The sequence below is a fragment of the Kurthia sp. Dielmo genome (genome assembly GCF_000307285.2).
Classification (GTDB): Bacteria; Bacillota; Bacilli; order Bacillales_A; family Planococcaceae; genus Kurthia; species Kurthia populi.
In genome coordinates this window covers 1-57671 of record NZ_HE578961.1, presented here as the reverse complement: position 1 = coordinate 57671, position 57671 = coordinate 1, and the positions used below count along the sequence as shown (strand labels likewise).

Genomic DNA, 57671 nt, shown 5'->3' with positions numbered 1-57671 from the left:
CCTCCTTGTTATTTTAGACCGCCGCTGTATTCACGAAGCATCCGACCATTTAAGCCAGCTCCGAAGCGGTGCATCTGAATGTTATTCGTTTCATTATTGATTGCAATGACATCGAACAGGTCTTCATTCACTGTTCCTAGAATCCGTCGTGTTTTGTCATCTGCGTCCCCATAGGCGTACGAGCAGTTTGTCATGAGCGTTGGTGTTTCATTGAAACCGATGCGTTTAGCGATGTCTCGATGAATGTGTCCACTAAAGATACCCATTAAACTGCCTTTACCGCGAGAAGCAAATGAATGGACGATGCTCGCTGGATGATCTACATTCGCAACAAATGCGACATCATCTGCGCTGCTGTAAGCTGTACCATTTTGATACGCTTTTAAAAGTCCGATAATAAGTGGTTCGTTAATCATTTCATATGTATTGGATGATAAAGCTTCGCCTAAAGCGATATGTGAGAATACGGAAACCGAATAGTTAGCAGGTGTTGATTGTAACGTAGCAGCTAACCAACTGATTTGTTTCTGTTGGAAGCCACCGTACTTGCGTGATTGATATTTTGTAACGCCTGTACTTGTTTTTAAATCATTACGAATATCCCAAGCATCGAGAACGATGATACGTTGCTTTTTGGATGCAATGTCGTAAAATCCGTAAGGTGAGTTGTCGTCCATATTGTACGAGATACCATCGACTAAATAGTCGCGGCACATGATGTTTGATGTATCTACTGCAGAAAGTACGTGTGTCCCGTCATTACTGTAGTAGCGGTAGTCACCCAATAAATTGTCATCATGATTTCCCTTCGCATACATAACAGGCGCATTCGAATGGCTCATGCTCGTTACAACATCATTCATATTACTAAGCGATGTTGAGCGACTTCCTTTCCCATCAATTAAATCTCCGCCATGAACAACTAAATCTACAGGTGCGTGTCGTGTCAGTTCTACTACATTATGAATGTGACCAAGTGATGCTTTTTTTGCAATAGATGGATTTTCAATTGCAGCCGCTTCATAGTGTGTGTCGGTGATATAAACGATAATCGAGTGAGTGCTTTTCAACTTATTGATTGTATTGGCCATTCGATTGATTGCATTTTGAACGTAAATATTATTTACGAATTGAAATGTAGTGCCTACATAGTGGCATTTAATGTCGTACACGTTTAAGTAATCATCTGTGTCGATGGTTACGACATTTCCTTTCCGACTGTATAAATCTTCCCACGCAGTATCATGAACGCCAGTCTTTCGATTAATTTTTTCCCAAACTAGATCTGTATCGAGTGGAACAATGTTTACGCTATTACGAAAGACAGTAGCCGTAAGTGTTGTATCCCCTGTCAATTCATAATGGAACGCGTCACCTTCTGCCACATATTCTGTCGCAGTCGCAGCTTTAATATCTACACGAACTAATTCAGTTGTACTTGAAGATGTGTCGAAATTAGTTTCTTGTGTCGAAATGGTATCATCGGCTGCTACAGTCATCAATGATGCTGCAGTCGCTTGTACAGAGTTATTCGACGATTGACTAAGTAAACTGTTTACGATTGTTTCAATACGTTCATCTAGTCCATCTGTAGCGCGTACAGCGGCATCCGCGTCAGATTTTACACTGGATAATGCAGAAGTCAATTGTTGTTTAACTTTGTCGACTAAATGTGGTGTAGCGGCTAATGAATCTGAGATAGACTGCTCAGATGATAAACGTACGACACCTTTTGTTGCAGTTGTTGCATCTACTGCAGTTGAACTGCTTCCCTTGCCGGCTAATTCAATTGCTTGACGAGCAAGGTCGTATGTTTGAGATAACGCAAGCGCAGTGGGCGCCATACTCGTTGACTTGCTAGACGAAGAATCAACGAGCTGGACAATCCCTGGGTGCGATGTCGAAGCAGTTGGAATTTCAACCGTTTGTGTGTCGCCACCTTGCACAGATAAACCATCAATCATTTCTTTTAACTGCTTAACAGTGTTTGCAGAAGCGGCTTGCGAAGTACTGTCAGATGTCAGCGTATTGTTTAGTTGTACAATTCCCGCTTCATAGGATGTCGCTTTAGGTAACTGCGCTTCATCAATCGTGATGTCGATTTTCCCTTCGGTAATTGCGGTATGAATTTCATTAATTGCGCCAATGACTGTTGCTTTTGTCGATGTTTTTAGTGCGTTTAAATTACCAATAGATTGAATGCCCTTACCAAAAGTTTGTAAGTATTCTAAGCTCATATAAAAAACTCCTTTCAAGATAAAAAATAGGATAGGGAAAGCTCCCTATCCCTAAGATATGTACAGGTTTACGCCACTGGATGTAATTCCGCTTCGACTTCTTCTGCAATAGCAGTTAAGTCTGCCGCTTGTAAACCTAATTTTAGCGCGATTTTTTCAACAACTAAGCGGTCACGTTTTGCATTGTGTCCTGCTTCTTGAACACCGCGCCATAAGTAAGACATCATCGCATAGTGCTCGATGGCCATTTCTGGATCAACGATTTCGTATGGAGCATCTTGAATCATGACACCTAAGTGTTCTTTTTCAGTATCTTCTTCTACTTTGTACAAGTAAGTATAAACAGGTGTGTCCATGATAGCGTTTAATGCATCGCCATCGAACTCTACAATATTTTTCTTCTTGTCGCGGTCAGAAGATGATGTACCGACTTTTGTGCCGCCAGCGTACAAAGCACCTGGTACACAAACTGTTTCAGAACCAATAAATGTATTAGTTGGGTTTTTGTCAGTTGAAGATGCTACTGAACCACCACCAACAGAGATACCTACACGAGAATCCCAGATGTATGTTTTACCACCTCGGAACGCAGTAGAGCCAGTACCAGAATCAGTTGCGTATTCACCCACGATTACGTTTGCTGCAGCACCTTTGAACGCACCGTAACCAGAAGAAACATCTACTTTAGAGCCAGAGCCTTTCACATAGATATTGCCTTTTGATACGTTGATGTTACCAGAGCCGTTCACGTTAATTGAACCAGAACCGGTTGAAGCTAGTGTAATGTCATTCGCTGTGATTTCAACATTACCACTTGCAGTGTAGAATCGAGCAGCTTGTACAGTACTAGCAGAAGTGATTGAGCTTGTTGCGTTGATTGAACCGAATGAGCCAGTGATTGTTGAGGCAGCTACACTAGGGACATTGATTGTAACGGCTGCAGAGCCATCAAATAATGCGCTACCAGATACGGCACCAGTCAGTTTGATTTGGCGAGCAGTTGCTAATTTAGCTGCTGCGCCATTGTAAACAACGTTCGCTGGAATCGTGCCTTGTAAAGTAGCTGCATCCAGTGAAGCAAGGTTAATTGAAACATCACGAGAACCATCGAATACTGCAGAACCTTTTTGCATACCATTCTGAACAGTGATTGTGCGTTCTGTGTTTAAACCGTTTGCTTTACCTAAGAAACGAACACCTTCGGGAATTTCACCTTGAAGTTTTGTCGCATCTAAAGTTGTGACACGTAAATCTAGCGCTTGCGTCCCATCGAACTGTGCGGGATCAGATGTTGCACCACCTGTTAACTGAACTGTTTGAGGGTTCGACAAACGAGTGGCACCGCCTTCAAATGTTACGCTCGCAGGAATAACCCCTGCTAATGCACTAGCATCTACCGAACCAACTGTTACATTGACTTGTTGGCTACCGATTGAAGCAGAGCCTACTGCAGAAACAGCACCTTGCAACTGGACAGTTAATGTATCAGTTGTTTTCACGAAGCCAGATAAATCAATTGTGCCGCCTGTTGCTACAGTAGCGATTAATGAATCTACTTGCGGTTTCGTGTAGAAGTTCGATAAGTCAACTGACGTATTTCCACCGCCTGTTGATAAACCAGAGATTGCATTCGCAACGAATTGAGTTGTTGCAATCTGTTCTGTGTTTGTGCCTTTTACTGCTGTAGGTGCTTTTGGAATACCTACGAATGATGGAGATAATAATTGAGCGTAGTTTGATAAATTGACATTCCCACCGCTACCGCCAGCAGCTAAACTCATAGCTGATTGTGCTAAGTCATATGCAGTCTTAACAGCTTTTGGAGTTGCTGCCACCGATTCGGATGTACTTGTAACGTCATTCGATAGTTTAACGATACCTTTTGTTACTAATGTGGCATCTTCTACTTTTGCTGTTGAGCCACCTGAACTGATACCGCCATTAGCTAGTTCATTGATCGCGCCAACGATACTTGTTTTGTCTTGTGTTTCTAATGCTTCCAAGTTACCGATTGCTTGTAAGTTAAGCATGTCGTAAAATGCCTCCTCTAAAGTTAGTCCGCCGATTTTTTCAGCGTTTTGAGCGACCTTTGCTGTCTCGGCTTTTTCAGCCGTATACGCATTGACGGGTACCCAGTTGGGATCTTTCCCGTTCGCTCCTAAATTGACTTTCATGTAAGCCATAGTCGGATTACCTCCTTCTGTTCATTAAAGACAATTAGCCTTTGTTTATTTATTACCGCTTAGAAGCGGCTTTTTACAATGTGAAAAAAACTTTATTATGGTTTGATTAATAAAGTTCCATGCTCCACGCGTTCATCATCTTTATCTTCGACAACAGATACAGACGTTGCGCGATAGGATTCCCCTGCTTCTACCCATACATCACCAGTGAATGGCTGTACTTTTTCTTTGCGACTAACAGTAAATGACGATTTGACTTTCCCTTGCAGGACAGGTTCGTCTGTTTGCACCCAGATAACCGGCGCCACACCAGACTGTGGTGCTTCATCACCGTAATAGATTTCTTGTCGCTTATCGAGTTGCACCCAGATTGAACCCACTTCTTCATGAGCTGGTTCTACGTCACTAATCACGATAGGATCTTCGAACTTCGTGATAACCTCTGTAATCGGTGGGGATGGTTTGCTAGCATCTGCTAATTCGCTGTAATGGACGCCACGCATTTTGTTGAATAATGCACTTTCCATACTGAACACTCCTTTTCTATTTTCTATAGATATTAGTACGCCTTGTAGAAGCGTATATGCAAAGTGCGTTCGCAAGGGAGCTTGTAAAAAAATAGTGCGTTCGCAAGGGAGCTTGTAAAAAAAACATCATCTCTCTGCGCAAACAAAGTAAATATGCGAGAGAAATGATGAAAAGTAGCAAAGAGAGCATTAAACAAAAGGACTTGTTTGAGGAATGCGATAGCATGACGAGGACAAGTTCTTTTGTCGTTCGTTGCGAAATGAAATGAGTAGCAACGAACGAACAAGGACAAAATAAAAAACACCTAACGCAAGGGGGACGTTAGGTGCAAAAGGGAAGGGGAGATTCATTCACAAGGGCTTTTCACCCTCGCTAATATAGTACCAATGTAGTCCCGCTTTAATTGCTGTTTTATAAATATTTATTTTTTAGCCGTCATTAATTTCTTTAAGTCACCGTTTATTTTCTTAGATGTACTTACGTTTGATTTAGATAAAGGACTGAATGCTTCGGCTGGATTTGTTGAATATTTCTTTTTGTCGGAGCCGCCTTTCCAAACTTCGAAATGAAGATGGTTTGTTTCAGCGTTACCAGAAGAACCGACAACACCAATTTTTGAACCACCAGAAACCTTGTCGCCTTCTTTGACAGTTGTCTGTTCCTTCATGTGATAGTAGCTTGTATAGAAGTCTTTGTTGTGACGAATACGAACACCGTACCCAGCATTACCTTTGTCACTCTCTCCTACCCAAACAACTGTGCCGTCTGCTACTGCAAGGATAGCTGTACCTTCTTCTACTTTTAAATCGACACCATGGTGCATCTCTTCACCATTTTTAGTGTCTCGCTTTTCGTCAGTAATGATGTCAGCATCATCTTCTTTTGAACGGATACCATATCCAGAGATTAATTTGATGTCTTTTTTATTGACCGTTTCATCAGCAAATGGGAATGTGATAGCATTGTCGCCAATCTTCCCTTTGATTGTTGAGCCTTCTGCTAACATACTTTTACCAATGTCAGTTTGTTTTAATAGCATCGTGTAGCAATATACGATTTTAGGAAAATGTTTTCCTACTTCTCCACGCTTTCCACTGCCCCAACGACTAACAGCATCTTTACTCACTTCATCGTAAATCTTGTCGAATGTCGTCTTAGCATCGCCGCTTTTAGGTAGAAGCGCTTCACCTGTATTGTAAATCACACAGGCTGCCATCCAGTTCTTCACTTTCCAACTACGTTGAACCGCAGCCATCTTATTCTCCATAAAGAATTTTGCTCCAGCTTCGATGCCAGCCTTTGCTTTTTCAACCATACTCATGCTATTGAAATTGCTAGGCAAAGAACTTTTATTTAGTTGCAGCAATCCTCTGTATGAGCCTGTCCCTGCATCGGGATTACCTGTCGATTCGGTTGCAGCATAAGCTAAGATTAGAAGCGGATCCATGCCTACTTTTTTAGCGGTCGCTTTGATGACATCTTCATATTTATATTTCTTCATAGAAGCAATCGTTTGTGTAACCGCATTTTTTGCGTATGTCTCAGCTTCTTTCACGAATCCTTTTAGGGTGGAATCTGATGTTTCTTTGAAAATCTTTATATGCTCCTGCGCAGTTTCTAAGAAGCTTAACCCAGAGTAGCCGCCTAAGTCGTAATCTCCAGAAGACCCATCAATACTACTGCCATCCCCGCCTTTACCTTCTCCATCACAACACATCGGAGAGCCGTCATAGAATCCTGCAGGTGACATTTCCTTATGAATATCTGTAAATGCGGCGCCTGTCGGATCGTTAAAAGCTTGGTTATTGTAGTTAGAGTCAAGCGTTTTCGTTGTGAATCCATCTTCATAAATAACATGTGGCTTTTGTGCTTCGACAGGAACGAAATTCCAGTCTTGCTCATAGCCATCTTCCCAGATGTCGACAAAATCCTTTTGCTCTTTAGCGCGCTGTTTGATGCGCTTCTTATCAATACCATCTAATTTTTTAACCGCACGTTGAGTAGGCATTTCTTCTTTGCGTGTGAATTCGACATGCTCTTTCATTGACGAATAGCTTAACAGGTTGTTGTCCATTACCATTTCAGTTTCTTGACCATTAATATCTGTTAAATCATAGGCCTTACCAAGGATAGGCTCGAAGCGTGTACAATTCAAACATTGATCTAACGTCATGAGCCCTCCATCTTCCAGACGGTCATGATGCAAGCAACGGATAGCAGCGTATTTTCTAGTTGTGTCATGGCCACCGTAGTAAACACAGTTGATGTTTACACGACTAGCTAAACGGAATGTGTAGCGCATCAGTGTCGCAACAACATTTTCTAACTGGACCAAACGTTTCTCCGTTTTGTCGGATAAGTCCATTACGATAGAAGCTAAGTCAACAGTGTGTGCAAGTGGCATATCGAAAGCTAATTGGTGAATTTTTAAGAATGGTACATGTTGTTCTAGTTCTTCAATCTTTTCATCAACAGGGTATGCATGATTAAAGTTCACAGGACGTCCAGCATTTGGAGTCTTTTGTTTATAGCGCTTCTCGGTCATGTCCGTTGTTTTTTCACGCTCTACATAATCTTCGTAATTGAAGAAAATACGAGCTACTTCAATCCCCTTGTTTTGCATGGCATCGTAATTAATATAATTAGCCATACCTGCAACATAAGATGAATTGGTGTTGCCGTCATCATCAGCTACTTCTGATAGCTTGGCGTTAATGTCAGCTTGTTCTTCTTCTGAAAGAATTTTATAGTTCCCTAATAGGTCGGGATAAACAGGCTGTGCGGGCGTTTGACGGAATGGTTTTTTGACGATAATAACACCGGTACCAGCTTCGGTATTTTTTGTGCTAATCACAAAACCGTCATTTTCTATCTCCATCGCTTCTTTAGATTTATTACCGCTACCAACGGAACCTTCTTCGTTATCCATATAAACGACTTTGCCATCTTGTGCATAAATTTTGTCTTTTGTACAAGTGTCGTATTCCTTTTTGATGTCATTGATTAGCTCGCTGTACGTTCTACCATGGGCTTTCAATGCGTCATCAATATCTTCCGCTTCTTTTTCAATCAATTTATGCGAAACAAATTGTCGCTTAACATCGAGCTTGAAGTGGTATGCGATATAGGCAGCGTATCGAATGAAGGACTTGTAGGCCGCTTTATTCTTGCTGTCATCTTCGAAGAAGCAAAGCCCCAAAGCAAGCGCTCCTTTATTCGCATCAATTTTAAATTGCTCGTTATCTAATTCTGTTTTGAATGCTACATGGTAAACTATTTCAGGTTTTTCTACATCATCAGATGACGTAGGTACTAGTTCGTAAATGACGTCATGGTCTACTAATCCATGCAATGCGCCTTGGGAGTTAGGCTTGTCACGATATAAAGCCATTACTTCGTCTGCAGTTTTGCTTTTGTGATGTGAGCTATGTAAGACGACAAATTTAGGCGCATCTTCCATTACAGTGCCTTCGCGTCGTTTTGTTCCTTTTGTTAAGTAATTTCGTCGAATCAGAAGATAAGCATTCGCTTGTTCTTCTGTTAAGCCACCAGCACCAAAGTCTTTGATTTTGGCACATTCTTCTGGCGTCTTAAAAGATAAGTGACAGTGGTTATTGTGACCGCCATATTTATAGTCTACAAAATTGTCATCACCTTTTGGATTCCATAGGTTATCACCTATGCAATATTTGATATATGGATGGCCTACTAATGCTTTGGCAATTTTAATGTAGCCAGCATCGCTAGAGCCCCAACCAGATAAGTCGATTCCTAGTCGCAAACCATGGTCAGATGGTGTCTTGTAGGCAGTTACAGCACCATCGCGTTGAGCGCTTGTAATAGTAAGACCAGGGAATTCATTCATTACTTGTTTTGCAAGATCGTATACATACTCATAAACAGAATAGTCTACTCCAGGTCGGTTATCCTCAGAAGTTTTCTTGTGAACCTTCTTAAAATTGCCGCCTTCGTATGGTTTCCAATCGTATTTTTTATCAGCCATGAGATAGTCGCTCCTTGTTTTTAATAGACGCCTTTGTGGAAAACAGGGCGGTCCTTAATCGTACGCTCTAAATATTCACGTTCGTATTGGCGTACCGCTTCTTGATATTCAGATAAGCTTTGAACTTTGTTTAATCGTGAATAATCGAATGATTCTAGTCGTTCTTGCTCTTTGATTCGAGCCATCTCTGCTGCAGAAACGATTTTGCCATCTTCATCATCCACATAGTAGTAGTCGCCCCACTGAATGGGATTGCCGGAGATACCGCATTTTAAGAAATCATTAAAGTATTGTACTCGTTTTAAATGAAACATTCCTTTCACCTCTTTTTATATGTATTCGATAATTATGACCTCTACTTGTGTCATAAAATAAAAAAATGCTACGCAGAAGTAAAGTTCTGCATAGCATTTTAGTGTAATTAATAGAAGTTAGCAACAGACAACTTGTTATTAAACATGTATGCCATTGCACTGTGAGTACTTTGAGTAAGCTCGTCTAGCTTCGGTTTCTTACGAGATTTCTTAGTAGGCATACCTAAGCCATGAACGCGAATACTGTAGGCTGGAATAGATGACTCGACCTTCCCACGTTTTACTACTTGTCGCACTTCCACGACTTTTCCTTCGGTTGCAGTAGAAAGGAAAGATGATTCATCAACGGTTGCTTCAATGCCGGCAACAATATTAGACGCAATTGCTGAAAGCATATCTTCTGATTCAGACATTGCGTTAAGACCTTCTTCTGTGAAGTTCCCTTCAATTGCTTGGGATGCCTTTTGTTTAGAAGCCATCAAACCAACTGCTTGTGCTTGAATCGTTTTCTCGAAGTACATGAAGTACACATTTACTGGGCGTGTTTGATTTAAACGCAATGAACGACGACTGGCTTGTCGTAACGTAAATAAATCATACGGAATTTGATAGAAAATAATGGTTGTGAAATCAAGTAAATCTAGACCTGTTTTAACTAACTCTGGGTTACAAATCATTACGTCCATACCACTTTCAATTTTCTTATCAATCCATTTCGCGCGATCACGAGACGCAACTGTATTTGATTTTAGGATGCTGGCGTTTAAACCACGTTCCTCCAACAACTCGATTAGTCGATCATTGGCATCGGTACGGTTCGTCCATGTTGTGTAGATTAAAACCTTTTCACCGTTATCACGAGCACGTTGAATAATTTCAAGTGTCTTTTCTTCTTTATCATTTAGCCCAAAGCGTTCCACTTCGTCTGGTGTGAAGTGAACATTGTTAGAATCGGGATTGATAATTTGCGGTTGATTGAACGATGTATCTGGATATGCAGACATTAAAGCATTGTATGAACCAACCATTTTACTATGCCCTTTTTCAAACATATTACCGATTAAATTCGTGAACGATTTTTCTATCTGTTTATACCCTTCTTCGACATCTGCATCCATTACAGCTGAAACAGGATGTTCTTGATAGTCAGGTAGCCCTTCGGAAATGTCATCCATGCGTAGAAACGCTGCTTGATTCAACAGGAACTTAGTGAATACATGTGGCGACACACCCGGCATTTCTTTCGCGCGGCCTTTCTTCGATCTGTTTTCGACAATATGGTTCTCTCGTTTCATAACACCAAAGTTTTCGATGAAGCGGTTTACGTCTTTATAATCGTACCCCGCTGCCTTCATTGTTCCTGGGAACATACGATAGAGAATAAAGAAAACAGAACTTGCATAACCGTTTACAAGTGTACCTGTCATGCCAAGAACATGCTTTGAAGCGGCACATAGACGTCCAAAAGCAACACCTTGCTCTGTGTCATCGCCCTTGAATTCATGCAATTCATCTGCGATTAAGTAGTCTAATTTTTTGCCCCACTTTTTAAGAATAAACGTAGCAATACTGTATGAGCGCGGACCATATTCTGAATAGGTACCTTCCTCGATGTCGTTGCGCAATTTTTCTGCAGCCTTTAAAAATTTACGTTCTTTATTCTTTGCTTCTAATTGCACAGAGCATGTGCTCTCGAAGAATTCTAATTGTGGACCATAAACCCAGCCTTCACCAAAAGGGAGTTGAATCCATTTTGTTTTTAGACGGCGATTAGATGGCGCCCATAAATGCTCGCCACAGACCTTTTCTTCATATTCATGCTTTACACTGTTCCATACATTTACTTTATTAGAACAAGTAGCTGTGTCTTTGTTGTAAGAAAGGAAATCCGCTTCTTGCATATCAACGTACTCATGAGCTGTTTTCCCACGACTTAATTTCACTGTGACACGTTTTTGAAGTTTATTGCCGCAATGAGGGCAAACATACGCTTTTTTGATTTTGCTGTAACGTACCTGTGGACGTAATGCATACGTTGATTTAGCTGTATTTTTAGAGATAACTAAAAATAAATGACCACGACGATTCTTGTCATTCATCATTGGTAGAATATCGCGTGTGAATTGTTTAAAGTCCTCAACAATTACTGCTTTGCCCAATGGAAAGCGTTCGTTGATTTCATCGCACCATTTCTCAACTAAGTGACCTGGGCAGACAACCATATTTACAGTTGGTTTATCGTTCTTCATAGCTGAATAGACGGTAGCAACGCCCATAACCGTTTTACCAGTCCCTTGTTCAGCAATCTTTAAGCTATTCCCTTTGCGAAGATTGCGCGCAGAAGCTTCAATGATATTCTTTTGAGCAGGATATAGGTCGATGCCATGATAAGAAATATAGTCGAATGCAACCTTTGTACGTTCACTATAATCTTCTTTTGAGCTATCGAACATTGGTTGGAATCGTGATTCAATTCCTTCTTTTAACTCATAGGGACCGTAATTTTGAAGGTATTTATCGAGTGAAACTGTATCAGAAAGACGTTCTGATACGCCCTTTGATTCGTAACCGATTGAGTTAAGCGAGAAACCACGTTGGATTATTGCATAAAGTTCAGATACAAAAATCTTAATACGATACAGACGAGCTGGGTTAGACTGAATGATAGAAGAGCCATATGAAGATACATTACCAGAAGCGAATAAGCGTTGTGTGATGTAAGGAATCCACTCTTTTAAAAGTGGAACCGGCGTATTTTTTACTAGCTTTGCATGAATCTTGTCTAATAGCTTTTGCGGAATTTCCTCTGCTCGTGTACGAGAACCATTTAATCGGGCACCGCTAGTATCAAGAACAAGTAAATCTAACTCTTCTTCTTTTGTGTTTTCATCGTAGTTTAGAATATCACTACGGATAAAAACTGCATGCGAGTTCCCATCTGGTGTATCTGTACGATGGATTTCGTAGTTACCTGTGAATGAGCAAGTACCTACATCATTGATGTATAGAGATTGCTTTTTGTTTAATTCGCTTTTGATCTTGTTAATACGGCTTTTGTAGCTTATCGCAGAGAAAAGGAAAACTTCCCCTTCTGACGCTCGAAAAATCGTATCTGAAAATACAGTTGTGTTCTCGATTGTAACCTTCTTTAAATTAGTAGCCATGAGATGTTGCCTCCTGTTAAATGAATTGTCTGTTTGAACCATCAGGCATAATTAGATGAATTTGTACGTGACTTGATGAAATGGTAACTTCTTTTTCGGAGCCATCTGTTTCGTATTTTGTTCGAGTAGATGAACGCCTTACGGTACGGCCTTTTACAAGGTGACGTTGGTCGTTGCCTTCTTCGACAAAACCATTTAATAGTCCGCTTGTTAAGACCATACCAATTTGACCAGTATTGAACGGAAGCAGTGGCGTTGTTGATTCAGAAACGCCTGTATTCAGCTCCTCTTGTTCAAGACGGTCATATGAACGTGAAGTCTGTGTCAAAAGGGTTTCAATATCCGTACGACTCATTAAGGAACCTCGGAAATTCTTAGGAACTTTTTCGATTAAAGGTGCGCTATATTTGGCATCTTTCGTTGCTTCAAAAGTCTGTTCCTCTGAATACTGAGCCGCCTTACGGATGTCGTCTGGAGACATTGGCGCGTCCTCTATTAAAACCATTTTGTTTCGTTTCGCAATAATAAATAGATAGAAGTCGTTATTTCTTCTATCTTTGCGTACAAATTGAATATCGTGATAGTTCTTTGCTAGGTATGTAGCGATGTTGTGTGATAGTCGGTATGATGGAATGCCATAAATTAATAAGCCGTCATCTGATCGTAAGTAACGAGTGATTTGCTGAATGTCTTTATATTCTTGTAAAAATGCAGAAACAGCTGTGTCAGAACGATGATATGAGATACGAGGAATAACAACCGCTGCATCGAATGCGTCATGGTCAATATGCGAACCCATCATAGAGCCAATCGCTTTATGGTCGTAGTACGCTTTTGCTTCTGCAGATTCGATGATGTTGATGCCATATGTTTCTAAGTGTTGCGGCTTTTGTATACTCCATTCTTTTGTAATTCCTAAAGGCATATTACAAATCGTATGGATTTTCTCGTTCGTTGTTACCATTCGATTCATAATTCGATGAATACTTGATTCTGGATAGACGGGATCACTTGCTTCCAGATAATCAGAAGATGTGGCAGCTGTGCCTAACTCCAAACCATCGAAGAATTCTTCTGAAGCTTCCGTTAATCCTTGGAGCTCCGATGTGAATAATTCGTAGTCGAATGTTGGCGTGTCTAATGCTGTGATGCATTTTTCGATTTCAATTAATGAACGATTGAAACTAAGCGGGATTGCGTACAAGTGTTGAAACTCGCTTAGTGCAAGCTGCGCATCTTTTACAATTGTAATAACGTTTGAAAACTCTGCTTGCAATCGTTCTTGCACTACAGCTTTTACTTCTTCTTCTGGTAAATCGTATTTCGTACGAACGATGCGGCGCATGTTTCGATTTTTGGCAGTTAATCGTCGGCATGCATTTTTTAATTCATAGTAACCTTGCGTATTTATTTTAAATGTCATTACTTTTTCCACTCCTCAACGGATAGTATGCGACCTACGTTTAAACCCTGTTTGATAACGATAAACTCGTTCCAACAATTTTTACGCAGTCGCTTTTTATATGTAGCTAGTTCAGATTCTAATGCAGTGAACTCCATTGCACCGTCCCCACTTGCTACATTTAAAACCATGTACGGTCTTTCGTTGTCGTCCTTGTGTCGTTTTGTCTTTTCAACAAGACCAAAGACGTTGACAACCTCGCTGTCGCCCATGCTTGACCATTCATACGGTTCCATATTGTTAATAGGTGTTTTAGTAAATTCGCCTTTTAAGATAAGTTGTTCGATTTCTTGCTCACTTGTTTCTGCTAAATCAATCTTCACTGGGTTGATTTTTACTTCCTCTGGAACATCACATTTTTGAATGTTTGTCATGAAGTAGGTATATGCTTCAACTGGCGAACTAAAGAATGTATGGAACGCATCACCGAAGATCAGTGAAGTGATGGCTCCTTTATTACATTCACTACGAACAATACGATTATCGAAATCATTCATATCTTTAAATGGTCCATCCATTCGTGATAAGTTGAAGGATTCATAGGCTTTTAGACCGAAGCCTTTTATCACAGAAAGACCAACACGTATTTTACCATTGTCTATGTCGAAATCCCATAGACTTTTATTAATATCGGCAGGTAAAAACTTAAAACCATGACGTCTACAATCTGCTATTGCATTTGTTAATTCCTCTGTTTTGTCGTGAACAGCGGCATTTGTCAGTAAGTTTTTGAAGAAATGTAGCGGATAATGCGCTTTTAAATAACCACTTACATAGCAAAGGATTGCGTAGGCAACTGCATGTGACTTATTGAAGCAGTATTGTCCCGCAACTTCAATGATGTGCCAGATGCGATTGATTGCATGCGTTGGCACACCCTTTTCTTTGCCTAATTCGTAGAATCGTTCCTTATATCCTCGAATGAGGTCAGGTTTCTTTTTAGCAACTTTCTTCATCAAGTCGTAGCCTTCTTCTAAAGTGAAGCCGAAGTTTACAGCCAACTGCATGATTTGCTCTTGATAAAGTGTGATGCCATGCGTGTCCTTTGTAACGTCCCAATATAATTCATGAATATACTCCGCTTCTTTCTTTCCAGCAATGATGTCCATATAATCTTTATCGGCGCCTATTGATATACAAGGGCCGCGTAAAAGTGCCAGACAAGCTGCCAACTCTTCAATGCTACGAGGTTTTAATTTGCCCATACGTTGCTTATAGATTTTCGATGAAATCTGAAATAAGCCAGTCGTATGCTTCGAGCCAATTAAGTCCCATGTTTTTTCATCATCGTATTCATTTGTTAAGTAGTCGAATTTAAAGCCCACATCTTTCATCGTGTTATTGTAAACAGATAGCGAAGCGAGGCTTAGAAAATCGAATTTAACGAATCCAGCTGATTCTGCATCTTCGAGTGTTAAGCTTGTTGCCATAATGTTGTCATTATTAGAACGAACCATCGGAATAGAGTTCGTCAAATCTTGTGGACTAAGTAAGATACCAGCGGCATGTAGTGATTTACTAGACGGAATGCCGGATAATCGGTCTGCCATCCTAAACCATGTTGGATATTTGTTTGCGAGCTTTCGCAATTCTGGCACTACTTCTACAGCATCTCGGATAGATAAATCCGTTTGCTTCTCTCCATCATCATCGTAATGAACGGCTGGTATTAGTTTAGCTGCATAGTCAGCAGTGCTTTTATCAATATCCAGAATACGCGCAATGTCTCGGATTGCTCCTTTTGACTTACGCATGCTTACGGTCGATACGAGTGCGCAATGATTGCGCCCGTATTTTTCTACTACATACTCAAACATTTCAGCACGTTGTTCGCTTGAAAAGTCTAAATCAATATCTGGTATCGCCTTTCGGTTTGGACTAAGGAAACGTTCAAACAATAGGTTATATTTAATTGGATCTACTACAGTAATCTCCATTAAATAAGCGGCTAATGATCCGCATACACTTCCCCGCCCTGGACCAATTGGAATGTCTGAATCTTTGGCGTGGCGAATAAAATCTTGTACTACAAGGAAGTAATCGGAAAAGCCGAGTTGCCGAATGACATCTAATTCTGTTATTAAGCGGTCGGTATACTGATTGATGTTAACGTTATCACTGATTTCTTCTAGCTTTGCCATGCATCTGTGCTCGATTTCATAGTCGGCTGGTGTAAGAATATCGTTCACCTTCGGCATAATGGTATCTTCTGGTAAACTTACCTCAACGCACTGTGCGACACTATAAGCGTTGTCGATGGCACATTCTAATGTTTCACATGGAACATTGCCGCAGAATGCATCCACGAGCTCCCTACGGTCCATCATGTAATAGATGTCATCTACGTAGACTTGTGGTGAATCGAATTTCTTTTTTCGACTAATCTTCACATGCGCGTCATGAGGAATATAATCTTCATGATTCAGATAGTGAACATCGTTCGTTACAATTAGCGGTGTACCAGTCTTTTTAGATAACTCAATCAGCTTGGCATTTACTTGATATTGCGCAAGGAATCTCCCCGGTTGTAACTCTAAATAGAAGTCATCAAATGCTTCTTTATATTCCTCTATCATTTTAATCAATACCGAATCATCTTCATTATTCAGTATGGCTTTAGGCAGTTTGCCACCAACGCAAGCTGATAAGCAAATAATGCCTTCCCCATGTTCTTTCATGAAATGCATGTCAGTACGTGGCTTCGAATAAAAGCCGGTAGTCGATGCATCAGTTACTATTTTTAATAGGTTTTTAAAACCCGTATTATTTTTTGCAATTAAAACGAGGTGGAAGCGTTCGCTTTCCTTTGTTTTAATTAGCCGATCATGGGCTTCATATACTTCACAGCCCATGATCGGCTTGATGCTTGCGCGTTTACAAGCATGGTAGAATTCATACACCGCACTCATACTGCCATGGTCCGTCACCGCGAGGGCTGGCAAATTCATCTCCTTCGCTTTGTCGATGTAATCATCAATCTTAATCAGTGAATCACCGACTGAACCATTTGATACGTGCGCATGTAGTGAAATATAAGGGTTCATGCTATTTTCCTCCATATTAAAAAGCCCCGCCTAAGCGGAGCTTTTCAATCTTTTCTATTTTTAATTCATTTCTATTTTTGCTTTTTAGAAAGAGTCTTTTTGTTCTGCTCTTCCAGATACTTTAAGACGACACCAGACTCAGATGTACGAATTCGATAAAAAGGGGCTTCTTTATCTCTGTTCATATCAGTTATGCCTTTGTTCAGTTCAAATAAGGCATTTTTGAATGATGGTGTTTCCATTGCAGCTAACAACATTCGAGATAGTTCTTGTCGATATGCAATACGTCTGCGTACTTCTCTAGCTTCGCCAATCATTAATTGTACTTGATTTAAGTATTCATCATCTGCTCCGCTTCGTTTTGCGACTTCATGCTCGTGTTCTAAATCTTTAATGTAATCTCTAATCTTGCCAAAACGTGTATATAACTCGCTGGCCATACTTGTTTCATTTAGAACAGTGTTCAAAAACTGTTTAATGTACTCCATGTCGTTTTCTACCGTCTCAACATCAAGTTGAGCTAAAAAGACTTGGTGAGTTTTATTCATTGTGATAGCGCTCCTCTGATTTTTCCACTTCGACCATTTGAAGTGGAAGCGGCAATGTTAAACCTTGTACTGCCGCTTTTGCGAATTTTTTGTCGATAATCTTATCAACAATTTCTTTAGCATGTTGTTCGGAGTACGCATTCACGCTTATTTCGATGGGGAGCATGCCTGTTACGATATAAGGCTCGGTAAGTTGCGCCTTAAAATCAAGCACATAGCCAGAAGGCTCACCATCTTCGTTCCAGACTTTGACACAATACGAATTTGTTTGTTCATCGAATTGTAATTGCAGGATTCGTAAGTTTGCAACGAAGATATTGATGTTATGAGTTTGCTCGTCCATCACACAGCGAACGCGATCTCCTAACATACTAAGGGACGATAGTTCTTCAATTTCTGGCAACGAATTAAATGGTATTGAGATTCCTTCACCCATTGGCTTCACCTGCTAAAAAATCATTTAATTGTTGTTCATCCATGATTTGTAAACCTCGTCTTTTTGCTGTCTCCATTTTAGATGATGTAGAACTTAAATCCGCTGTCACTAGACATGTTACATTTTTCTTTAATGAAGACTCTACGCTATGACCTAACGTGACTAATTGTTGCTCATAGGTAGATTTGTTACTTGTGAATTTACCAGTCAGACAAAATACGAGACCACTGGTGTTTTGTTTTGGCTCATCTTCTTTATACTCTGCGACATTGATAATGTTCTGCGCATTCGATAAAGATTCCCAAAATTCTACACTAGCAATACTAGATGCAATCACTTCCCCAATGCCGTCAATAGTGAGTAAATCTTCGTATTCTGTATTTGCTAGATTTTCAATCGTTTTGTATCGCTTCATTAGGAGTTCAGAAGCTGTCTTGCCAACATTCGGAATACCTAGTGAATAGATGAAACGATCCATTGGCGAACTACTACAAGCGAGTTGAATCGCAGCGTATAATTTCTCTGCTGATTTTTTCGCAAAACCTTCCAATGTTTCAAAATCTTTCACTCCCAATCGTAATACATCAGAAGGATATTTGAAATGAAATTTTTCGCACAATTTTTCAGAAGTTTTGACCGATAACCCTTCAATATCTAACGCTGCTCTGCTTGCCATATGCGCAATTAGTAATGGCATACGAGATTCGCAGAATGCATTCACGCAGAAGGCCTGAGTCTCTACTTCTTTTAAAGGCTCACAACAGACTGGGCAGTTAGTAATTTTTGGATAGGTTTTAAGTGAATCTGTATTATCGCATCCAATGATAGCAGGGATAATATCGTGTGCTTTTGTTAGCGTAACAGTCGAGCCGATAGCAATATTTAACGTTTCCATATACGCATGGTTATGAAGTGTTGCTCTCTCAACAACTGTATCTAAGATTTCAACTGGCTCTAAGATAGCGACAGGTGAAATTCTACCTGTGCGTCCTACTTGCCACTTCACATCAAGCAATGTTGTTTGCACTGTAGGCGACTCAAATTTAAAGGCGATTGCATCTTTTGGATGATGTCCTGTTTCTCCGAAGTGTTTTCGCGCGTCTGAAATATCAGAGCGATAAACCAATCCGTCAATTTGATAGTCTAATGTGTCACGCTTATCCGCATCAAATGAAGCTGCATCGGCTGCTACTTCATCTGGAAATAATTTTTTCGAAACAGCAAATTCATATCCAGCTTGGTACAAGCGGTTCAATTGTTCAGTGTGTGAATCAGATGATCCAACAACTTCATAAGCAACAAAGTGACCATAAGGTGCTTGCTTGTCTTTTAAGTTAGCAAAACCAGCAGCAACATTGCGGCTATTTTTGATTTCGATATTGGCATCCTCTTCAAGTTTTTGAGCTTTATAACGTTCATATTCATCTTTTCGTAAGATGAATTCACCACGCACCGGATAATCTAAAGATGCTGATGGAAGAAGATGTCCAATTGCTGCAGTAACATCTTGACCATACTGGCCATCGCCACGCGTCACAACCCGATTGTCTGGGTAATGCACAAGTGTGATACCGTCATATTTAAGCTCACGAATAATCGTATCGCCAAATGTATTCGTAACTTCTTCTAACGCTTGTAGGTCTGTTCGTTTGTCTAAACTCAATGTAGAAACTAAGTGTTTAACGCGGTCGTTCTTCCCTGTATTGGCAGTTCCAGGGACATAATCATATTCCACATTGGCACTTTTAACAAGCGCATCGTACTCAGCATCGGATATTTCAGATACGCCATCATCATAGTAGCGCTTGTTGTAATACTCGATTTGTTCAATTATTTTTTGTGTCACCATGAGACACCCTCCTAAGTGAAGTAATAACCTTGCCCATCTAATTTAATATAGTAATGTTCATTGTCGGGTTCGTTTTTACGGATAGTATTTGTTCTTTCAGCCGCTTTAAAGAAGTGAGCGTATCTAAATACGCGCTTTTGACTAGCTGGCATCTTTAAAAAAATAGGTAGCGCACCCGCTTCTTTCTCTGCATGTTCGCACAGTCGAGACATTAATCGACTATGCGGTTGGCCTTTTAGAGTGAAAACTTCGTAGTGTTCTGCAATTTGTGTCGCAGACAAATGTGCTTCTTCTGATTGAATTTCTTCATAATAAGTGTGCATAAAACTCTCGCCTCTCTGTTTAGTACACCCCAAAATAAAAACCCCCGGATGGGGGCTTTTGAGTATGTATGATTAAAATTAAGCAGTTTGTTGAGGTGTAGAAACTTCTAAAGCGCGTTGCTTGTGGAATGCTTCTAAATTATTCAACATAAGTAAGCCTGTAGCTGGATCCGTTGAATCCACGATGACTGCATGGCCTTCACCGTTCATATAGCATAGAGTTAATGGCACAACTTGATTGTCGGCTTCAACTTTCTCTGCTGCTGTAGCTAATGCTTTTAAGAATTCAGAGATAGATGGTTGTTTTACTTCCGTCTGCTCTAATACTTCTGCTTTGTTCTCTTTAGCTTTTGTCATGATGTTATCCCCTTCCTACTATAACGGTGTTGCTACACCATTACGTTTCTTTGCTTCAACGTACAAGTGGTCTAAAACCAATTGTGAAAAGGCATCAAAATGACTGTAATATCTTGCTGCTTCATATACGTTTAGCCATTCCCCTTCAATGTAATCACTGGTAGGCAATGATACATCGTCAGTAATAATAGAGAATACGAATCCAATGTCACTGTTGCGCTCTGAAATAGATCGCACAGTCCCTTCGAAACTGAATTCGTTCTCCTCTCTATCATTACCAATCAAATGACTGGTATGTTGAACCAACTGAAATAAGTCTCGTTCTTTCTCGTGCATATACCATGCGTTACCTAAATGGTAGGAGCCGTTACTGATATTGCGAATAACGAACATCTGTAACTGACTATTAACAAAGATAACAAATGGTACGATACGCTTAAAAGTACTTGGTGCAATATCTTCGTTGAGGATGGAACGTACGTTGTGACCAACGACGTTCTGTAAGTATGTTTGTTGTTTCGTTAAGCGAGAACCTGCCTTACTTGATGGAAGCCATTTCGTAAAGCCGTCCTCTACATTAATCGAATCAACAGGAAGTACTAAAGTCGTTGATGGCATTAGCCTTTTACAGCGTCTTTAAGTGCTTTACCAGCTTTGAAAGCAGGTACTTTGCTTGCAGCGATTTCGATTTCTTCACCAGATTGTGGGTTACGACCTTTACGAGCCGCGCGTTCACGTACTTCAAAGTTACCAAAGCCGATTAATTGAACTTTTTCGCCTTTTGCAAGTGCTTCTTGGATTGTTTCGAATACAGCGTTTACAGCTTTTTCAGCATCCTTTTTAGTGATTTCTGCTTCTACTGCAACTGCATTTACTAAATCTGTTTTGTTCATAGTGTATCTTCCTCCCTATTTTATGAATGAATCTTTAGACACGAATGTCTGACTAGGATTATATAGATAGCGCTAGTCAGATGCAAGTTTTTTAAGAAAAAACATCAAATGTTATCTTTTTATTTCCACGTTTTCTCTTTTTTGTAATCAATCTTTTTAAGCATATATCTTCTTCTATAACTTTTTCGGTCGCTCTCAAATGACATGCAATACATGCTTCATGACCAATTGATTTTCCTAAAAGTTTTTTCTGTACTTCAAAACAATTTGAAGTCTCTTTGATTTCAGTTCCATCTACAAGGCCATACATCTTATTGACGCATTGTAAGGCGCCGACTTCGCCGTTGTACACAGTAGCGTTTGGCATAAACATTTCCTCGTCATGAATGACAACCAGTTTTTGTCTAGTTGAATCTCGCTCAGTGGTTAGACGATAGCGTTCATCATTTTGAGCTAAGATATTTTGCAACGTGATTGCGCTAAATCCTAAAATACGAGAATCTAGTAAATTGACTAAGTTCATTATTTTTGGCTCCTAATGTTGTAATTTCCCTAAGCAAGTTTCGCAAAGTAGTTCACCATTAGACTCTGTTAAATTATCTTCATCGAAATCTAAATGACATGAAGAACACTCCTCCTCCATGGTCATTTGAGATGACATGGCTGGTGAAGCGGCAGTAGGTCTACTTTGTAGCAACAGATTTGCAATCTCCTCTTCGGAGTGTTGTGATTGCTGTACATCTTTATGTACAGGTGCGGTATTGAAATCGCACTTAAAATCATTGATATGTATAGCTGGTGGCAATGACAATAGTTGCTGTCGAATTGCGCAAACCTGAATGTGTGAGCATTGTTCACAAATCATTTTAATCCTCTCCTATCTCAAAGTGACACCCATTTTATCATAAAGCATGTCTGCGAGCAGATGTTTTTCGCTGGGATCTTTTACATAGGAAGCGGCTTTTATAACTTGTGGGAATAATTGTTGTTTTAACCGTTGCACACCAGCTTCGTACAACATCAATGTTTCCTTCATACAGAACATGCTATAAGGCATCATGTGCAAATCAATGTATTCACTAATGTTTTCTTTCTCACGCAATGTAGTGTCTGCTAGGTCGTTGCCGTCACTTAACGGAACGATTAGACATGATACACTCATTTCTTGAAAAAGGTTCGCAATTTTATGTGCTGCATTAATTCCAGCTTCGTCTCCGTCCGTCATAATAACAGGAGTGAGATTCCATGATTTAATTAATTTTGCATGATCTTCTGTGAAAGCTGTACCTAGTGGAGCAACGACGTTTTTTACGCCGTACTGTTTAGGTAAAATAACATCTACTGGTCCTTCTGTGATGAACACGTAATCTTGGCTACGGTCAATTTCATTTTCACCGTATAGAAATTTCCTCTTTTGAAAGGCCGGTGAAGATTTAGAATTTCGATATTTTGGCTGTTTTCCAGTCGGGTCCTCTAAGAAGATACGCTTGGTGAAACCGATGACTTTATTGAAACGATTTAAAAGTGGAAATGTTACACGCTTGCCGTCCCAGCCAATATGCCAACGATTAATGGATTCTATCGTTATCCCACGCCCCTGTAGATAATCTTCCACAAATGGCATGCGCCCTTTTTCGAACGAACGCATTAAGATATTGTTATTATCGTATTCAGCTGCAATGTTGGGATCTTCCTCTTTTAATGGAATACCAATACGCTTTGCTAGAAATTGTATTGCTTGCTCATAGCCAAAGCCTTTGTACCAACGGACAAAAGCAATGACATCAGAGCCGTAGTTTCGTTTTGCGGAGGTGACTTGTTCACCCGATTTTGTTTTTCTGCCATTGTGGCATTTCATACAAGCCCATGACTGCTCTTTATGCCATACACGAAAACTAGGGTTTTCATCTTTATGGTTAGGATGTGGGCACTGAGCTCCATAAATACCACCATGAAAATTTTGCCACTCTATAGTTGGGGCAAGTTCTTCGATTAATTCGATAATGTCTGTTTCTTGTTTGATTTTTTGAACAACTTCACTTGGAATTTGAAAAGCCATTGCCTACATCTCCTTCATAAAAAAATAAAAAAATGCCTTACCAGCGAACGGGCTGATAAGGCAAATATAATGAGCAGGATGATTGATCCCCACAACTCTTATTATACCATTATTTACTTGGTATAGAAAGCGTCTGGCTGGGCTTCGATGGTCACACCATTAACTGGAATACCATCGAATGTTAATACACCATCAACGTATTTAAGATGCTTTTTTAGTTCTGTTTTATTGACTGTTTCGACTAGCTCTAACTTGAAAGAATCTCCTCGTTTTTCTTTAGGGATTTTTCGTAACGACGATTTGATTTCATCGTCATCGTATGTATAGCTAGGCTGTTGTGAACGGAAGCCAATTGTCCCATTCGTAAAATTTAATGAACGTTTATTCTTTGCATCTTTTAATTGTTCTGCTGCGTATGCTCGAAGCATTGATTCTTTGTGTTCAATTGAACGATTCAAATTGTTGGTAGACTTCTTCACCCACTCTTCTACTTGGCGTTTAACAGTTTCTATTTTCTGTTTACCCAGAGCTTGGATTTCTTTGATTTCGTCTTTTTGACTTTTGACGCGTCCCAATAAATAGTCAGCTTGCTCGAATGATTTGATTTCAAGCATATCTGACGTGGATCCAGATTCCGCTGCAGCTGCTTCTGTTAGATAGTTTTCTAAAGAAGCCAGCGAACCATCGAATACAGGGGTGTCCGTCTTTTGAGTACTGTTCGTTGTGTCATCAATAAGTTCTTCTAACATAGTTGGCATAATTTTATTCTCCTTCCTCAATATATTGTTTGATTTCACTTGGTTTAGTTTCAAACGATTGTATTACATCTTCGTTCTCTACGCTGAAAACACGCGTTTGAAAACTTCCTTCGCATAATTCAACGAGCGCTAATGTAGCGCCATCCACTTCAATAAAAATACCAGGATATTCTGGATCGTTTGAACGCAAAGCTCGAATGGTAAAATCACCAGCTTTTGTTTCCATATTTATACCTCTTCTAGTGAACTTGTTTTTAATGGCGCAGGACGTCTGCAACGGAAGTTATCGTACTTATACAAGAAAAAGTCATTGTAATAAGTATCTATAAAGCCTAACTGCGCATAAGATAGTATGCTGTAATCAACGAACTGCACAGAATGTTCAAAATCGCATCCTACACTTAAAATACGGTTAGCTACGGTATTGTTATCCTTGCGCGATTTAATCGTCACACCGTACAGTGGGCGCTCTTCATCAGGCTCTAAGACCTCGACATCTCCATTTGTGTCATTTTTTAATAACAATTCATGAATGATTTGAACCGATGTGTCATGTGCGTTGAAAAACATTTGTTTCATGTAACTTTGGCTTTGCGCTGCGATTTCTTGCGAGTTATCGGGCTTACAAATATTTTCAAAGTACACCCATCCATCGAATGGAACGTCAAAAGCTTGCGGATGATTTTGTAGGTATTCTTCGAAATCATCATCCTCCGCTTCATCATGGTCATCTGCTTTTAATCTTTCATATAAAGCGTAAGGTAAAGTGTAGAATTGAACGTTCTCATACGCATAAGAGATAACTTCCTGTGCGGTCATGTTAAAGTCCCAGTCTTTTACCTCCCACCCTTTCACATAAAGTGACGCTACGATTGCTTTTAGCGAACGTAACGAATCAATATCTGAAAAAGGCTTTTGAAAGATGTCCTCGTGTGCTTCATTGATTTGTTTCATGATTGCTTCTAATCTATTCAAGTTTTGTTCCTCCATTGATAAATTAGCTTACTGCATGCGCATCTTTAGTTGTTGTCGAAACACATTGTTTAGTCTAAATTAATCTCAAAAGTAACTACTACTCAAATTATATTGTTTTTTTAGCACCATATATTCTTTTGGTAAATGAGAGAACACAAAGAGCAAGATAGATTTCATCACATGTGAGTCTGAATGTTCTTCATCTGACGTTACTCCATCTTTAAAGATAGCGTCAGTGTATTCAAGTGTATAGAGCTGTTGGATAGCTTCATCAAGTAATAATGGATCTTTCTGCTCTTCAACTTTTTTTAGGAATAAATCCATTGACTGTGCTGTAAGTAAAGCTAGTGATTCAGACCATTCATGATTTGAAAAGCTTACAGAGAATAAAATCTCGTCATCTGTTTCTACATTCACTTCGTGGCCATACATGTCATCATCATTGTGCATGATATGTAACGTACCGCCATCCGGTAGTTGATGAACAAAATGCTCAACAACTACACCTGTATTTAACACTGCTGTCATGCTTCTTCCTCCTACATACCACGAATCAATTCTTCGTCGTATTTTTGTTTTTTGTCGACAATCTTTTGAGCGATGTCATCCCATGATTCTTCACAAACAAGTTGATATACAAATGCTGTGTCGTGAATGGAATCCGCGCGTTCTAAGCGTCCATAGCGTTGCGTTTGAATACCGAACGATTCTGCGCGCTCAACTTCTATTAAGTACTTACATTTAGATAGATTAAGCCCTTCGGCACCTGCATTGGAGCAAAGTAGGATTTTATATTTGTCATCATCTCGGAACTTATCGTACGCTTCTATATATCGCTGTTGAGCAGATAGCTCTCCGCGAATAACGGCCACGCCAACGTTTGGGTAAGCACGTTTGAAGTCATCAATGAGTATGTCCTGCAATGATGTGTAGCGAGAAAAGATACAGACCTTTTCCCCTTCATTTAAAATCTCCCCTACTTTTTCCTTTAATAGTTCCATTTTGGAGCTGCTGTCACCTGTCGTATACTGCTTTGCCATGTTTGAATCACTCTTAAGTAGAAGTTCTTCTGTAATGCAAAGCTGCTGCGCAAATGTTTGTCGAGCTAATATACCTGCAGAAATTTTCAAGTAATCTTCGTTACTTCGCAGTTCATCCTCTGAACGCATACGCATTTTCAGCATCTTCTCTTGTTCATGCAAGTCATCTAGCTCTTCCATTAGTGTTGTATGCACTTGTTGCTGCTTATAAGACAGTCTACAAACGAGTGGCGTAACAACAAGTTTAGGCAATTGACTTGATACATCATGCTTTGATTTAACAATCATATTTTTCTGTATCTTTGTGGTTAATTGCTCTTTGTTCTCTACGCCCGAAACTCGACCAAACTTTCCACCGGAGTATTTTAAATACGTCTTAGAAAAGTCGGACCATTTCGGGAACAACTCTGGGCTAACAAAGCGGAAAATACCAAACAAGTCCTCTGGTGATTTACCAACCGGAGTTGCTGTAGCACCTACTTTGAATTTAACGTCACCTAAATCAGCCATCGCTAAAGAGCGTTTCGCTTCACGATTTTTGATGTAGTGTATTTCATCGGCCATTATGTATTCAATGCCCGCTTCTTTCAATGTTTCTCTTACGTCTGGATCATTAACGGTTTCGTAGTTTAAAACGAAGAGGTCATATCCTTGAAATTGCATTTTGAACTTCTCGTCAATTTCTTTATATAGCGCGATGATTTCACGCTTCTTCTTCGCTTTTTTTTCTTTTTCTTTCTTTGTTAACGAACCCTTTTCATCGAGTTTTTTAATTGCATTCTTACGCGTTTTGACTCGGTTGTATTCATTTGAACAAAAGTCAGCTTTCGTATAAATGCCGTTAGCTGTTAAGTGGGCGAATTTCGATACTTCCTTCACCCACTGAACTTTTAAGGATGCCTTGACGATAATGGCACCTGGTCCATTGATTAGACCACGCTTTTTCGCTTCAAGGTATGTTCCGATACCCATAGGGCTTTTACCAGATCCACATGGAGCAACGATTAAGCCACCTTGATTATCAAGAATAAATTTAATGATTTCTTTTTGATAATCGTATGGTTGCAGAATCATGTCTTTACCGATTTCATCATAGTCTGAAACAACGTGACGAACGTTTGACAATGCCTCTTTTACATCGTTTACATCCTTATCCATACCGATACTAAATAAGATATTGATTTCTTTGATACCATCTGGCGGGTACACCCAATCTAGGTATTTTGGTGAAAAGTTTTTATTCTTTACAAAAGACATACGCCACGCAAATTGATTGAATCCATCGCGTGTGAATTTTTCGCCGTAGCGAACCAAATAACCGCCGTCTACTTTTTCTTTTTCGTAAATCATGCTGTCACCTCTTTATTATTCGCCCGTCTATTTTATCTTAACAAGGCAAATAAAAATAGCCCTTGCGTCCTAATTAATTAGCGAGCAAGGGCATGTGATGATGATTAAAGGTCTACGAATTCGACAAATTTAGCTGCGTCCTCTGATATACTGCGGATCAATTTCTCCAATGAATCGAGATTCTTCTTGGTACTGTGAACGTCCTTGATTCATTACCATTTTTGGTCGAGTAAGAATCAAGATTTCTTTTGCTCTTGTCATGCCGACATAATGCAATCGACGCTCTTCCTCAATAGAAGCTTGTGTGTCAGCTCTCCATGATGGAATGATGCCTTCATTGTTACCAATCATAATGATAATCGGGAACTCCAGACCTTTTGATGCGTGTAACGTCATTAGGTTGATAGAATTTTCAATTTGCTCTGCATCTTCTACATTCAATGACAAATTCTCTAAGAATTCGTCTACTTGATCGTAAGATGCGGCAATGTTTACTAATTCATCTAAGTTACCTACACGCGTCTCCATATCTGGCTCGTCCATTTCGACAAGCAAATCAATATACTTAATGCCATGTACAACGTACAGCACAATATCCTTTGGCGCCATTGTGTACAATTCTTCTCGGAACTTTTCCATGAAGGTATAGAATTGCTCTACACCTTTCTTCGCTTTCCCACGTAAATCTGTATTAGGCAACGCATCAATATAATTAGATGCGCGATTGCGCACGTAAGCGTGGATGTGTTCAAGTGATTTATCGCCAACACCACGCTTTGGTACACCGATTGCACGTTCAAATGCTTCTCGGTCAAGTGGATTGTAGGCTAAACGAATATAAGACATGATGTCCTTGATTTCACGACGTTTGTAGAATGGTAAGCCGCCGACCACAGTGTATGGCACCTGCTTCTGTAGAAGGGCCTCTTCAATCGAACGGGACAGATGGTTCATCCGATAAAGGATAGCAATATCTTTGTACTGATAGGTACCGTTCTGTGTCAGCGCTTCAATTAATGTTGAAATGTATGAAGCTTCTTGGGACTGGTTTTGCGTATCAATGAACATTAATTGCTCGCCTACTTTGTTTTCGGTAAACAGTTCTTTCTCGTAGCTCTGCTCATTATGAGAGATAAGGCTACGAGCTGCGTTCACAATTGTTTGCGTAGAGCGATAGTTTTGTTGCAGAGTATATACTTTCAGTCCTTTAAAGCGCGCTTTTAATTTGAGGATTTCATTAATGTCAGCACCTCGAAAGGCATAAATACTTTGGTCATCGTCTGCAATTAAGCAAACGTTCATATCATCACCGGCGAGTAGTTTAATTAAATCAAGGTCGCGAGATGACGAATCCTGCGTTTCATCGCAGAATAAATAGCGATAGCGTTGATTCACTTCGCGTTTAACTTCTGGTTGAGTACGAAGCAATAAGATTGAAAGAAGAATTAAGTCGTCGAAATCAACAGCATTCTGCTCTTTTAATTCCTTTTGATATTGCTTGTAAACTTCTGCAACATATTTATCCTTTGCAGTCCCCTCATATTGAGCCTTTTCTAACGCTTTTTGAGGTGTGATGTTTTTATTTTTCATGCTTGAAATTTCATTGATAACATCACGAGGTTTGAACATACCATCTTTTGCGATTTTCTTAATCGTACTAATTTGGTCGTCTGTGTCATAGATTGTGAAGTTTGTTTCGTAACCTAAGTAGTTTGCGTACTTCCTTAGTAATCTTGAACAGAAAGAATGATATGTGCTTACTGTTAAATCGTTAGCACGAGGACCAACTTTTAGATGGACACGCTCACGCATTTCGTTGGCCGCTTTCTTTGTGAAAGTAAACATTAGCATTGAAAGTGGATCAATACCTTTTTCAATCATGTACGAAGCACGAGAGACAATAAGGTTTGTTTTACCACTCCCCGGTCCAGCTAACACGAAAAGAGGACCATTGATATGTTGCGCTGGCTCTAGTTGAAACTTGTTTAGATGCGCAATGGTTGGGTGTACAGTTGTGATTGCCATGTTGGTTATTCATCCTTTCTTAATATGTATTAAATTGTAATGCGCGCTTCATCTTCGAAGTGCCTAAAATCCTTTAGGAATAGAACATCTTCTGCAGTGACATATGTATAAAGCTCGTTGTCGTCAGAAACATTAATGTTGATAGCTCCTGGTGTGACATACTGACGCATACGATCAATAAAATGGTCAATGACTTGAAATAACTCCATAGACATAGCGTAGGCAGTCGTTTTATCTGTCTCTGGGATAATAACAGCCAAAACGTGTGCATCTTCTAAGTTGTATGCATTAATTGCATCATAATAGCTCACGTCGATTTCCTTGATACGTTTACGGATTTCTTGTACACATTCTTTTATTACTGGATGCTTTTTCTCACTGATAATAAATTGAATATCTTCACAGCCGATTTTTCTCATTAGTCAACGGCCTCCATTGCAAAGCCTGTTAAATAATCACTACCCACTTTATGCAGGTCATATAGTGACACAGATAAAAACGGTGTCTGCTTGTTTACACATAAGCTCGTAGGTGCGCCTATTTTTTTCGATAATAACTCGATGGCAGTGTCGATTAAACCGAATGTAGCATTGACATACTCAATTGACGCATTCGCTGGACAGCCGTTGTTAATCAGTAACTCTTGTAAGCTGTCTGGGTTTTTTGCTGAATAAGCTTTGGCAATCTCTGCTTCTGGGATGGCTAACAAAACAGCGCTGTTTTTAAGTGTGTCGGTAATATGTTTCGTTTCACGAATCTCGCCTTTTACTTGAACGCTAATTGTTTCCAATCCTAATAAATTATAACTGTGCATATTTTCGCCCTCTCTATTAGATACTTAGTCGGTGCCCCTTTTTGGGCATAATAAAAAGGCAGCTCGTAATTAAACGAACTGCCCGAAAAGTGTCGTTAAAGCTTACCGTCATTTAGACAATGTTGTAATGCTTTAACTACAGTAGAAGGCCTTGAAAGCACACCATCGACTGGTGTACCTAAATATCGTTGGAGAGACCTAATTGTATCTACTCCTAGATAGCCATCAACTGTGACGTTTAATACCTTTTGCAATGCACGTACTGTGTCAGAGCCGTTACCATTATTGTAAACAATACCGACAATGCCTTTAGTGATTGCATTATGTACTTGCCCGCCGATGTAACCATCGACTGTGACGCCCAAAACTTTTTGCAGTTGCTTAGTTGTGTCCATGCCCCAATAACCATCCACTTGTAAAGTTGTAGAGGTATTTTTTTCTTTCAATGGAGGATTTTTAAGACCAGACATAATCCAAGACTGTTCTTCAGTTCTGCGCTTTACAAGACCAGGTAATATAACACCGCCACCTTTATTATAAAGGATAATGGTTGTGGCGATTTTATAGAGGTCTTTACTTGAACATAAGACTTTTAAGTTAGTCTCGCCACAATTGTAGCAGAATGAAACAAGCGCATCAAATTGTTTTTGCGTTAAATCCATATTGAGCGCTTGAACAGGCTTTTCATATTTCGGGATGTCATTATCGAATAGTTGGTTCGCACGAGCTTGCGAAATCCGCATCCCTTGTTTTACGTCGGCACCGTAATGACCATAGCCAATTGTCCAATACTTTTCAGTCGGTACAGGCTTGTAGGCCGTTAAACGGACACCTTCGTAGCTTTTAATTAACTTCTTACCGTTTTCACTAATTCGCATAGAAACACTCCTTTCGTATACCTTATTAGTACTGGAAAAGTGACTTCTATTAAACAACGTTTTTAAGAAGCAGGTTGTTCTTGCTTGTTGTGAATGATTAAAGCATAGGTTTGAGATGGCAAATAAACATGTCCTGTCATACCTACAATAGAATTGAATGACTCAATAAAGAATCCATCTTCCACCGGTGTAATGCGTGTAGTGATTTCATTCTCGCTTCGAACGACAATCTCTCCGCTTACTTCTTTCCAGACTTGAGCATCCTTTTCTTTGAACGGTAATGCAGCTGCTAAGTTGTTGACGTCTTTTGTTAGAACTGTTTGGTTATTTTCATTTTCTACAAGAAACATTTCGTTACCAGAGAAGGTATTTTTTACTTGTTTGAACGTTTTCATAGTCGGGATTTCCTTTGTAAGTAAATTTTAAATCGGCAGATTTATTTGTGTTGTTTATAGTTGGCTTTCGATTGATGTGACCGCACCGCTATCGTAGAATTCAGGTTTTTTACCTTCATCTACAATTTCACCGCCTAGAGCTAGTTCTAAGTCAGCAGTTCCGCTAACACAATCTTGTCCTTCGAAGCCAGACAGTGCTTCGATGCCGTAGTCGCCTTTTGTACCAATATTAATTTTAATTCGTTTACTCATGATATTCGTCCTTCTTCCTTTGTTTTGATGCGCAACGTTCAGTTAGGCTCGCCCTTTTTTGGTATTATCGTCGTCACTGGTTGCGTCTAATGTTGTTTCAGCAAATTTCTGCATAACATCTTCGTCGCCAGTAACATTCAAAATAGATGCTTCTACTGTGCTGTCTTGCTTTTCGACACAATAGAATTCAACATCCACATTCGATGTGAAACCGATCAATACACCATTTTCGATTACGACTCCTACTTTCACTTTTTTGTTTTCCATGCGCTTCAAACTCCCTATTTTAGATAGTAATTTATGTCTATGTTCAAGGCGATGTAAGTTTACGCCCACATCTCGGCAATCATCTCAATTTCGCCTTCTTCGTTAGTCGTAATAGACTCGATTGAATAATTGTTTTCTTCTAAGATTTGCTCTACACGATAACGTTGGTAGTTTTGTGAAAGCTGGTCAATGAAGCTAGATTCATTCAGACCAGTGCCAAAGAAATCGCCAGATAGCTCTAATGCAATCTTACCGTCAATTTCCTTAAAGTTAAAGCCTAAAGCGATTGGTTTACCATCTTTGACTAAGCTAGCGGACACAGTTTCGTGTCCCCATGTGTTTCGAATATTTGTGATAGACTCGTCAAATGTTAAGTTTAAAATATTCCCTTGTCTATCGACCATGTTTGCTAATGCTTTCGATAAAATGTCTTTATTAATGTCGTTTAATACCTGTGAATTGAATTTTCTCCAGTGGCTCATATATAAGCCCTCCTTAAAGTTTAATAGTGATAGTAAGTGTTAGGTGCTGCAGTGTCATTGGGGAGCGATAGCTACTTGATAAAGCCCAACGTTTAATTGGCAGTTAAACTGACAGCGTTTGATTATAGCGAGGACGTTTGTTTCGTCGCATCGCTTCTAGTTTACGTTGTTGCGAGCAGATTTCTGCTTGTTTTAAACCTAAACAATATGCGTTTTTACGCTTTGTACGTTTACTTTTGTACATATAGTGATCGACACACAAAACGGATTGCATAGTGAATAGTTTTTTTGCATACTCTACGGTCTCTGCATCATACACTTGTGACATGCTGGCAGATCCTTCTATTTTAGAAAGGATTTCTGGTTTACCCAAAACCTCTACAGCATCTTTTAAAGATTCTCGCACAGCATATGTACTTAATTGAGGTCCTTTGTTACCATACGTGTCGACTGCATAAATGCCCCAATCTTTCGTAATATCAGAGGCGTCAAAATATTCTTCTTCTACCGAAACCGCTTTAAAAAATTGGACAGGTTTTCCATCATCTCTATTTTTCCATGGCATATTGAATCTGCATCTCCTTTAAAAAGCTGTCTTTAAGGTTAGCTAATTGGTTTTTATCCATTCCGGGAATCGGTGAGTTTGTTAGAAGAGCACGAATCGTGCTCTCTTGCGAACGAATAGCACCAATGAAGGCTTCGTGAAACATAAAGAACATTGGATTGCGCTTCATTTCATTCTCGAATACAGTTGTTGAAATGTTCATACGTTCAAAGTCCTTTTTTAAGCGCTCTTCGAACGTCATTTCAGATTTGTGTTTGTCTGTTGGTAAACATACTTCCATGACGATACCTCCTATAGTTCCACAATAATGTCGTTTGGATCGGCATACTGTGATGATTGATTTTGCTCTTGGCCACTAGCGTTTAATGCTCGTGTACGAGCCCATGTTTCTAAAGATAAGATGCTTTCTCGTGATGAATCATAAATAGGAACTACCGTCGCAACGGATTTCATTAAGTGCTCTGTCGTAAAACTTTCTTGCCCACGTTCTACAAAGTCATTGAACAAGTATTTAACCATACCTTGCGCAGCTTCTTTGATTTCAGCGCCAGTATAGTTAGCTGTTGCACTAACGAAGTCATTCAATAGTTCTTCATCGTATGGCTTGTTAGTAGAATCCAAATGAATACGAGCAATTTCTTTACGCTCTGTGTTGTTTGGTAGACCGAAGTACCATTTAGCATCTAATCGCCCGCTACGAGTTAATTCAGAAGGCAACTTAGATACGTCATTCGATGTCATCACAACGAAAACTTCCTTGTTATCATTTAGGAATTTTAATAGTTGAGCAAAAATACGTGATACTGTACCACCATCTGTTGAGTTAGATGAAGCAACGCCACCAATTTCTTTCTCTACTTCATCAATTAGAAGCAGACAAGGTGCGTTTGCTTTAATGATACGGAAAGCTTCCATTGCACGTTGTTCAGAAGCCCCTACTTTACGGTCCATGATTTTTGAAAGTGATAATTGAATCATAGGGATGTTCATTTCACCTGCTAATGCTTCTGCAGCGTATGTTTTTGATGTACCAGGAATACCTAAAGCTAAGTAACCTTTTGGTTTTGGTAATCCAAACGCTTCTGCTTCTGGTGAGAAGGCCATCTTGATGTCTGACACCCATTGTTTAAATGCTTCGTTCCCACCGATTTTATCCATTGTCGCTTTTGTTTCTTTGTATTCAAGAACGCCTGTGCGCTCGATTAAATCTAGCTTCATACCATGCAGAACAGATAAATCCAACGTAGCTGTTGAAGCCAAACTGATTTTCGAGAAGGCTTCTACTTCTTGAATTGATAAACCGGCACTGCTCTTAACGAGTTGTTCCAGCAATTTATCGTCAATCATTTTATCCTCTTCACCAGACAAGGCTAATTTTTTATTTAGCGCATCTCTAAATTTAGAAAAATAATCACGAATTTCATCTTCTTTTGGCAAGCTGTACGAAACAGTATACGTTAATCGGTTCAGACGGGCAGGAACATTCGTGTTGCTTGTAAGCACAATAATTGTAATGTCGTTTGTTCTCGTTTGAATCTCGACGAAATCTCGAATACGACGATAGATTACTTCATCTTTTTCTAAGAAGTAATCGAAATCTTTTAAGATAAAAATGGATGGCTTGTATGCATTTGAAGGTTTTTCAACCTCTGCAAAGATTTGATCCATTACAATTTTTGGTTGCGCCTTATCCGTAACGATTTCTTTCTCGATACGGCCTGCTGGTGTTGTGAATACTCTTGATACACCCGAAGCGGCACTCCATTCTAAAATGTCATAGTTGACCAACTTAGCATCGCGCTTTGAATTCAATGCTAGGTCTTTGATAAAACGTTCTTCTTCATATGTATTTACCCACACGAGTTTTCTTTTTGCGTGAAGTAAGTCCATAACATCTTGTAGTTCAGTTTTCATAGTACAGTTCTCCTTATCCGAAGAAATCTTCTAAGAAATCTTCAATTTCTTCGGTATCTACAGTTTGGATTTGTTGTTTTTTGCTATTCAAATAGTCTAGGCATTCTTGATAAAATGCCGCTTCGTTGTCTGATTTATTATTTTTGAATGAAATCGGGTAAGAAATCTCGTCTATGACGTTCTCTAAAGATTTTTTTAAAGAAATGTATAGAATGCCTGTCTTGTCGCTTTCAGTGATTGAATCAACAACGCCTAGCATAAGATTTTCTTCGTTTAACCCTAGATGTACAGTGATTTGTCCATCCCCTACAATTTGGTCGAAAATGTTTTTAGGGTAACATTCAATGTGGATCGCGCGTGATGATTTTTGAACGATGCTTTCAATAATTGCGATAGGTGTACCATTATAAATAAGTTGTCCAAATTGCAACGGAGTTTCTGTATTCATTGGTACGACAAAGTGACATTGCATCATTTCATTCAATATATGATTTACATTATTTGAAATCATAGCTTGAATGCGTCCTGTGCTATTAAAGTCGACACTAGCAGATAGAACAGTTTCTCGGGCAGCTAATGCTACTTCACGCGGATCAATCGGACTCTTGTAGCTTACTTCTTTTTCGACATTTTTAGACTTGAAATTGCATGTTGATGTGATGTAGAGAACCATTTCCTCGAAGGAGAATTGATGATGAATAGAGTAGTTTACTTCACAGATGTCTCGGAACGAGCTGTCGCGCAGTGGGGTGTTTTTTAGACGGTCCATTTCAAGGGTATCGTCCTCTATACCTTCTGGGTTGACCAGTGTGTATATATTAGTCGGTTGTACAAAAGATTTTGTGTCCATGAGATTGCCTCCTTAAAAGCGGTTAGAGATAGTAAGTTTAAGAGCATCGGTTACAAAATTTGGCAGATTGTATTCGATGCTTGTGGTTCTTTTAGATAGATTAGACGGTTGTCATCATCTAATCGCATTGCTGTAACGTCACGCATTTTATAGCCTTTAACAGTCGTCTTATCCCGCTTTAAAGTATGCGCATCCCATATTGTTTGATTTCCACTCCCAATTGATGAAAAGAATCCATCTTGGGCTTTTGGGCGATAAAGACGTTGGTGTGGATCATAGATGCCGTCGACTAACATATCAACAGTATCTAGTAAGTCAATGAAGAATTGACGCTCACCTGTTCTGTTAAGCATCATGTAGCGAAGGTCCTTCCATGTATAAACCATGATATGAAAACCTTCTGCTTTTAGTCGTTTGCATAATGCTAACAGTGCTTCTGGTTGGTCGGTAGGCTCACCGCCACCAATTGTGATGTATTTATGAGGAGCATGCTCGATAAGCTGCTCCGCTACCGCATTGATCTCTCTCATGCGGTCCTCCTCTGCAATGTCCCATAAAGGTCTATTAAAACAACCTAAACAAGCGTTCCCAGAGGTGGCTTTTTGACAGCCTTTGAAAAATACCTCGGTTCTTTCATTATTATGAGGACTGACACCCGCTGTATCAGTCGCCCATGTCACTGCGTACAAACGTAGTTGTGTCATGTTAAAATCCTCCTACGACCTAAGAATCAGGTCTACTTCTATTTTACTCCTCTTTAAAGACAAAATCCTCAATAATTTGTTCAGAAACACCGTTTTTTAATAAAAAGTTTTTGGCTTCTGGGACATCTTTGAAGGCCATTGTATTTCCTTGGTTATCAGTTAGGTATTCAAGACCATTGATGGAAATTCCATTTATAGCCCTTCCGACTATTATCTTCATGATTTTTCCTCCAAAAACAAAAACGGCCGAAGCCGTCATGTTTGTTATTCTGTTAATTTTAGTTCTCGTGAGCTTTGTGGATGACCACAATTCGCACATGTATATTTATTTTTACCAGTCAATTCACTAGGTTTTCCATATTGAATATTGTATGTTGGTAAAATAATGAACTCTGGAGAACCGCATGCTTCACAGCGGTGATAAGGCGTTTCTTGAATCATTAAGCACCTACACCTGCTTCACGAGCTTCTCTGTCAACGAAAGAAATAAAATCTTTGATTTTGCTTGGACGAATCCCTTCAATATTAGAAGCTTTATTTCCGCTAAATGTTTCATAGAAATAGGCCATTTCTGTATCGCCGAAATTAGTTTTTGCTTGGAAATCTTTAATCCATTGCAATTCGTCTTTGAACTCTTCAAGCGTTTCTTCATTCCAGTTATCAGAAGATGTTTTTGATTCATAATAAAATTGTTCTTCTTCATCTCGGAATAGTTGTAAGCCAATACCTAGCAATGAAGCGGCTTTCTTCAACGCATCTGTTCCAGCAGCTTTGAAAATATGTTCTTGGTCAGATTGACCGCCCATAATGGCTTTTGAGCCGGATGCTTCTTTTTCCACTTGGATAAGGCTACCGTCATCTGCTTTGAAATAGACTGTTAAAATACCTGTTACATGTGCTACAGGCCCTTGTGGTACAGGTTCTTTATCGTACTTCGGATTATATTTAGCTACAGATTCTTGTACCCATTGCTTTTTAAGGTGCCATGACCACATACGGTCAAACGCAATGTTTAATTTGTCAATTACTGTAGAACCGCTGATGTATCGCAGTTTCTTAGATCCACCACCGCTACGCTCCTTAATGAGTGAATTGGGGATTTCCTCGTCAATAATGGCTTTAATTTCTTTTGGAAAGTTTACTTGTTGCATGAGATGTTCCTCCTAAAATATAGATAGTAAGTTTTCGCGGTCATTTTATCACATTATTGGATGTGCGACTGTTCTAATTTAAGCGCACCATTCATCGTGATTAGCGCATTTGTTTTGAACGTAACATTGTCCATCGCAGCACGTAAGAATGTGTAGCGTGTTCGTACTTCATCCAATACTTCGAATAGGTTAATTTCTTCACCATCTGGAGTTTTGTGATGCATTACTGCAAGTACACCTGTTTTGCGACGTTCCATATCATTTGAAGCGCTAGAAATGTTGATGCGTTTGATACGTTCGATTAAACCTTCTGGCTCTTTAGATGACAAGTTTTCATATTGTGATTTTAAGTCTTGGAACGGTACCCAGATTCGTGAACGAATATCTGAAAGTTTTTGTAGTGTCACTTTTAATGTGCCAGGGTTCATGTCCTGTGAAATTTCAATCGCTGAAACTTCATCTTCTACGGTCTTACGGAATGTGTTCCAGTTTTCATCAACAAAGTTTGAACTAATTCCTCGGATAGCTTGATCGAAAGAAACTGTTGTGCGTGGAATAGAAATTACTTCATCTGATTTCGCATTGACAGTTGTCTTGCGGCTGCCACCACGAGCAGTAGTTTTAGTAGAAGTCGTATCTTTTTTTGTAGATTCGGTATCTTCTTTTTCTTTCGTATCTGCAGTTGCATCTAATAAGCTCATTTGTTTATCTTCTTCGGCTTTTGCATCTGCAGCCTTTTTATCTGCTTCTTCTTTCGCCTTCGCATCGGCTTTAGCTTTTTTGTCTGCAGTAGCCTTTTCTTTATCTTTTGCTTTAGCTTCTGTATCGGCTTTAGCTTTAGCTTTTGCTTCTGCATCTTTCTTCGCTTTTGCATCTGCATCGGCTTTAGCTTTTGCATCTGCATCTTTCTTCGCTTTCGCTTCTGCATCGGCTTTAGCTTTTGCATCTGCTTCCGCTTTTGCTTTTGCATCCGCTTCCGCTTTTGCATCCGCTTCCGCTTTTGCTTTTGCATCTACAGCTTTTACCTCTGTATCTTCTGTTGATGTGTCAGCTGGAACATTTTTAGCAGCTTCTTGTTGTGCTTTGCGTTTTGCTAATGCAGCTGCGAATGGATTAGGCGTAGCCGCTTTTTCCGCTTTCTTTTCTTCTACGATTGGACTAGGTGTAGTTGTCCCTTGTTGAGATTGTGCTGCTTCGCGTTTTTTCATTGCTTCTGTTAATAAAGACATAATAAAATTCCCCCGTTGGATAGTAGTTTTATGAGTGTGTATTGTTCGATAATTCGGCAGTTTCGATTAGTTTAGATACATTATCGCAGAACATTTTCTGCAACAATTCAATCTCTTGGTCAGAGCGTTTGCCTTTTATGTGGCGAAAGTAGTCGGGATGATAGACAGACATCATCGGGATATTTCCGTAGTAACGAACTTCCCCTTTCACCTTGGCAAGCGCAACACTTTGGTTAAACATGTTATTCGCTTGTGCGCCTAAAAGCAAGATTGCTTTTGGTTTTACTATGTCAATCGCATTAGCTACGATAGGTCGAGCTTGCTTGATTTCGTGTTGTGTCGCATTGCGCACTTGAATATTCCCAGAAATTTCACGATAAGTGACACGATTGATTGCATCTATGTAAAATACGTTTTTTCGGTCGAAACCTACAAAATCTAACACGTTTTCTACATCAACAATTGCCTGTGTGCCTTCCATTGAACGCACAATAGATTGATTTAGTTGTGCTTGTTCATCGGTTGCACCATTATTAATCACAAGCAAGTCAGCATTTATTGGACCACGCGTTACCGTATGAAATGGAAATGCGCCTTGCTCATGGAATGTGGCAAGGTTTGAATCCAATTTTTGACGGGCGTAGTCCTTTACAATCTCGCCTGCATACCCTAATGGATTAATAGGGTTCGCCTTTCGTACAAGCGCTAGAATTTGTTTTTCAATCGGTCCCATTAGATTCGCTCCTAAATATTTAATTATTAACGTAAGATATAGTGTTCATCTGCAGCTTCATCTTCGGTAGTTGCTTCTTCAACTTCTGTGTCTGGATTGTAGAACTTGAAGTTATTTGATGCCTTCTCCGTTGCTTCGTCTTCATTGTCTGCATCCACATAAGCGATTACATCGCTAAGTTTTAAACGTACTTTGTATTCTTTCATTATTGTTCCTCTTTTCTAATATGGTTTAGGATGTCATCCATTGCGACTGGTGAACCATATGGACGTTTAAAGTCTTTCAGCATATGTTTGCTATCAACACCAACATTGATGTGTTGTGATTCATATGATGGCGTTGAGTGTATGTGTCCATGAATATTCCAGATGCGGTCACGATCCCCAATCATCATCGGGTAATGTGTTAGATAAAGGATATGTTTCTGGATTTTTAAGCGTAACCCTACTTCGTGATAATCGAAGATAAGCCCATCTTCTTTTAGACGACGCGCTGTTTTTGCGCTATCGTGATTTCCTAAAATATGAATGATATGGCCATTCAGTTTACTCAAAAGTAGTCGCAGTACCTTGTAGTCACTTTTGATAGAAAGGTCTCCTAAAAAGTAAATAGTGTCCTGTTCTCCTACTGTGTTGTTCCAGTTGGAAATCATTTCGTTATCCATTTGCTCTACATCATTGAATTCATTAGACCGTCCTACTTCAAATTCGATGATTTTTTTATGATGAAAATGTGTATCAGCGATTAAGAATTCCACCGTATTCCTCCTAAAATTTAGCGACTTCTAGCTTCAAGTTGAAAGCTCTGAGGATTTGTTTTGTTAAATCATCGCTATCAGCCCAAATGTCGATATTGAAGCGGTCATTTAGAAGCGTCTCTTGGTCGTCATCTGGGACACCCTCTTCCGATGTTAGTTGCACAGCATATTCGATTTCATAGCTCGGCGCATATTCATCTAAGATGTCTGGAACAAGCGCTACTTCAACCCCGGATTCCTCATGGATGATTTGTGATAAACTATCCGCTAAGTCATATTGTGTTACGCGTGTAACTACAGGAACGCCTTCTAAAGTAAGGTTCCATAAGAACGTACCGTCTCCAGCACATGGGATAAAGCGCTCAACTTCTCGGCTCGACATATCAAATGTTGTACCGAAGAAATCCTCTACTGGACGGTAATACGAATCGTTAGAGTCGTAATAAACCATCACCGGAGGAAGATCGCCATTACCATCTTCTGAAATATGTTGGAAAAGGTTATATACATGGCCATCTGCGTGGCGAACGTATGAAACACCCTTTACTGTATTTAAGTCGAATTCTTCCATGTTCATTTTTAAATTCCTTCTTTCCCTTTTGAAATAGTGGACCTAATAGCATCCTCACCTTTGGTATGGTAAGTATGGATTGCTTGTGCAATTGCTAGTGTGACGCTTGGGTCCTCCGTCCATTCATCTTCAATCCAATGGAGTAGCTCGTTACCGTATGAATCAAAAATTGTAACGTAATCTTCTCCGATTTCAACATTTGCATGAAACATCTGTACCCCTCCTATGCGTGTTTTGGAAAAAGCCCATGCTGTAAAGATTTTAACCAGTCTGGTGCAATGATTTCGCAATCGTGACCAAGAATGGCCATGTGTTCGATTTCCTTGATAGGCTCAGCTGTTTCTAATGTACCAACAAAATCAATAACAACTGATTTCGCGATTTCTTCGGGTTCACAGCTATTACCTCGATGACGTACCTCGTAAAAATAAGAATTTGGTTTTTGCGCTTTAGCTGATTCGCTTAATCGTAGATTTTCGTAATACCCTACAACTCTTGCATTTTCAATTGTTTCGTTTACTACTACTTTCATCATGTGAAAAACTCCTTCATCTTTTTAAATTAGTCGTCTAATGCAGACGTATCAAACAACATATCGTCAGTTTGGTATTGAGATAGCTGTGCTTTTAATAGTTCGTTTTCTGATAACAATTCGGCGTTCTTTGCCTGCATATAAGCAGTTTTTTTCTCTGCAAGGTTAATGCGTTTATCTGCTTGATAGAAACGTTTGCGATCCTCAACCATTGTTTTAACCATGGACATAATAATATCTTGCTCTACCACGACATAGACGTTTGGATCAGATTCGAAAAAGCTAAATTTTAAGTACCAGAATTCCATATTTTCAGCCATCGCTTCGGTATGCAGCTTATCTAGCCATTCTTTTTTCACAGCAAATGACTTCGCACCTCTTGCTTTTTCACCAGTCTTTGTTTTTAGCTCCTCCATAACCCGAATAACACCTCGGATTTGTTCGTCACCCTTTTCAATGACTGTTGCACCGCTATTAAGCGTCATACCAGAAGATGCTTGTAAAATCGCTTCGTTGTTCTGGTGGTTCTTAAATTCGAAACCACTACCTTGACGACCATCTTTCTTCTGCGCATGATTTCTCATTCCATAGCGTTTCTGCTGTTTCCTTGCTACATATTGCAAGCTTTCTGTGATGCACAAGAAGCATTTATCATCTTCATTAGCGCAGTCATCATGTCCCCATTCGCATGCCATGGTATCACTCCTAATCTTTATATGTAAAAACTACTTTGATGATTACTTCCTACCTTAAATGTCTATGTATAAATAGAAACATTTAAGGTTAGGAAGATGAAAAGTTATTCATCTTGTCCACTCCTTAAATGTAAAGTCGTCCTTATTTAGCTCCGATTAAAGATTTTGCATCGGCTTCGGCTTGTTCTTTAGTTGTTTTAGAAGCGGCTTTATCCGCTTTGTTTGCCTTCGCTTTTGATTTCAATGCTTGCGAAGCGATTTGTTTTTGTTCCTCTTTAATTGAATCAATCTCCTCTTGCGACAAATCTTCAATTAACGAGCCTTGCATACGAGAAATTAATTCATCGTAATAGGCTGGGTTGTTGACTAAGAACTCACGTAAAGCTTTGCTCCCTTGCCATTGGTATTTCACATCATCAATTACCTTTGGCTCGCCATTCTCGTCTGGATCTTTGATGAATGCCCCATTTTTAATTAAGATGCCTTCATCTGTTAAACGAGCGATTAGCGGTAAGTAACGTTCGATACCTTGGTCGTAAATTGCATAGTACGTTGTTTGTACGTATGGATTACGTCGAGGTGTACAGTGATTTTTCTTCACACGTAGACAAACTTTAATGCCTTCTTCTTTATCAATTGGGTCCTCTTTTGAAATAGAGTTTTTACGCATATCTACAGTTAGAGATGATGCGAATGCAATTGCGTGGCCACCAGAAACGATTAATGGATCGCGTGACATTGTACCGATTTGAGTTGTTAGGTGTGTGATTAATACAAACGCAACCTCATTCTCGGAAACAATTGAAGTGAATTTACGTGTCATACGCGCATTCATACGTGCTTGAAGTGCAACAACTGCATCCTCTAGGTCCTTTTTGAACTCTTCTTTTGGTACTAAGCATTTTAGTGAATTGACAACTACCATATCTACGCTGTTTGAGCTGATGACTGTTTCGATGATGTTTAACGCACCTTCTGCAGCGCCATCTTTATCATGTTCAACATAGAAGAATCGGTCTAGGTCGATGCCGAATGTTTTCTCTAAGTAGCTCAATTCAAGTGAGCCCTCTGATTCAAGCCAGCATGCGATGAATTCGGGATCTTGTTTTTGGTTGTGCGCGATACTTTCCAGAAGTAAACTTGTCTTCGTTTACATGCAGACTATCTCATCATCTTAGAAACGAATGAGTTTTTAAGAGCTTTGCGCTATTACTAAGCAGACACAAGTGTATAGTACTGTTCGATGGCTGGTTTCAGTAAAAATAAGAAGCGGTTGAATACTTCTTCATCAAAACGTAGCGTTGTTTTCGTACGAGTTGTTGGTAGCCCATGGACGTCATTTAGCCATTTGCCGATTTCATTAACATCTGCTGCAGACAGCTTGAATGTGAATGTACGGTCTGCATGGTTAAGTGCATCTTCATGGAAAAGCGTATAGCAAGCGAACAGTTTCATCGTATAGAAATATTTCATGATGCGTTCGATGTAAAATGCGCGATCTTGACCTTTGTGCGTCCACTTGTAGTAGTTACGAAGTTTACGTGTATCAAAGTATTGTCGGTATGTATCATCCTTATCCACGTAGGTTTTGAGCCAACCTGTCTCGTCAATTTCATCGAGGATATGATTAAATACAATCTCGTCTGAATGCTCTACATCTAATGCGGCTGTGTGAGCAAATTGCCAATCTTTATTACCTTTTACTCGGCCATATTCAGAGTGTAGAGACGCTGCCAAATTGACATCAGTCATTAACAACTTATCTGGATTTGCGACAATATAAGCTAAGATTCCCTCTCGTTTATCAATGCGTAACGTTGTTTGACTTGTTGCTTTTTTGTGATAACCTTTATATTTTTTCTCGTCCATCAGTGTGTGTCTCCTTTGTGCTAGTCGTTGAACCCTACCAATAAGATTGGTCATGGCTGCGGATTGGTTTAGAGTGGTCGATAAAACGTCCCCGCAATTCACAAAGTTGTTCGATGCCGTTCACACGACAAAGGGGCAAGACTATTTACCCGAGTCTGGAAGCCCTGCTACGATGGATGTGCGACCTTTTGGAAAGCCACCGCCAAATGCTTCATTGATTTCAATAGAAGGCGTTGGAAGGAACTTCACAGTTAGTTTGTTGCGAATTTCTGGCGTCTTGCCAATTCGACCAACAAGAACCTTCCCATGTTTTTTGTTAAGGTTCGTCGCTAATAAATCCAGTGTTTTCAAACGTTGCGCTACAGGTTTTCTTGTTTTTTCTAATAATGATGACATTTATGACCACTCCCGATTTTCGTATTATTTAATTGATTCCACTAATGAGTGGATGATGCGAGACGCTTCTGCGTACTCTTTATGCTTCTCAGCAACGGCTTCTGTTTGAACAGAAAGCTCGCTTAAATCATTCATACGCATAGAAAGCGTATTTAGCGTTGCTCGTAGAAGCGGCTTTAATACAAATACATCCACTTCGCCGTTTTCATCCTCTGACAGACTTATCATCTCTTCGCCAAGTATTGCTGCAACTTCATGCTTCGCATTACGTGCGGTCTTTCCTTGACTGACCATCGTTGCCGTTAGCGCACCGATGTACTGAGTAAGCCCAGAACGAATCTGTGTTACATCATTTGAATACATTAATTACACCTCATTAAGCTGGTTGTTCTGTTACTTCTGATTCCTCGATGATGTTCTCTTCTTTTTGAGATGGCGTCATGTTTAATACAGTGTCGTCACCTTTTAAATCAATTAGAGAAACACCACTTGCAGATGTACCCATGCGGCGGATCGTATTGGTTTGGATGCGGTTTAGCATGCCATTCGCTGTTGCAATAAATAATTCTTCATCGCGAATACCAGCACAATCGACAACAACGCCCGTTCGCTCGTTGACGGTGATGGCTTTAACACCTTGGCCACCACGATTTTTCACGCCAAATTGGTCTGTCTCAATACGTTTGCCATATCCTTTTTCTGTAATAAAGATAAGGTCTTTTTTAGGCTCAACTACTACAGATTTAACGATATAATCGCCCTCTAACAAGGTGATTAATTTAACACCAGCTGCATGTCGGCCCATTGGTCGTACACATTTACGCTCAGAGTTCGGATCAATGCGTAGCGCTTTACCATTCGCAGTCAACGTGATTAGATGTTGCTTTTCGGCTTCAATCAATACTGCATCGTTTAATTCGTCATCATCGACAAACGTGATAACACGAGTTGATTTCGTACGTTTAGAAAGCGAGCTTAATTTAATACGCTTGATTGTTCCCTGCTTCGTAATTAATAGGATGTCTTTATCGTCATTGACTTTTTTCGGCAGAATGTCGACGATTTTTTCATTATCCAGGTCGATGTAATTCGCTAGATATTTCCCTGCTTGCGCTTTTGTTGAAATTGGCAGTTTGTACGCTTCTACAAGGTGGCAACGTCCAGCGTCAGTAAAGATTAATAAGTCGTCGTGCGTATTGACTGTAAACATAAATTCAATCGCATCGTCATCTTTTAATTTCGCTGATTGACCTTTAGTATTACGATTACTCGCTGAGTACTCGCTTGTTTCTACTGCTTTAACGATTCCGTTTGCAGTGATGGTGATGATTAAATCTTTAGACGGCACAAGGTCACGTTCATCAATACGCGATGACATTTCGTGGTAGTCTGTTTTTCGCTCACCTTCGAATGGTTCACTTGCTTCTTTTAAACGTGTACGGATATGTTCATAAAGCACTGCTTCGTCTGTCATAATGGCTTGGCGATGCTGAATTTCTTCTGATAATTCGCCATATTCATCAATATACTTTTGCTGATTCTCTGCAGACAAGCTGATTAGACGAATAGCAACAACAGCTTTTGCTTGTTCGTTTGTTAAACCGATTTTTTCCAAACCAGCATATGCTTCGTCGTTACTTTTTGCTTTACGGATCAACTCGATAACTCCGTCAAGTTGGTCAAGCGCTTTAATCAATCCTTCGACAATGTGCATGCGTTTCTCTGCTTTATCTAAGTCGAATTGATTTTCGTTTAACAGAACCGTTGAAACATGAGTTAGGAATGTTTCAAGTGAATCCAGTAACGTGAATTGTTTTGGGCGTCCTTCAAAGATGGCCATATGGTTCATTGAAATGGATGCTTGTAAATCAGTCATTTTAAATAGCTTCTGAATAATGCTGTTAGGGTTGAAGCCTTTCTTAACATCAATACGGATAGACATTCCTTTTCGGCTAGAATCATCATTGATATGATTGATACCTTCGATTTTTTCTAGCTTCCGAAGTTCATCAATTTTCTTAATCAACGACGCCTTATTTACTGCGTAAGGAAGTTCTGTAACTAAGATTTTTGATGTACCCGATTTGTTCTCTACGATTTCGTATTTAGAACGAACAATCGCGCGGCCTTTACCTGTGCGATATGCTTTTTCGATGTCTGCTTTGTTGATAATTGTTCCGCCTGTAGGAAAGTCTGGCATTTTAACAATCGCGATTAAATCCTCAATCGTATAAGCTTCACCTTTCTCCATACAGTCAATCATGTAAAACACCGCTTCGTATAGTGAAGGAATATGATGCGGTGGAATACTTGAAGCCATACCAACTGCAATCCCTTCGGTACCATTACCTAAGAGATTTGGAAACAGCGTAGGCAGTACGCTTGGTTCCTGTTCAGTATTGTCGAAGTTTTCTCGATAATCGACTGTTTCCTTGTCGATAGATCGCATCATCATCTCACCGAATACACTTAATCGGGATTCGGTATATCGCATTGCTGCAGCTGGGTCGCCATCAACAGAACCAAAGTTACCATGGCCATCAATCAATGTGTAACGCATTGAGAAGTGCTGTGCCATACGGACAAGCGCTTCATAGATAGAAGTATCACCATGGGGATGATACTTACCCATTGCGTCACCAACGATACGTGCGGATTTTTTGTATGGCTTTTTATGAGTTAAGCCTAGCTCGTGCGCTGCATACAACACACGACGTTGTACGGGCTTCAGGCCGTCACGCGCATCTGGCAGTGCGCGGTCTAAAATAACATATTTTGCGTAACGTAAGAAGCGGTTCGGCACCTCTTCTTCTACTGTTACGTCTTGAATTTGGTCAACCAATTCTTCAACCATGAGATAAATCCCCCTGTTTAATAGTCGTAATTAACAATAATTCCTGTGTAATACGTTTCGCCTTCTACATAATCTCGAAGGAATTCACGAATGCTCAGTGCATTCTCGTAATGAGAAGCACCTGCAACTTCGCTCTTAATGAAGTACGTGCAATAATTAGGAGAAATCATACGAACTACTGTATCTACGAATGAAGAATCTTGAAGCGAACGACCTTTTTGCAGTTCATCTGTAACAAAAATGCTGAACTTGGCTGTTTCTTTTTGAAAGAAAGCATTGATGGCGCCTTCTTTAATGCTAAATGTGTGTTTGTTTTTATCGGCGATGACATTCATCTTTCCTAGTAGATGGGATAATTCATCAATTAAATTATCGAATGCTTCTTCGTATTGATTACTAACCAACTCAGTGACACTTGTTGATACGTTTGAAATCAACCCCTCTCCGTCAAAATCTGTTTCGAAAAGAGATAAATCTACAAGGAAGTCATGTTCCTCTCTTGGCGCGCCGAAATAATCGACCGCGCTGTCAGTAGACACTTGAAATGCATAGTTCATCATATGTGTTCCTCCCATTATTTACGCTACTTCGGAATCCCCGAAGATTACTTTTTCAAAGATCAAGTTTCGACGAGGTTCTACTTCCTCGCCCATGCATAGGTCAAATATTGCAGATGCAGATTCAGCGTCGCCCACTGTTAATCGCATCAAATGACGTTTGCCTTTTTCCATTGTTGTTTCTGCAAGTTGGTCTGCATCCATCTCACCAAGACCTTTAAATCGTTGGATAGCCCAACCTGTTGTATCTTCTTTTGCAAGGTCTGCTTCGGTGTAGATGTATTTCTTCTCTTTGCCGCGGCTCATTAAGAATAATGGCGGCATCGCAAAGTACACATAGCCTTTTTCAATAAGCTCTGGTAGATAGCGATAGAAGAATGTAGCATACAGAACTTGAATATGATAGCCGTCGACATCAGCGTCAGACATGATAATGATTTTGTGATAACGCAGTTTACTTAAATCAAACGTTTCACCAATGCCGCATCGTAATGAGCGAATGATTTCTTTCAGTTTCGAATTATTAATAACGTCCTTCATGTCTTTTTTCTCGACATTCAGAATTTTGCCGAACACTGGAAGAATTGCTTGCGTTACACGATCGCGCGCATCTTTCGCGGTCCCTGCAGCTGAATCCAATTGGTCACATACACTCGCATTGTGCATGCAGTTCTCTGATGAACTTCTAAAGCTTTCGCTAAAGGATCGGACTATATCTTCACTGAGCTATGCTCTAAGTGCTTTCCATTTCCATTTAATTAGGTTTTACATGATGATTACTCATAACCTAAACCGCATAAGCTTCGGCTGTACTCTACTCCCTGCTACCTCTTTGCTCTGTCATCTCGACAGTGTTTGAGACGGTTTCGTTAGTCTCTGAACGTTCGTATGCCGAAATGTAACCGTATTTTTTCTCCATTGACAATCTATAATCCATGGCCATCTGTAAAGCATTGTCTCCATATTTGTTAATGCTGAAAGACTTTGAATGTTTTACCATTTCATTGTCGTACCATTCAGCCTTGTAGCGCTTACCTCTTTCAAATGTAACTCCTTTTAATCCAGATGAATTATCTGGTCTCAAATTGGCGTTTCTGTTATTGATAGAAGTGTTTACTACTCTAAGATTAGATTTTCTATTGTCTAATCCATTTCTATTAATATGGTCTACAACTGTTCCTTCTGGCGCATCCATTATTATTCTGTGGATGCCAATTCCATTTGCAACTTTGCAGTAAAATGTTTTGGCATTCTTGTCATTGGATAAATTTAGTTTATACGGAATGATTTTTTTAAAATCTTCTGTATCGAATAAAACTTCGATTTCTCCGTATCTTTTTGTGACCACATAAAATGTAACTACATCGTTGTCTACTTTGTAATAGTCATGAATTTTTATGCCTGACTTCATAGACATCTCTGCTAGTAACTTCGCTCGCTCCTCGCCATATCTGTTTATATTGAAGGCAAACTGTCTCTTTCCATTTATATCATCACAATATGCTACATATTGGTTTCGTTTATTTTTAACCACTCTTGATGCCATAACATCACTCCCTATAAAGGAACATAAGCGGCATACGCTTCGCTGCTGATTACCATTCAAAAGGCTCCCAGCAATTAAAAAAGTTTAAAGAGAGCAAATTCCCTCACCCTCTACATAGTAGATTTCGCATTCTTCGGGTTTGTTCGACTGACAATCAGTTAATTTACCTGGTAAGCCAGAACTGTCTTTCAAATCTTTTGTCCCCAAAGCTGTTTCACGAGCACGACGAGCCGCTTCACGCGCTTTTGCTGACAATAGACAAGTGTCAATAATCGCCTTAGCACGTTTAGCATCGCGCGCTAGATAATCGCGGAAGTATTCTTCCACCGCTTCACGAACAAACTTACGGGCTTCGGGCATTTTGATTTTTTCTTTACCTTGTCCTTCAAATTTTGGTTGAGGAATATAAAGAGACACAATGCCACAGATACCTTCGCGCGTATCGTCTGATGTAATCATCTTCGGATCTTTAATGAAGTTATGTTCAACAGCGTATTCTTTAATCACACGCGAAATCGCTTCATTGAAGCCTGTTAAGTGGTCGCCACCAGCAGGAGTCGGCACATTATTTACAAATGACATGACGTTCGAAACATGAGAAGAAGTATAAGCGAACGCAATATGCGTTTCTTTTTTATCCTCTTTCGTTGTTAAGTATGAAATATCATCTGTTAAGAGTGGTTTTTTGCCGATAAGTTCTTTTACATAACCCTGTACGCCATCATCGAAGCTAAACAGATCTTCCGATTGGAAGTCTGAGGTTTCGATTTTGATGAAGATAGTCAGTCCCGGATTCAAGTAAGCTACTTGCTTCATACGAGAAACAATTGCTTTGTAATCCGTTTCTTCACCGAACCAAATTTGTTCGTCATCTGGCACGTACACGACAGTTGTCCCTGTCCCTTCATCTGGTTCTAGGTCACGTAATACAGTTAAATCCTCTGTCTTGATACCTCGTGAGAATCCAATGCCGTATTCTTTGCCGCCTGTACGAATCATTAACGCTAATTCGCTAGAAAGCGCATTAACACATGACGCACCAACACCATGTAAACCACCAGTGTTTGTTGCATAACCGCCAGCTTTACCGAATTTACCACCGGCATGAAGCACAGTGTATGCTACTTCTGCCTGTGATAGTTTAGGGAATTTTTTGTGAGGAGTAACGGGAATTCCTCGCCCGTTATCTTCAATCTTCACGTAGTCATCTGTAATTTCCACTGCAATTACATCGCAAAATCCCGCAGTTTTTTCATCCACTGCGTTATCCACGATTTCATAAACCATGTGAGCTTTGTCACGAATGTACATCTCTTTACGAGTACGGACATTTTCGGGATATTCCAGAATATCAATCTCTGCCGCTGCTTTATTCAGTTGTTCAACCATTCTTTGCACTCCTTGTTGATTAGTCCTCGTCTGGTAAAATCTCTGGTTTGATGACATCTAAAAGATGACGTAAGAAGGCTTCTGTCATCGAAATGATGTTTGCTTCTAACGTTTCGTTGTTGTCGATCGCTGCAGATAATCCATAAGGTTTGTACTGCTCACGTAGAATTGTTCGCTTTGTTAAATCTGAAACAAACATATATACGTGGCGCACACCTTTGTATGGCACCATTTTGAATGCAAATTCATATGTTGTGCCTTTTACCTCTGCTCGGACCATTTTTCGTTGAGCCAATTCTGCGCCAATATTCTTTGCTTCTAGTACGACAAATGCTTCTAGGTCGCCTTGCGCTTTCATGTCAGTACGAATTTGATTCTCAATTTTAAGTAAGTCATCATGTTGCATTTTGTATGCTCTCCTTTTTAAGGTCACGAGCATACTTTCACATTAATTAGTTGTTATTTTTTGAAAGGGTTTGAAGATCCAGCTGGCTTCTTGTTGAATGGGTTTGAAGAGCTAGTTTCTTTTTTTTATCAAATGGATTTGAGCTGCTTGAGCTTGAAGTAGAGCTTGATTCTGAAGAGCCTTCATTTTCGTTACGGCCGCCTTGTGGGAATGAGCACTCAGATACGTTGAAGTAATTGTTACGAATTGTTTTGCCGTCTTTTTCGTATTTATCTTCACGTAAATCGCCAGTAAGACCAATGAATGAGCCTTGTTGGAAGTTTTTGTGGATGAATTCAGCTTTTGGGCCAAATGCTTTTACGCGGATTAAATCTTCTGGGTAGTATTTTTCGCCTTCTGGTTTGTAGTTACGTTGAACTGAAACCATTAATGAGATAACTGCACGTTTGTTTTCTTTTGGTTCTAAGTAGTCCGGTTCGAATGCGATGCGTCCTTGAATTGCTGCCATATTAATTGCCATGATAAAATTCCTCCGATAGTAAGTTAGTTTTTTTTATTTGCAACATGATTGTTGCTCGCCCTAAAAAGTTTTCCATGAGATGCTTCCATACAAAAAGCAGATTATGTATGAAAAGCTTCGACTATCTAGTCAAATAGCCGAATAAGTAAAAAACTGTTTCATGTTGTATGCACCGTCACATACGATAGGTTTTGCAGAAACGAAACTGCCTAAGCAGCTTCCATTAGTTCACGCATGTAAGCTGTGAAACCAACAATGTTTAATGGTGAAACATCGTTTTCGTATGAATCAAAGTTTCCGTCTGAGAATTGTGCAAGCGCCGCGTTGATTGTTTCTGCGCCAAATTCTTCTGCTTTCTCATTGATAAATTGCAGTTCAGAACTGAAACGTTCTAATGATTCTTCAGTCCATTCAGCAGATGGTACGTCGTCGGCAGTTGACGTTTTTGTAGGTTCGGCTTCTTGTTTAGCTTCTTCCTTAACTTCTGCTTGTTTTTCTGATTTTGGTTCAGCGTATGCAGCTACAACGTCTTCTGTAGAAGGTAGTGTAGCGGCTGGTGATACCATACCTGATTGTGCGCATGCGGATGCTAAAGATGCGTACGCAATCGCTTTTTCTTTACTGTCTGTAATAAGTTGTGCTGCTTTAGCACCTTCCGAGATGAATTTTGAGAATAGTTCTGTGATATTAGCCATGATTTTTGTCCTCCAATATTTTACGCAGTATATTTTATACTAATTTTTTTTTAAAGATAGACTTGTTTTTTTACAAAATGTATAGTTCTGTGGTCTTAGGATAAAAAAATCACACCAGCCCTTTATCGGCGTGGTGTGATAAGTATAAATCCTTAATAGTGAGTTAATTTTTATTAACTATTAATTGTTTCTTTTACCTTTGGTGATGCACCTGTGCGAATCGATTCCTTGTTGAATTCAAACACAATATGATTATCACCGTTATCTGGAAGATGGTACATGTGTGGTAATAATACTTTTTCTAGTACCGAACGCAATGAACGAGCACCAGTTTTTTTGGCATGAGCGATTTTAGCGATTTCTTGCACCGCTTCGTCTGTAAAATTAATTTCTGCGCCATCGTAGCTCATCAATGATTGGTATTGTTTAATCAATGCATTCTTAGGCTCTGTTAGAATAAGTTGTAGAGCTTCTACACTTAACTCCTCTAGTGGAACAACGACAGGCAATCGCCCTAAGAGTTCTGGAATGATGCCAAATTTGCGAAGATCTTCTGAATCAACGCTTGTTATATAGTCGTTGAATGATTTTTCTTCACGACCGTCTACCTCTATAGAACCACCGAAGCCGATTGAACGAGTATCATCACCTAGTCGTGCTTTTATGATTTGATCAATACCCTCAAATGATCCGCCCACTACGAATAGGATATTCGATGTGTCCATCTCAACATTGTTTCCTCCTGGATGAAGTCGGTTAGCGTCCATCGGTACTTGTGCTTTTGTACCTTCTAAAATCTTTAAGATTTGTTGCTGTACAGACTCACCAGATACATCACGCGTAATTGAAGCAGATTCCGATTTTCGTCCAAGCTTGTCAATTTCATCAATATAGATGATACCGCGTTGCGCTCGTTCTAAGTCGTTATCGGCTGCTTGCAATAATTGGCGCAACATTACTTCTGGATCGCTACCAACGTAGCCCGAAGCTGTCATGCTTGATGCATCTGCTACAATCATCGGAATGTCGATTAATTCGGCTACTTTACGAAGCAAATAAGTTTTACCGGATCCAGTAGGACCAACCATAAGTACATTTGATTTCTCAATCTCTGGCTCATTCTCGCCTTTAATGTCGTTATGAGCGATGCGTTTCATATGGTTGTATACGGCAACAGCAAGCGTCTTTTTCGCCATATCTTGTCCCACAACATATTCATCTAAGTAATTCTTAATAGATGATGGTCGTGGTAAATCCTCTACATCCATATCTGGAACAAAGCCGTCATCATCATCAAACATTACGCTATCTTCTTTGTTCTTTTTTGATACCAGTTTCGCAAGATCGAATGGATTCGTCTTTTTCTGGTCCATGTATTTTGGATTGGGAATCAATTGTTCATTTCCGTCACCTAGACCTAATATGCTATAACTGACTTCTATGCATTCTTCACAGACTGATACGGTCTTTTGATCATTCGTGATAAACTTTGTTCCGCCTAACGATTGATTGCAAATGTCGCATACGTGTGAGTTGTTATTATTGTTATTCATAATGTCCTCCCTTAGCTACGGTAGTCAATGTACTGCATGACAGGAATGCCACTGTCATCTACCAAGCCAAATGTATGTAAAGGCATTTTCATCGTACTCTCTGAATCGAACATTTTGCAGATGGCATACTTGCCCTCTACTTGTTTAACTTCAATCAACTCGTCATCATCTAGTCGACGATAGATCTGACCTTCGTTGACTGTGACATTAATTTCTGTCATGAGACAGTCCTCCCTCTAACTTACGGTAATTTATTTATGACTCTAAAATCGAGCCATATGTATGAAGCGGTATTGTGCCGCTGATTGCTTCCATTGATTAATGGATATGATATGGTCTCACAGTTGGTATGCAGCCATTTTGCAAAAGTACTGTTATACGATAATGCGATTAGTAGTGTTATTTAGCTCGTAAGCATAAATGCCACTATCAATCATCGCTGAGATTTCTGCAAAATAGACATATGCTTCATCAATCGTCATATTTGAAATATCCATGCCAGATGGCAAACGCCCTGTTAAATCTTCGCACGTTTCTTCTGGTAATACAGTTACATCTTCTTCAAACGCAGCGAATTCAATCGATACGTCACTTTGATTTAGATTTATTTTTACATAAGCATCCTGTGCTTTGTCACATTCGGTTAAAAGTTCATCGCAAAAATGAATGGCTGGCGAATTTACCGCATGGTACATATCAAATGTAAGTGTAGGGTATCGTTTGCGAAGTAATTCTATATCCTTTTCGTAACATACGTTCGCTACCCCGCTTGCTGATAAAGCAATGTATGCCAATAACATTGGTTGCTTTGCAAATGTTGAACGAGATGCACCTCTTAAAGATTCTGCAGCGCTTAATGCTTCTTTTAAGGCGTCAATGGTGTGAACACCGTAATTGTGCCATGCGCTTGCAATGTGTTCGTTTTCGATAAATATTTTTAAATTTAGTCGTTGTCCCATAATGGAACCTCCTTATAGGTCGTAAATCATTGTTTGTATATTACTCATAGGCAGTGAGTTCTATCAAATTACAAACAACTACACTATTCTACTACAAAACTATCACTTTTGAGCGTTAATTGATAATCATTTATCGCTTTTATTTTTCGATTATGACGAATGTAGTCCGTTTTATCTACGTGTATGAACGACTATATAAATGCTTTTGAATAAAAATAGCCGAATGAAGCGGGAATTCCCACACCAGTCGGCTAAGAGACTTAAAGTTTTTTTAAAAGCTTGGTTAAAACAGAGTTTGTTGCTTTGTGTCCACTCTTATTCACGTTGTATCGCACAAGGCGTTTTGCAATCTTCTTAGGATCGCCAGAAGCAATCGTCTCAATTGTATTAACTGTTGACGCTGCCTTCCCCATTTTTCGTGTAGCGTCATACAAATAACCAGATAGCTTTTTCATTTTTTCACCCCCTTTAAGTATTATGAAGCTTGATTATGTACAGTTTGCTTTAGGTATTCATCTACAAACTGGTGAACTTGTCCTTTCAAATCGTCGAGTGATACTGAATCGTTATCAATACAGAACGTCTGCGGAGTTGGAAAGTCCTTGCATGCGTTGATATAAGTAAGGACAGATATTTCTGTTGAATGGCGCATTTGCGCTGTTTGGTCCTCACCATCACGCGTAGTTAAACGCTTTGCTCTTGTTTCTTCTGAAGCATAGATAGCTAAACTAACTGCATCGTACTTCTTGAAGAAATTCACTTCATGGGGTTGTCGCGCATCAGCAATAATAACGATAGACTCCCCTTTAAAATAGTCGTGATCTTTAACGAGCGTTTTACACCAATGTTCTCTTCCGAAAATTTTACACATACCTTCTCCATATAATTGGTATGCATTTCTATGGTTTTTAGCCATCTCTGTGTAATACATTTCATCAACGTTTTTACGAATGTATTTTCCTAGTTTAGCGGGCTGGCTTTCCAAACCACGAGACTTTAAATCTTCGATAATCATTTCCATGACAGTATCTTTGCCAGCGCCCATTGCTCCAAACAGTAGGATTGGTGCGTTTTTCATTAGAATCAACTCCTTAAAATGGTAGGCAGAATTATTTTTTTGCAAACAAAAAAGACGAGGGCGACTCGTCTTCTCTGCTTACTATCCTTTAAGGGATACCCGACTAAAGGCATCTTAAAAACGGACGACTTTCGGTCTGCCTACCGAAAGCATCTCATGGTTTGTGCTCAACATACCACACCGTTGAGCTCCTGGTAATACACCGCGATCTCTCGCCCAGGCCCGATAATTATGTATTGCTTATGGTGAGTAAAAATAGGATTTGCACCTATTTTATGAAATGTAATTATGTATGTAGTCATTTCTTAAAGGATAGTAAGATTTCTTATAATTTTATGTATAACGTGTAACGTAATACACTTATAAGTGGCATCTCTTGAACATTATAAAATAAAAATTGCTTTTCTGCTATAGGGTTTCGTAAAAAATACCTTATAAATATGAGATGCAATGGTATATATATAACATAAGAGTTTATAAAGAGTATGTATCTTACATTTTCATAGAACTTCTAGCCCTCACTCATAAAACCAGATTATATTAAAATAGCATAATTTGTTGTTTATATTAATATTTTATATACAATCTGGGATAATTGCAATAGTTTTTTAGGATTTGTTTTTCAATTTCCTATATTTTGACAGTAATTTTTTGTGTGTTTTGGTCCATAAAAGGGAACCCAACTTTAAGGGATTATCGAGATAAAAACGTTTCACGTAGTCATCGAATCGTTTTTCTCCAACAAAAGTTCGGAATACGTGATTTACCTCTTCATTTTTGTACTCATACTTTTCTACTAACCTTTTCAACTCGGTCATACCGATTTCAACATTCTCTTCTCTGTAATAAGACATATCTATTCCTCCTGTCGAATATGTGATAATATTTACTTATAAAATCAAGGGAGAGATTATATGAAAGACTTAGTGACTATACAATCTAATCAAATTGTTACAACTTCTCTGGTTGTTTCGGATTACTTTGATAAAAAGCACAAGCATGTACTTGAAGCGATTGATTCCCTGCTGAATAATCCGCAGGATGGCACACATGAAATGTTTAAGGAAGAAACGTATAAACATCCACAAAATCATCAAGAGTACCGGATGTTCTATATGAACCGCGATGGCTGGATGCTTCTTGTCATGGGGTTTAACGGTAAAAAAGCGAAAGAACTAAAAATTGAGTTCATTCGTGCTTTCAATGAGATGGGTAAACAAATTGCTGCGCAAAATGATAACTTTACTTTGCCGTCGACATACGCTGACGCATTGGAATCGTTATTACAAGAAGTGCGCAGAAACGAAGTGCTAGAAACACAAAATGCAGTTCTTTCATCTGAAAATAATGCGATCACTAGCAACGATGCTTTATTCACAGCTTACGATATTGCGAAAACGTTTAAAAATTGTTCTGCAATTAAAATCAATCGCATCTTAAAATCTAAAAAAATCATTTTTCACAAAGGCGGTGCTTATCATCTTTACAAGGATTATCAAGACAAAGGCTATG

64 protein-coding genes and 1 pseudogene are annotated in these 57671 nt (G+C 39.5%); 1 reads left to right on the top strand and 64 read right to left on the bottom strand.

Going from position 1 to position 57671, the window contains the following annotated elements; genetic code table 11:
* Positions 1–8: 8 nt before the first annotated feature.
* From KTHG_RS15705 to KTHG_RS15400, 64 genes and pseudogenes are all read right to left on the bottom strand, one after another.
* Positions 9–2237, bottom strand: coding sequence for a tail fiber protein (locus KTHG_RS15705; protein WP_139995020.1), 2229 nt, complete (start codon positions 2235–2237; stop codon positions 9–11).
* Positions 2238–2305: 68 nt separating this feature from the next.
* Entirely contained in the window at positions 2306–4420 is a 2115-nt protein-coding gene (locus KTHG_RS15700; RefSeq protein WP_139995018.1) for a tail fiber protein, read from the bottom strand.
* Positions 4421–4515: 95 nt separating this feature from the next.
* Positions 4516–4947 (bottom strand): hypothetical protein, encoded by a 432-nt coding sequence (locus KTHG_RS15695; RefSeq protein WP_139995016.1) that lies wholly within the window; start codon positions 4945–4947, stop codon positions 4516–4518.
* Positions 4948–5369: 422 nt separating this feature from the next.
* On the bottom strand, positions 5370–8951 hold the full coding sequence (locus KTHG_RS15690; RefSeq protein ID WP_139995014.1) for a peptidoglycan DD-metalloendopeptidase family protein: 3582 nt from the start codon (positions 8949–8951) through the stop codon (positions 5370–5372).
* A gap of 20 nt (positions 8952–8971) precedes the next feature.
* The gene (locus tag KTHG_RS15685; RefSeq protein WP_139995012.1) at positions 8972–9265 is read right to left on the bottom strand and encodes a hypothetical protein; all 294 of its coding nucleotides are present in this window, start codon (positions 9263–9265) and stop codon (positions 8972–8974) included.
* 107 nt (positions 9266–9372) lie between these two features.
* The gene (locus KTHG_RS15680; RefSeq protein ID WP_186439667.1) at positions 9373–12429 is read right to left on the bottom strand and encodes a DEAD/DEAH box helicase family protein; all 3057 of its coding nucleotides are present in this window, start codon (positions 12427–12429) and stop codon (positions 9373–9375) included.
* Positions 12430–12445: 16 nt separating this feature from the next.
* Positions 12446–13852, bottom strand: coding sequence for a hypothetical protein (locus KTHG_RS15675; protein ID WP_139995009.1), 1407 nt, complete (start codon positions 13850–13852; stop codon positions 12446–12448).
* Positions 13852–16935, bottom strand: a complete 3084-nt coding sequence (gene dnaE / locus KTHG_RS15670; protein ID WP_186439666.1) for a DNA polymerase III subunit alpha — start codon at positions 16933–16935, stop codon at positions 13852–13854. Before dnaE ends, KTHG_RS15675 begins: the two co-directional genes overlap by 1 nt.
* A gap of 71 nt (positions 16936–17006) precedes the next feature.
* Positions 17007–17483 (bottom strand): hypothetical protein, encoded by a 477-nt coding sequence (locus tag KTHG_RS15665; protein WP_139995005.1) that lies wholly within the window; start codon positions 17481–17483, stop codon positions 17007–17009.
* A complete protein-coding gene (locus KTHG_RS15660) occupies positions 17476–17919 on the bottom strand; it encodes a hypothetical protein (RefSeq protein ID WP_139995003.1) in 444 nt (147 codons plus the stop codon). Before KTHG_RS15660 ends, KTHG_RS15665 begins: the two co-directional genes overlap by 8 nt.
* Positions 17912–19768 carry an NAD-dependent DNA ligase LigA gene (gene ligA, locus KTHG_RS15655; protein ID WP_139995001.1) on the bottom strand — a complete coding sequence of 619 codons (1857 nt, stop codon included), beginning with the start codon at positions 19766–19768 and terminating at the stop codon, positions 17912–17914. The genes KTHG_RS15660 and ligA overlap by 8 nt, the downstream gene beginning before the upstream one ends.
* Positions 19769–19779: 11 nt before the next feature.
* Positions 19780–20091, bottom strand: coding sequence for a hypothetical protein (locus KTHG_RS15650; protein ID WP_139994999.1), 312 nt, complete (start codon positions 20089–20091; stop codon positions 19780–19782).
* 78 nt (positions 20092–20169) lie between these two features.
* The gene (locus KTHG_RS15645) at positions 20170–20448 is read right to left on the bottom strand and encodes a hypothetical protein (protein ID WP_139994997.1); all 279 of its coding nucleotides are present in this window, start codon (positions 20446–20448) and stop codon (positions 20170–20172) included.
* An 18-nt stretch (positions 20449–20466) separates the two neighbouring features.
* Entirely contained in the window at positions 20467–21066 is a 600-nt protein-coding gene (locus KTHG_RS15640) for a hypothetical protein (protein WP_139994995.1), read from the bottom strand.
* Positions 21066–21341, bottom strand: a complete 276-nt coding sequence (locus KTHG_RS15635) for an HU family DNA-binding protein (protein ID WP_139994993.1) — start codon at positions 21339–21341, stop codon at positions 21066–21068. Before KTHG_RS15635 ends, KTHG_RS15640 begins: the two co-directional genes overlap by 1 nt.
* A gap of 91 nt (positions 21342–21432) precedes the next feature.
* Positions 21433–21864, bottom strand: a complete 432-nt coding sequence (locus KTHG_RS15630; protein WP_139994991.1) for a hypothetical protein — start codon at positions 21862–21864, stop codon at positions 21433–21435.
* Between the two features lie 12 nt (positions 21865–21876).
* Positions 21877–22206 carry a hypothetical protein gene (locus KTHG_RS15625; protein WP_139994989.1) on the bottom strand — a complete coding sequence of 110 codons (330 nt, stop codon included), beginning with the start codon at positions 22204–22206 and terminating at the stop codon, positions 21877–21879.
* Positions 22207–22218: 12 nt separating this feature from the next.
* Positions 22219–23400, bottom strand: coding sequence for a DNA primase (locus tag KTHG_RS15620; protein ID WP_139994987.1), 1182 nt, complete (start codon positions 23398–23400; stop codon positions 22219–22221).
* 113 nt (positions 23401–23513) lie between these two features.
* Positions 23514–24158 (bottom strand): host-nuclease inhibitor Gam family protein, encoded by a 645-nt coding sequence (locus KTHG_RS15615; protein WP_139994985.1) that lies wholly within the window; start codon positions 24156–24158, stop codon positions 23514–23516.
* Between the two features lie 4 nt (positions 24159–24162).
* Positions 24163–24384, bottom strand: a complete 222-nt coding sequence (locus KTHG_RS15610) for a hypothetical protein (RefSeq protein WP_139994983.1) — start codon at positions 24382–24384, stop codon at positions 24163–24165.
* A 2-nt stretch (positions 24385–24386) separates the two neighbouring features.
* Positions 24387–25133, bottom strand: a complete 747-nt coding sequence (locus KTHG_RS15605) for a hypothetical protein (RefSeq protein ID WP_139994981.1) — start codon at positions 25131–25133, stop codon at positions 24387–24389.
* 84 nt (positions 25134–25217) lie between these two features.
* Positions 25218–25661 carry a hypothetical protein gene (locus tag KTHG_RS15600; RefSeq protein WP_139994979.1) on the bottom strand — a complete coding sequence of 148 codons (444 nt, stop codon included), beginning with the start codon at positions 25659–25661 and terminating at the stop codon, positions 25218–25220.
* An 11-nt stretch (positions 25662–25672) separates the two neighbouring features.
* Complete coding sequence (locus KTHG_RS15595) at positions 25673–27523, bottom strand: DEAD/DEAH box helicase (protein WP_139994977.1); 1851 nt, start codon at positions 27521–27523, stop codon at positions 25673–25675.
* Between the two features lie 129 nt (positions 27524–27652).
* Entirely contained in the window at positions 27653–29548 is a 1896-nt protein-coding gene (locus tag KTHG_RS15590; RefSeq protein WP_139994975.1) for an ATP-dependent helicase, read from the bottom strand.
* Between the two features lie 29 nt (positions 29549–29577).
* Entirely contained in the window at positions 29578–29967 is a 390-nt protein-coding gene (locus tag KTHG_RS15585; protein ID WP_139994973.1) for a hypothetical protein, read from the bottom strand.
* The gene (locus tag KTHG_RS15580) at positions 29967–30362 is read right to left on the bottom strand and encodes a hypothetical protein (RefSeq protein WP_139994971.1); all 396 of its coding nucleotides are present in this window, start codon (positions 30360–30362) and stop codon (positions 29967–29969) included. Before KTHG_RS15580 ends, KTHG_RS15585 begins: the two co-directional genes overlap by 1 nt.
* Positions 30363–30457: 95 nt before the next feature.
* Entirely contained in the window at positions 30458–31240 is a 783-nt protein-coding gene (locus KTHG_RS15575) for a glycoside hydrolase family protein (RefSeq protein WP_139994969.1), read from the bottom strand.
* Positions 31241–31302: 62 nt separating this feature from the next.
* On the bottom strand, positions 31303–31635 hold the full coding sequence (locus tag KTHG_RS15570; RefSeq protein ID WP_139994967.1) for a hypothetical protein: 333 nt from the start codon (positions 31633–31635) through the stop codon (positions 31303–31305).
* 54 nt (positions 31636–31689) lie between these two features.
* Positions 31690–31887: a DUF2997 domain-containing protein gene (locus KTHG_RS15565; protein WP_139994965.1), complete on the bottom strand. Its 198-nt coding sequence runs from the start codon at positions 31885–31887 to the stop codon at positions 31690–31692.
* Between the two features lie 42 nt (positions 31888–31929).
* Entirely contained in the window at positions 31930–32154 is a 225-nt protein-coding gene (locus KTHG_RS15560) for a hypothetical protein (protein ID WP_139994963.1), read from the bottom strand.
* A gap of 59 nt (positions 32155–32213) precedes the next feature.
* A complete protein-coding gene (locus tag KTHG_RS15555) occupies positions 32214–32636 on the bottom strand; it encodes a DUF1257 domain-containing protein (protein WP_139994961.1) in 423 nt (140 codons plus the stop codon).
* Positions 32637–32739: 103 nt separating this feature from the next.
* Positions 32740–33201: a hypothetical protein gene (locus KTHG_RS15550; protein WP_139994959.1), complete on the bottom strand. Its 462-nt coding sequence runs from the start codon at positions 33199–33201 to the stop codon at positions 32740–32742.
* Entirely contained in the window at positions 33185–33481 is a 297-nt protein-coding gene (locus KTHG_RS15545) for a hypothetical protein (RefSeq protein WP_139994957.1), read from the bottom strand. The genes KTHG_RS15550 and KTHG_RS15545 overlap by 17 nt, the downstream gene beginning before the upstream one ends.
* Before the next feature lie 11 nt (positions 33482–33492).
* Positions 33493–35115: an AAA family ATPase gene (locus KTHG_RS15540; protein ID WP_139994955.1), complete on the bottom strand. Its 1623-nt coding sequence runs from the start codon at positions 35113–35115 to the stop codon at positions 33493–33495.
* A gap of 13 nt (positions 35116–35128) precedes the next feature.
* Positions 35129–35965: a hypothetical protein gene (locus KTHG_RS15535; RefSeq protein ID WP_139994953.1), complete on the bottom strand. Its 837-nt coding sequence runs from the start codon at positions 35963–35965 to the stop codon at positions 35129–35131.
* 50 nt (positions 35966–36015) lie between these two features.
* Positions 36016–36669 (bottom strand): 4Fe-4S cluster-binding domain-containing protein, encoded by a 654-nt coding sequence (locus KTHG_RS15530; protein ID WP_139994951.1) that lies wholly within the window; start codon positions 36667–36669, stop codon positions 36016–36018.
* A gap of 43 nt (positions 36670–36712) precedes the next feature.
* Positions 36713–36889 carry a hypothetical protein gene (locus KTHG_RS21475; RefSeq protein WP_186439665.1) on the bottom strand — a complete coding sequence of 59 codons (177 nt, stop codon included), beginning with the start codon at positions 36887–36889 and terminating at the stop codon, positions 36713–36715.
* A 44-nt stretch (positions 36890–36933) separates the two neighbouring features.
* The gene (locus KTHG_RS21470; RefSeq protein ID WP_186439664.1) at positions 36934–37110 is read right to left on the bottom strand and encodes a hypothetical protein; all 177 of its coding nucleotides are present in this window, start codon (positions 37108–37110) and stop codon (positions 36934–36936) included.
* Positions 37110–37820: a Rad52/Rad22 family DNA repair protein gene (locus KTHG_RS15525; protein ID WP_139994949.1), complete on the bottom strand. Its 711-nt coding sequence runs from the start codon at positions 37818–37820 to the stop codon at positions 37110–37112. Before KTHG_RS15525 ends, KTHG_RS21470 begins: the two co-directional genes overlap by 1 nt.
* Before the next feature lie 53 nt (positions 37821–37873).
* Positions 37874–39049, bottom strand: coding sequence for a hypothetical protein (locus KTHG_RS21465; RefSeq protein WP_186439663.1), 1176 nt, complete (start codon positions 39047–39049; stop codon positions 37874–37876).
* 28 nt (positions 39050–39077) lie between these two features.
* Positions 39078–39782: a uracil-DNA glycosylase family protein gene (locus tag KTHG_RS15515; RefSeq protein WP_139994947.1), complete on the bottom strand. Its 705-nt coding sequence runs from the start codon at positions 39780–39782 to the stop codon at positions 39078–39080.
* 26 nt (positions 39783–39808) lie between these two features.
* Positions 39809–39988 (bottom strand): hypothetical protein, encoded by a 180-nt coding sequence (locus tag KTHG_RS15510; RefSeq protein ID WP_139994945.1) that lies wholly within the window; start codon positions 39986–39988, stop codon positions 39809–39811.
* Positions 39988–40539: a metallophosphoesterase gene (locus KTHG_RS15505; protein ID WP_139994943.1), complete on the bottom strand. Its 552-nt coding sequence runs from the start codon at positions 40537–40539 to the stop codon at positions 39988–39990. The genes KTHG_RS15510 and KTHG_RS15505 overlap by 1 nt, the downstream gene beginning before the upstream one ends.
* Positions 40540–40549: 10 nt before the next feature.
* A complete protein-coding gene (locus tag KTHG_RS15500) occupies positions 40550–41116 on the bottom strand; it encodes a hypothetical protein (RefSeq protein ID WP_139994941.1) in 567 nt (188 codons plus the stop codon).
* A gap of 2 nt (positions 41117–41118) precedes the next feature.
* Positions 41119–41322, bottom strand: coding sequence for a hypothetical protein (locus tag KTHG_RS15495; RefSeq protein ID WP_139994939.1), 204 nt, complete (start codon positions 41320–41322; stop codon positions 41119–41121).
* An 11-nt stretch (positions 41323–41333) separates the two neighbouring features.
* A complete protein-coding gene (locus KTHG_RS15490) occupies positions 41334–41645 on the bottom strand; it encodes an LPD28 domain-containing protein (RefSeq protein ID WP_139994937.1) in 312 nt (103 codons plus the stop codon).
* Between the two features lie 26 nt (positions 41646–41671).
* Positions 41672–42337 (bottom strand): hypothetical protein, encoded by a 666-nt coding sequence (locus KTHG_RS15485; protein ID WP_139994935.1) that lies wholly within the window; start codon positions 42335–42337, stop codon positions 41672–41674.
* Positions 42338–42479: 142 nt separating this feature from the next.
* Positions 42480–43472 (bottom strand): annotated as a pseudogene (locus KTHG_RS15480) (P-loop NTPase family protein); the annotation flags it as partial.
* A gap of 77 nt (positions 43473–43549) precedes the next feature.
* A complete protein-coding gene (locus tag KTHG_RS15475; protein ID WP_139994931.1) occupies positions 43550–44206 on the bottom strand; it encodes a hypothetical protein in 657 nt (218 codons plus the stop codon).
* A gap of 141 nt (positions 44207–44347) precedes the next feature.
* Positions 44348–44602 (bottom strand): hypothetical protein, encoded by a 255-nt coding sequence (locus KTHG_RS15470; protein ID WP_139994929.1) that lies wholly within the window; start codon positions 44600–44602, stop codon positions 44348–44350.
* Positions 44603–44626: 24 nt separating this feature from the next.
* Positions 44627–44965: a hypothetical protein gene (locus KTHG_RS15465; protein ID WP_139994927.1), complete on the bottom strand. Its 339-nt coding sequence runs from the start codon at positions 44963–44965 to the stop codon at positions 44627–44629.
* Between the two features lie 13 nt (positions 44966–44978).
* Complete coding sequence (locus KTHG_RS15460; protein WP_139994925.1) at positions 44979–47456, bottom strand: DNA gyrase/topoisomerase IV subunit A; 2478 nt, start codon at positions 47454–47456, stop codon at positions 44979–44981.
* 17 nt (positions 47457–47473) lie between these two features.
* Complete coding sequence (locus KTHG_RS15455) at positions 47474–48016, bottom strand: hypothetical protein (RefSeq protein ID WP_139994923.1); 543 nt, start codon at positions 48014–48016, stop codon at positions 47474–47476.
* 18 nt (positions 48017–48034) lie between these two features.
* Complete coding sequence (locus KTHG_RS15450; RefSeq protein ID WP_139994921.1) at positions 48035–48679, bottom strand: toprim domain-containing protein; 645 nt, start codon at positions 48677–48679, stop codon at positions 48035–48037.
* Between the two features lie 148 nt (positions 48680–48827).
* On the bottom strand, positions 48828–49559 hold the full coding sequence (locus tag KTHG_RS15445; RefSeq protein ID WP_139994919.1) for an HNH endonuclease: 732 nt from the start codon (positions 49557–49559) through the stop codon (positions 48828–48830).
* Positions 49560–49643: 84 nt separating this feature from the next.
* Entirely contained in the window at positions 49644–50948 is a 1305-nt protein-coding gene (locus KTHG_RS15440; RefSeq protein WP_186439662.1) for an ATP-binding protein, read from the bottom strand.
* 19 nt (positions 50949–50967) lie between these two features.
* Positions 50968–51354, bottom strand: coding sequence for a hypothetical protein (locus KTHG_RS15435; RefSeq protein WP_139994915.1), 387 nt, complete (start codon positions 51352–51354; stop codon positions 50968–50970).
* Between the two features lie 46 nt (positions 51355–51400).
* The gene (locus tag KTHG_RS15430) at positions 51401–51874 is read right to left on the bottom strand and encodes a single-stranded DNA-binding protein (RefSeq protein WP_139994913.1); all 474 of its coding nucleotides are present in this window, start codon (positions 51872–51874) and stop codon (positions 51401–51403) included.
* Between the two features lie 209 nt (positions 51875–52083).
* Positions 52084–52569 (bottom strand): hypothetical protein, encoded by a 486-nt coding sequence (locus KTHG_RS15425; protein ID WP_139994911.1) that lies wholly within the window; start codon positions 52567–52569, stop codon positions 52084–52086.
* Between the two features lie 173 nt (positions 52570–52742).
* Positions 52743–54122 carry an ATP-dependent Clp protease ATP-binding subunit ClpX gene (clpX, locus tag KTHG_RS15420; RefSeq protein ID WP_139994909.1) on the bottom strand — a complete coding sequence of 460 codons (1380 nt, stop codon included), beginning with the start codon at positions 54120–54122 and terminating at the stop codon, positions 52743–52745.
* A gap of 11 nt (positions 54123–54133) precedes the next feature.
* Positions 54134–54343 carry a hypothetical protein gene (locus KTHG_RS15415; RefSeq protein ID WP_139994907.1) on the bottom strand — a complete coding sequence of 70 codons (210 nt, stop codon included), beginning with the start codon at positions 54341–54343 and terminating at the stop codon, positions 54134–54136.
* A 153-nt stretch (positions 54344–54496) separates the two neighbouring features.
* Positions 54497–55081 carry a hypothetical protein gene (locus tag KTHG_RS15410; protein ID WP_139994905.1) on the bottom strand — a complete coding sequence of 195 codons (585 nt, stop codon included), beginning with the start codon at positions 55079–55081 and terminating at the stop codon, positions 54497–54499.
* A 260-nt stretch (positions 55082–55341) separates the two neighbouring features.
* Positions 55342–55536 carry a hypothetical protein gene (locus KTHG_RS15405; protein ID WP_139994903.1) on the bottom strand — a complete coding sequence of 65 codons (195 nt, stop codon included), beginning with the start codon at positions 55534–55536 and terminating at the stop codon, positions 55342–55344.
* 20 nt (positions 55537–55556) lie between these two features.
* Positions 55557–56159, bottom strand: a complete 603-nt coding sequence (locus KTHG_RS15400) for a deoxynucleotide monophosphate kinase family protein (RefSeq protein ID WP_139994901.1) — start codon at positions 56157–56159, stop codon at positions 55557–55559.
* 914 nt (positions 56160–57073) lie between these two features.
* Between KTHG_RS15400 and KTHG_RS15395 the strand changes: the two genes are divergently transcribed.
* On the top strand, positions 57074–57671 hold a 598-nt coding region (locus KTHG_RS15395; RefSeq protein ID WP_139994899.1), incomplete at its 3' end, for a Rha family transcriptional regulator.

Excerpts from the sequence above, each read along its gene's own strand:
- KTHG_RS15705 (WP_139995020.1), bottom strand. The coding sequence starts at position 2,237 with ATGAGCTTAGAATACTTACAAACTTTTGGTAAGGGCATTCAATCTATT.
- KTHG_RS15700 (WP_139995018.1), bottom strand. The coding sequence starts at position 4,420 with ATGGCTTACATGAAAGTCAATTTAGGAGCGAACGGGAAAGATCCCAAC.
- KTHG_RS15695 (WP_139995016.1), bottom strand. The coding sequence starts at position 4,947 with ATGGAAAGTGCATTATTCAACAAAATGCGTGGCGTCCATTACAGCGAA.
- KTHG_RS15690 (WP_139995014.1), bottom strand. The coding sequence starts at position 8,951 with ATGGCTGATAAAAAATACGATTGGAAACCATACGAAGGCGGCAATTTT.
- KTHG_RS15685 (WP_139995012.1), bottom strand. The coding sequence starts at position 9,265 with ATGTTTCATTTAAAACGAGTACAATACTTTAATGATTTCTTAAAATGC.
- KTHG_RS15680 (WP_186439667.1), bottom strand. The coding sequence starts at position 12,429 with ATGGCTACTAATTTAAAGAAGGTTACAATCGAGAACACAACTGTATTT.
- KTHG_RS15675 (WP_139995009.1), bottom strand. The coding sequence starts at position 13,852 with ATGACATTTAAAATAAATACGCAAGGTTACTATGAATTAAAAAATGCA.
- dnaE (WP_186439666.1), bottom strand. The coding sequence starts at position 16,935 with ATGAACCCTTATATTTCACTACATGCGCACGTATCAAATGGTTCAGTC.
- KTHG_RS15665 (WP_139995005.1), bottom strand. The coding sequence starts at position 17,483 with ATGAATAAAACTCACCAAGTCTTTTTAGCTCAACTTGATGTTGAGACG.
- KTHG_RS15660 (WP_139995003.1), bottom strand. The coding sequence starts at position 17,919 with ATGGGTGAAGGAATCTCAATACCATTTAATTCGTTGCCAGAAATTGAA.
- ligA (WP_139995001.1), bottom strand. The coding sequence starts at position 19,768 with ATGGTGACACAAAAAATAATTGAACAAATCGAGTATTACAACAAGCGC.
- KTHG_RS15650 (WP_139994999.1), bottom strand. The coding sequence starts at position 20,091 with ATGCACACTTATTATGAAGAAATTCAATCAGAAGAAGCACATTTGTCT.
- KTHG_RS15645 (WP_139994997.1), bottom strand. The coding sequence starts at position 20,448 with ATGACAAAAGCTAAAGAGAACAAAGCAGAAGTATTAGAGCAGACGGAA.
- KTHG_RS15640 (WP_139994995.1), bottom strand. The coding sequence starts at position 21,066 with ATGCCATCAACGACTTTAGTACTTCCTGTTGATTCGATTAATGTAGAG.
- KTHG_RS15635 (WP_139994993.1), bottom strand. The coding sequence starts at position 21,341 with ATGAACAAAACAGATTTAGTAAATGCAGTTGCAGTAGAAGCAGAAATC.
- KTHG_RS15630 (WP_139994991.1), bottom strand. The coding sequence starts at position 21,864 with ATGAACTTAGTCAATTTACTAGATTCTCGTATTTTAGGATTTAGCGCA.
- KTHG_RS15625 (WP_139994989.1), bottom strand. The coding sequence starts at position 22,206 with ATGATTTGTGAACAATGCTCACACATTCAGGTTTGCGCAATTCGACAG.
- KTHG_RS15620 (WP_139994987.1), bottom strand. The coding sequence starts at position 23,400 with ATGGCTTTTCAAATTCCAAGTGAAGTTGTTCAAAAAATCAAACAAGAA.
- KTHG_RS15615 (WP_139994985.1), bottom strand. The coding sequence starts at position 24,158 with ATGCCAACTATGTTAGAAGAACTTATTGATGACACAACGAACAGTACT.
- KTHG_RS15610 (WP_139994983.1), bottom strand. The coding sequence starts at position 24,384 with ATGGAAACAAAAGCTGGTGATTTTACCATTCGAGCTTTGCGTTCAAAC.
- KTHG_RS15600 (WP_139994979.1), bottom strand. The coding sequence starts at position 25,661 with ATGACAGCAGTGTTAAATACAGGTGTAGTTGTTGAGCATTTTGTTCAT.
- KTHG_RS15595 (WP_139994977.1), bottom strand. The coding sequence starts at position 27,523 with ATGATTTACGAAAAAGAAAAAGTAGACGGCGGTTATTTGGTTCGCTAC.
- KTHG_RS15590 (WP_139994975.1), bottom strand. The coding sequence starts at position 29,548 with ATGGCAATCACAACTGTACACCCAACCATTGCGCATCTAAACAAGTTT.
- KTHG_RS15585 (WP_139994973.1), bottom strand. The coding sequence starts at position 29,967 with ATGAGAAAAATCGGCTGTGAAGATATTCAATTTATTATCAGTGAGAAA.
- KTHG_RS15580 (WP_139994971.1), bottom strand. The coding sequence starts at position 30,362 with ATGCACAGTTATAATTTATTAGGATTGGAAACAATTAGCGTTCAAGTA.
- KTHG_RS15575 (WP_139994969.1), bottom strand. The coding sequence starts at position 31,240 with ATGCGAATTAGTGAAAACGGTAAGAAGTTAATTAAAAGCTACGAAGGT.
- KTHG_RS15570 (WP_139994967.1), bottom strand. The coding sequence starts at position 31,635 with ATGAAAACGTTCAAACAAGTAAAAAATACCTTCTCTGGTAACGAAATG.
- KTHG_RS15565 (WP_139994965.1), bottom strand. The coding sequence starts at position 31,887 with ATGAGTAAACGAATTAAAATTAATATTGGTACAAAAGGCGACTACGGC.
- KTHG_RS15560 (WP_139994963.1), bottom strand. The coding sequence starts at position 32,154 with ATGGAAAACAAAAAAGTGAAAGTAGGAGTCGTAATCGAAAATGGTGTA.
- KTHG_RS15555 (WP_139994961.1), bottom strand. The coding sequence starts at position 32,636 with ATGAGCCACTGGAGAAAATTCAATTCACAGGTATTAAACGACATTAAT.
- KTHG_RS15550 (WP_139994959.1), bottom strand. The coding sequence starts at position 33,201 with ATGCCATGGAAAAATAGAGATGATGGAAAACCTGTCCAATTTTTTAAA.
- KTHG_RS15545 (WP_139994957.1), bottom strand. The coding sequence starts at position 33,481 with ATGGAAGTATGTTTACCAACAGACAAACACAAATCTGAAATGACGTTC.
- KTHG_RS15540 (WP_139994955.1), bottom strand. The coding sequence starts at position 35,115 with ATGAAAACTGAACTACAAGATGTTATGGACTTACTTCACGCAAAAAGA.
- KTHG_RS15535 (WP_139994953.1), bottom strand. The coding sequence starts at position 35,965 with ATGGACACAAAATCTTTTGTACAACCGACTAATATATACACACTGGTC.
- KTHG_RS15530 (WP_139994951.1), bottom strand. The coding sequence starts at position 36,669 with ATGACACAACTACGTTTGTACGCAGTGACATGGGCGACTGATACAGCG.
- KTHG_RS21475 (WP_186439665.1), bottom strand. The coding sequence starts at position 36,889 with ATGAAGATAATAGTCGGAAGGGCTATAAATGGAATTTCCATCAATGGT.
- KTHG_RS21470 (WP_186439664.1), bottom strand. The coding sequence starts at position 37,110 with ATGATTCAAGAAACGCCTTATCACCGCTGTGAAGCATGCGGTTCTCCA.
- KTHG_RS15525 (WP_139994949.1), bottom strand. The coding sequence starts at position 37,820 with ATGCAACAAGTAAACTTTCCAAAAGAAATTAAAGCCATTATTGACGAG.
- KTHG_RS21465 (WP_186439663.1), bottom strand. The coding sequence starts at position 39,049 with ATGTCTTTATTAACAGAAGCAATGAAAAAACGCGAAGCAGCACAATCT.
- KTHG_RS15515 (WP_139994947.1), bottom strand. The coding sequence starts at position 39,782 with ATGGGACCGATTGAAAAACAAATTCTAGCGCTTGTACGAAAGGCGAAC.
- KTHG_RS15510 (WP_139994945.1), bottom strand. The coding sequence starts at position 39,988 with ATGAAAGAATACAAAGTACGTTTAAAACTTAGCGATGTAATCGCTTAT.
- KTHG_RS15500 (WP_139994941.1), bottom strand. The coding sequence starts at position 41,116 with ATGAACATGGAAGAATTCGACTTAAATACAGTAAAGGGTGTTTCATAC.
- KTHG_RS15495 (WP_139994939.1), bottom strand. The coding sequence starts at position 41,322 with ATGTTTCATGCAAATGTTGAAATCGGAGAAGATTACGTTACAATTTTT.
- KTHG_RS15490 (WP_139994937.1), bottom strand. The coding sequence starts at position 41,645 with ATGATGAAAGTAGTAGTAAACGAAACAATTGAAAATGCAAGAGTTGTA.
- KTHG_RS15485 (WP_139994935.1), bottom strand. The coding sequence starts at position 42,337 with ATGGCATGCGAATGGGGACATGATGACTGCGCTAATGAAGATGATAAA.
- KTHG_RS15475 (WP_139994931.1), bottom strand. The coding sequence starts at position 44,206 with ATGGACGAGAAAAAATATAAAGGTTATCACAAAAAAGCAACAAGTCAA.
- KTHG_RS15470 (WP_139994929.1), bottom strand. The coding sequence starts at position 44,602 with ATGTCATCATTATTAGAAAAAACAAGAAAACCTGTAGCGCAACGTTTG.
- KTHG_RS15465 (WP_139994927.1), bottom strand. The coding sequence starts at position 44,965 with ATGTATTCAAATGATGTAACACAGATTCGTTCTGGGCTTACTCAGTAC.
- KTHG_RS15460 (WP_139994925.1), bottom strand. The coding sequence starts at position 47,456 with ATGGTTGAAGAATTGGTTGACCAAATTCAAGACGTAACAGTAGAAGAA.
- KTHG_RS15455 (WP_139994923.1), bottom strand. The coding sequence starts at position 48,016 with ATGATGAACTATGCATTTCAAGTGTCTACTGACAGCGCGGTCGATTAT.
- KTHG_RS15450 (WP_139994921.1), bottom strand. The coding sequence starts at position 48,679 with ATGCACAATGCGAGTGTATGTGACCAATTGGATTCAGCTGCAGGGACC.
- KTHG_RS15445 (WP_139994919.1), bottom strand. The coding sequence starts at position 49,559 with ATGGCATCAAGAGTGGTTAAAAATAAACGAAACCAATATGTAGCATAT.
- KTHG_RS15440 (WP_186439662.1), bottom strand. The coding sequence starts at position 50,948 with ATGGTTGAACAACTGAATAAAGCAGCGGCAGAGATTGATATTCTGGAA.
- KTHG_RS15435 (WP_139994915.1), bottom strand. The coding sequence starts at position 51,354 with ATGCAACATGATGACTTACTTAAAATTGAGAATCAAATTCGTACTGAC.
- KTHG_RS15430 (WP_139994913.1), bottom strand. The coding sequence starts at position 51,874 with ATGGCAATTAATATGGCAGCAATTCAAGGACGCATCGCATTCGAACCG.
- KTHG_RS15425 (WP_139994911.1), bottom strand. The coding sequence starts at position 52,569 with ATGGCTAATATCACAGAACTATTCTCAAAATTCATCTCGGAAGGTGCT.
- clpX (WP_139994909.1), bottom strand. The coding sequence starts at position 54,122 with ATGAATAACAATAATAACAACTCACACGTATGCGACATTTGCAATCAA.
- KTHG_RS15415 (WP_139994907.1), bottom strand. The coding sequence starts at position 54,343 with ATGACAGAAATTAATGTCACAGTCAACGAAGGTCAGATCTATCGTCGA.
- KTHG_RS15410 (WP_139994905.1), bottom strand. The coding sequence starts at position 55,081 with ATGGGACAACGACTAAATTTAAAAATATTTATCGAAAACGAACACATT.
- KTHG_RS15405 (WP_139994903.1), bottom strand. The coding sequence starts at position 55,536 with ATGAAAAAGCTATCTGGTTATTTGTATGACGCTACACGAAAAATGGGG.
- KTHG_RS15400 (WP_139994901.1), bottom strand. The coding sequence starts at position 56,159 with ATGAAAAACGCACCAATCCTACTGTTTGGAGCAATGGGCGCTGGCAAA.